Source organism: Pseudomonas sp. Z3-8 (assembly GCF_051131975.1).
Taxonomy (GTDB): Bacteria; Pseudomonadota; Gammaproteobacteria; order Pseudomonadales; family Pseudomonadaceae; genus Aquipseudomonas.
In genome coordinates this window covers 5,449,492-5,507,162 of the sequence record NZ_CP071643.1, presented here as the reverse complement: position 1 = coordinate 5,507,162, position 57,671 = coordinate 5,449,492, and the positions used below count along the sequence as shown (strand labels likewise).

The 57,671-nt window shown below is 62.3% G+C and carries 45 protein-coding genes and 1 riboswitch (2 of these 46 only partly in view); of the genes, 33 read left to right on the top strand and 12 right to left on the bottom strand.

The window, feature by feature from the left end; genetic code table 11:
* Nucleotides 1-605, bottom strand: the start of a protein-coding gene (locus J3P94_RS25080; protein WP_434570073.1) for an alkaline phosphatase D family protein. The gene continues 787 nt to the left of window position 1, outside the view; 605 of the gene's 1,392 nt are visible here — the first part of the coding sequence; the start codon lies at nt 603-605; its stop codon lies off the left edge, out of view.
* 408 nt (nt 606-1,013) lie between these two features.
* Here J3P94_RS25080 and J3P94_RS25075 point away from each other — a divergent pair, with 408 nt between their 5' ends.
* Nucleotides 1,014-1,961 carry an IS110 family transposase gene (locus J3P94_RS25075; protein ID WP_434568586.1) on the top strand — a complete coding sequence of 316 codons (948 nt, stop codon included), beginning with the start codon at nt 1,014-1,016 and terminating at the stop codon, nt 1,959-1,961.
* Between the two features lie 220 nt (nt 1,962-2,181).
* Here J3P94_RS25075 and aceF read toward each other — a convergent pair whose 3' ends face one another.
* The gene (aceF, locus tag J3P94_RS25070) at nt 2,182-3,816 is read right to left on the bottom strand and encodes a dihydrolipoyllysine-residue acetyltransferase (protein WP_434570071.1); all 1,635 of its coding nucleotides are present in this window, start codon (nt 3,814-3,816) and stop codon (nt 2,182-2,184) included.
* Nucleotides 3,817-3,827: 11 nt separating this feature from the next.
* Entirely contained in the window at nt 3,828-6,473 is a 2,646-nt protein-coding gene (aceE, locus tag J3P94_RS25065; protein ID WP_434570069.1) for a pyruvate dehydrogenase (acetyl-transferring), homodimeric type, read from the bottom strand.
* Between the two features lie 382 nt (nt 6,474-6,855).
* On the opposite strand from aceE, the gene glnE reads away from it, so the two are divergent.
* The 11 genes from glnE to J3P94_RS25010 all read left to right on the top strand — a co-directional run bounded on the left by glnE (nt 6,856) and on the right by J3P94_RS25010 (nt 21,824).
* Nucleotides 6,856-9,795: a bifunctional [glutamate--ammonia ligase]-adenylyl-L-tyrosine phosphorylase/[glutamate--ammonia-ligase] adenylyltransferase gene (gene glnE / locus J3P94_RS25060; RefSeq protein ID WP_434570067.1), complete on the top strand. Its 2,940-nt coding sequence runs from the start codon at nt 6,856-6,858 to the stop codon at nt 9,793-9,795.
* 760 nt (nt 9,796-10,555) lie between these two features.
* Nucleotides 10,556-11,590, top strand: a complete 1,035-nt coding sequence (gene waaF / locus J3P94_RS25055; RefSeq protein WP_434570065.1) for a lipopolysaccharide heptosyltransferase II — start codon at nt 10,556-10,558, stop codon at nt 11,588-11,590.
* A 1-nt stretch (nt 11,591) separates the two neighbouring features.
* A complete protein-coding gene (gene waaC / locus J3P94_RS25050; RefSeq protein ID WP_434570063.1) occupies nt 11,592-12,650 on the top strand; it encodes a lipopolysaccharide heptosyltransferase I in 1,059 nt (352 codons plus the stop codon).
* Nucleotides 12,650-13,771, top strand: coding sequence for a glycosyltransferase family 4 protein (locus J3P94_RS25045; protein ID WP_434570061.1), 1,122 nt, complete (start codon nt 12,650-12,652; stop codon nt 13,769-13,771). Before waaC ends, J3P94_RS25045 begins: the two co-directional genes overlap by 1 nt.
* On the top strand, nt 13,771-14,577 hold the full coding sequence (gene rfaP / locus J3P94_RS25040; RefSeq protein ID WP_434570059.1) for a lipopolysaccharide core heptose(I) kinase RfaP: 807 nt from the start codon (nt 13,771-13,773) through the stop codon (nt 14,575-14,577). Before J3P94_RS25045 ends, rfaP begins: the two co-directional genes overlap by 1 nt.
* Nucleotides 14,577-15,311 (top strand): lipopolysaccharide kinase InaA family protein, encoded by a 735-nt coding sequence (locus tag J3P94_RS25035; protein ID WP_434570057.1) that lies wholly within the window; start codon nt 14,577-14,579, stop codon nt 15,309-15,311. Before rfaP ends, J3P94_RS25035 begins: the two co-directional genes overlap by 1 nt.
* Entirely contained in the window at nt 15,308-16,060 is a 753-nt protein-coding gene (locus J3P94_RS25030; RefSeq protein ID WP_434570055.1) for a lipopolysaccharide kinase InaA family protein, read from the top strand. The genes J3P94_RS25035 and J3P94_RS25030 overlap by 4 nt, the downstream gene beginning before the upstream one ends.
* The gene (locus tag J3P94_RS25025) at nt 16,060-17,520 is read left to right on the top strand and encodes a lipopolysaccharide kinase InaA family protein (RefSeq protein WP_434570053.1); all 1,461 of its coding nucleotides are present in this window, start codon (nt 16,060-16,062) and stop codon (nt 17,518-17,520) included. The genes J3P94_RS25030 and J3P94_RS25025 overlap by 1 nt, the downstream gene beginning before the upstream one ends.
* A gap of 374 nt (nt 17,521-17,894) precedes the next feature.
* Entirely contained in the window at nt 17,895-19,643 is a 1,749-nt protein-coding gene (locus J3P94_RS25020) for a carbamoyltransferase family protein (RefSeq protein WP_305497269.1), read from the top strand.
* Nucleotides 19,636-20,541: a glycosyltransferase family 2 protein gene (locus tag J3P94_RS25015; RefSeq protein ID WP_434570051.1), complete on the top strand. Its 906-nt coding sequence runs from the start codon at nt 19,636-19,638 to the stop codon at nt 20,539-20,541. The genes J3P94_RS25020 and J3P94_RS25015 overlap by 8 nt, the downstream gene beginning before the upstream one ends.
* Nucleotides 20,542-20,564: 23 nt before the next feature.
* Entirely contained in the window at nt 20,565-21,824 is a 1,260-nt protein-coding gene (locus J3P94_RS25010) for a capsule biosynthesis protein (protein ID WP_434570049.1), read from the top strand.
* 16 nt (nt 21,825-21,840) lie between these two features.
* Here J3P94_RS25010 and J3P94_RS25005 read toward each other — a convergent pair whose 3' ends face one another.
* Nucleotides 21,841-22,473 carry a toluene tolerance protein gene (locus J3P94_RS25005; protein WP_434570047.1) on the bottom strand — a complete coding sequence of 211 codons (633 nt, stop codon included), beginning with the start codon at nt 22,471-22,473 and terminating at the stop codon, nt 21,841-21,843.
* 154 nt (nt 22,474-22,627) lie between these two features.
* Between J3P94_RS25005 and J3P94_RS25000 the strand changes: the two genes are divergently transcribed.
* From J3P94_RS25000 to hldE, 6 genes are all read left to right on the top strand, one after another.
* The gene (locus J3P94_RS25000; RefSeq protein ID WP_434570045.1) at nt 22,628-23,749 is read left to right on the top strand and encodes a capsular polysaccharide export protein, LipB/KpsS family; all 1,122 of its coding nucleotides are present in this window, start codon (nt 22,628-22,630) and stop codon (nt 23,747-23,749) included.
* Nucleotides 23,750-23,826: 77 nt separating this feature from the next.
* Nucleotides 23,827-24,909 (top strand): O-antigen ligase family protein, encoded by a 1,083-nt coding sequence (locus J3P94_RS24995; protein WP_434570044.1) that lies wholly within the window; start codon nt 23,827-23,829, stop codon nt 24,907-24,909.
* A 73-nt stretch (nt 24,910-24,982) separates the two neighbouring features.
* A complete protein-coding gene (gene msbA / locus J3P94_RS24990) occupies nt 24,983-26,773 on the top strand; it encodes a lipid A export permease/ATP-binding protein MsbA (RefSeq protein WP_305497257.1) in 1,791 nt (596 codons plus the stop codon).
* Nucleotides 26,773-27,669, top strand: a complete 897-nt coding sequence (locus tag J3P94_RS24985) for a GNAT family N-acetyltransferase (protein ID WP_434574297.1) — start codon at nt 26,773-26,775, stop codon at nt 27,667-27,669. Before msbA ends, J3P94_RS24985 begins: the two co-directional genes overlap by 1 nt.
* 37 nt (nt 27,670-27,706) lie before the next feature.
* A complete protein-coding gene (locus tag J3P94_RS24980) occupies nt 27,707-29,140 on the top strand; it encodes a PIG-L deacetylase family protein (RefSeq protein ID WP_434570042.1) in 1,434 nt (477 codons plus the stop codon).
* A gap of 115 nt (nt 29,141-29,255) precedes the next feature.
* Complete coding sequence (gene hldE, locus J3P94_RS24975) at nt 29,256-30,677, top strand: bifunctional D-glycero-beta-D-manno-heptose-7-phosphate kinase/D-glycero-beta-D-manno-heptose 1-phosphate adenylyltransferase HldE (RefSeq protein WP_434570040.1); 1,422 nt, start codon at nt 29,256-29,258, stop codon at nt 30,675-30,677.
* A gap of 156 nt (nt 30,678-30,833) precedes the next feature.
* On the opposite strand, the gene J3P94_RS24970 is transcribed toward hldE, so the two are convergent.
* The 4 genes from J3P94_RS24970 to J3P94_RS24955 all read right to left on the bottom strand — a co-directional run bounded on the left by J3P94_RS24970 (nt 30,834) and on the right by J3P94_RS24955 (nt 34,367).
* The gene (locus J3P94_RS24970; protein ID WP_305497250.1) at nt 30,834-31,799 is read right to left on the bottom strand and encodes a metal ABC transporter ATPase; all 966 of its coding nucleotides are present in this window, start codon (nt 31,797-31,799) and stop codon (nt 30,834-30,836) included.
* 33 nt (nt 31,800-31,832) lie between these two features.
* The gene (locus J3P94_RS24965) at nt 31,833-32,645 is read right to left on the bottom strand and encodes an aldo/keto reductase (RefSeq protein WP_434570038.1); all 813 of its coding nucleotides are present in this window, start codon (nt 32,643-32,645) and stop codon (nt 31,833-31,835) included.
* Nucleotides 32,642-33,817 carry an NAD(P)/FAD-dependent oxidoreductase gene (locus tag J3P94_RS24960; protein ID WP_305497248.1) on the bottom strand — a complete coding sequence of 392 codons (1,176 nt, stop codon included), beginning with the start codon at nt 33,815-33,817 and terminating at the stop codon, nt 32,642-32,644. Before J3P94_RS24960 ends, J3P94_RS24965 begins: the two co-directional genes overlap by 4 nt.
* Nucleotides 33,818-34,034: 217 nt before the next feature.
* Entirely contained in the window at nt 34,035-34,367 is a 333-nt protein-coding gene (locus J3P94_RS24955; protein WP_305497247.1) for a DMT family transporter, read from the bottom strand.
* 103 nt (nt 34,368-34,470) lie between these two features.
* Between J3P94_RS24955 and J3P94_RS24950 the strand changes: the two genes are divergently transcribed.
* Nucleotides 34,471-35,361, top strand: a complete 891-nt coding sequence (locus tag J3P94_RS24950; RefSeq protein ID WP_434570036.1) for a LysR family transcriptional regulator — start codon at nt 34,471-34,473, stop codon at nt 35,359-35,361.
* Between the two features lie 22 nt (nt 35,362-35,383).
* Nucleotides 35,384-36,658: a lipid IV(A) 3-deoxy-D-manno-octulosonic acid transferase gene (gene waaA, locus J3P94_RS24945; RefSeq protein ID WP_434570034.1), complete on the top strand. Its 1,275-nt coding sequence runs from the start codon at nt 35,384-35,386 to the stop codon at nt 36,656-36,658.
* A gap of 159 nt (nt 36,659-36,817) precedes the next feature.
* On the opposite strand, the gene J3P94_RS24940 is transcribed toward waaA, so the two are convergent.
* Nucleotides 36,818-38,257, bottom strand: a complete 1,440-nt coding sequence (locus tag J3P94_RS24940) for a TolC family outer membrane protein (RefSeq protein ID WP_434570033.1) — start codon at nt 38,255-38,257, stop codon at nt 36,818-36,820.
* Nucleotides 38,258-38,414: 157 nt separating this feature from the next.
* Nucleotides 38,415-38,520: riboswitch (TPP riboswitch) on the top strand.
* Nucleotides 38,521-38,695: 175 nt separating this feature from the next.
* Between J3P94_RS24940 and thiC the strand changes: the two genes are divergently transcribed.
* Nucleotides 38,696-40,585 (top strand): phosphomethylpyrimidine synthase ThiC, encoded by a 1,890-nt coding sequence (gene thiC, locus J3P94_RS24935; protein ID WP_434570031.1) that lies wholly within the window; start codon nt 38,696-38,698, stop codon nt 40,583-40,585.
* Between the two features lie 171 nt (nt 40,586-40,756).
* Nucleotides 40,757-42,049: a putative hydroxymethylpyrimidine transporter CytX gene (cytX, locus tag J3P94_RS24930; protein ID WP_434570029.1), complete on the top strand. Its 1,293-nt coding sequence runs from the start codon at nt 40,757-40,759 to the stop codon at nt 42,047-42,049.
* On the opposite strand, the gene J3P94_RS24925 is transcribed toward cytX, so the two are convergent.
* A complete protein-coding gene (locus J3P94_RS24925; RefSeq protein WP_434570027.1) occupies nt 42,018-42,764 on the bottom strand; it encodes a DUF3298 domain-containing protein in 747 nt (248 codons plus the stop codon). The two genes, cytX and J3P94_RS24925, sit on opposite strands and share 32 nt — an antisense overlap.
* Nucleotides 42,765-42,978: 214 nt before the next feature.
* Here J3P94_RS24925 and J3P94_RS24920 point away from each other — a divergent pair, with 214 nt between their 5' ends.
* From J3P94_RS24920 to J3P94_RS24875, 10 genes are all read left to right on the top strand, one after another.
* The gene (locus tag J3P94_RS24920; protein ID WP_434570025.1) at nt 42,979-43,596 is read left to right on the top strand and encodes an NUDIX domain-containing protein; all 618 of its coding nucleotides are present in this window, start codon (nt 42,979-42,981) and stop codon (nt 43,594-43,596) included.
* Nucleotides 43,587-44,039, top strand: a complete 453-nt coding sequence (locus J3P94_RS24915; RefSeq protein WP_003186471.1) for a DUF1249 domain-containing protein — start codon at nt 43,587-43,589, stop codon at nt 44,037-44,039. The genes J3P94_RS24920 and J3P94_RS24915 overlap by 10 nt, the downstream gene beginning before the upstream one ends.
* A 98-nt stretch (nt 44,040-44,137) precedes the next feature.
* Nucleotides 44,138-44,953 (top strand): 3',5'-cyclic-AMP phosphodiesterase, encoded by an 816-nt coding sequence (gene cpdA, locus J3P94_RS24910; protein WP_434570023.1) that lies wholly within the window; start codon nt 44,138-44,140, stop codon nt 44,951-44,953.
* Between the two features lie 181 nt (nt 44,954-45,134).
* Nucleotides 45,135-45,326: a nucleoid-structuring protein H-NS gene (locus tag J3P94_RS24905; protein WP_434574338.1), complete on the top strand. Its 192-nt coding sequence runs from the start codon at nt 45,135-45,137 to the stop codon at nt 45,324-45,326.
* 1,330 nt (nt 45,327-46,656) lie between these two features.
* A complete protein-coding gene (locus J3P94_RS24900; RefSeq protein ID WP_305497232.1) occupies nt 46,657-47,265 on the top strand; it encodes a YqiA/YcfP family alpha/beta fold hydrolase in 609 nt (202 codons plus the stop codon).
* A 41-nt stretch (nt 47,266-47,306) separates the two neighbouring features.
* Entirely contained in the window at nt 47,307-49,211 is a 1,905-nt protein-coding gene (gene parE / locus J3P94_RS24895; protein ID WP_434570021.1) for a DNA topoisomerase IV subunit B, read from the top strand.
* Nucleotides 49,211-50,197, top strand: coding sequence for an esterase-like activity of phytase family protein (locus J3P94_RS24890; protein WP_434570019.1), 987 nt, complete (start codon nt 49,211-49,213; stop codon nt 50,195-50,197). Before parE ends, J3P94_RS24890 begins: the two co-directional genes overlap by 1 nt.
* Nucleotides 50,194-50,715 (top strand): retropepsin-like aspartic protease family protein, encoded by a 522-nt coding sequence (locus tag J3P94_RS24885; protein ID WP_434570018.1) that lies wholly within the window; start codon nt 50,194-50,196, stop codon nt 50,713-50,715. The genes J3P94_RS24890 and J3P94_RS24885 overlap by 4 nt, the downstream gene beginning before the upstream one ends.
* Before the next feature lie 10 nt (nt 50,716-50,725).
* On the top strand, nt 50,726-52,990 hold the full coding sequence (parC, locus tag J3P94_RS24880) for a DNA topoisomerase IV subunit A (RefSeq protein WP_305497226.1): 2,265 nt from the start codon (nt 50,726-50,728) through the stop codon (nt 52,988-52,990).
* A 177-nt stretch (nt 52,991-53,167) separates the two neighbouring features.
* On the top strand, nt 53,168-53,872 hold the full coding sequence (locus J3P94_RS24875) for a PqiC family protein (RefSeq protein WP_305497225.1): 705 nt from the start codon (nt 53,168-53,170) through the stop codon (nt 53,870-53,872).
* Nucleotides 53,873-54,108: 236 nt separating this feature from the next.
* On the opposite strand, the gene J3P94_RS24870 is transcribed toward J3P94_RS24875, so the two are convergent.
* Nucleotides 54,109-55,626 carry an AhpA/YtjB family protein gene (locus J3P94_RS24870; RefSeq protein ID WP_434570017.1) on the bottom strand — a complete coding sequence of 506 codons (1,518 nt, stop codon included), beginning with the start codon at nt 55,624-55,626 and terminating at the stop codon, nt 54,109-54,111.
* Nucleotides 55,627-55,759: 133 nt separating this feature from the next.
* On the opposite strand from J3P94_RS24870, the gene serB reads away from it, so the two are divergent.
* Nucleotides 55,760-56,974, top strand: coding sequence for a phosphoserine phosphatase SerB (gene serB / locus J3P94_RS24865; RefSeq protein WP_434570016.1), 1,215 nt, complete (start codon nt 55,760-55,762; stop codon nt 56,972-56,974).
* Between the two features lie 177 nt (nt 56,975-57,151).
* Here the strand turns inward: serB and J3P94_RS24860 are convergent, their stop codons facing one another.
* A protein-coding gene (locus J3P94_RS24860; protein WP_434570015.1) for a molecular chaperone crosses the window boundary here: on the bottom strand, nt 57,152-57,671 show its 3' portion. 1,241 nt of this gene lie beyond the right edge of the window; only the last 520 of its 1,761 coding nucleotides appear in the window; its start codon lies off the right edge, out of view; the stop codon is at nt 57,152-57,154.

Here is a 57,671-nt window from a genome sequence, read left to right as displayed (position 1 = left end):
AAGCGCCTGATGTGCGGCTGGGAGAAGGCCGTGCGGTACTTGAACAGAATGTCCCGGGCGCTGCGGTCCGGGGCGACCTTGTTCAGGTCATCGAGGTAGACCTGGTCACCCGCCATCAACACGGCACTGATCGGCGGATCAGCCCGCTTCACGAGGTGGCTGATGCTCGCGAAGATGCGGTCACCGAGCCCGGGCAGCAACGGCACGTCGCCGGCGATCTGCAGATAACGACAGGAGCCCACGATATAGCTGCGCGCAGCGTTATCCGTGCCGGACGGCGTGCGCAAGTGGTAAACCTCCCCAGGCCATGGCAATGGCAGCTGCTGCACGGTCGCCGTGGTATGGGTCGGGCGCAGGGGGCTGAACCAGCCCGCCTGGTATTCGTAGGCGGTATCGGCGCGAAGACCCTTGAGCACGATGACAGCGGTCATGTCGCGGTAAGCCTTCAATTGCACGAACTGGCCTTGCGACCAGCGGGTGTCACCTTGGCGCCTGTGGCGAATCCCGGCGAAGACCCTGTTGTTGGCGTGGTCGCCGCGCAGGAATATCCGGGCGTGATGGGGCGTGGTGTGGCCGACGATAGGGCCGACGGTAGGTTTGAACATATTCGAATCCATTCGAAGTTTTGATGGGGCACGCATCAAGATGCCTTGGCGGTTCGATGCTAAGGCCCTGCGCGCGGAAAATGTTGATGGGGAAGGGGGCGCAGGTTGTGGGGAATAAGCAGCAGAGGGCGTAGTCATTCAATGCTTGGGGGGTAGGAAGATTGCCGCGATGCCTGACATTCCGCCATCGCGAGCAGGCTCGCTTGTATGGTAGGACTTGAAGGGAGGAGGAGGGACTAGGCTCGATTCTGACTGTTAGCCGCAGTACAGACCGTGGGAGATTTCACCCCTCCTCCTTTCACCCAAGCGCCGATAAAGAATGCATCTGGCCTAGACCGACGATAGGAACAAGCCTGCGCCTCTGGGTGAACCCTTCAAGTGTTCAAACCTTAGCCCGGAGGATTTTCAATGGCAATGCCCGTCGCCACCGCCCAGCCGATCGTAGGTGTGGATGTCGCCAAAGATGAGTTGGTGATTTATCACGCCCAATCCGATCGACTCGAAACGATCCCCAACACCAAAGCTGATATCAAGAAGTGGCTCAAGGCATTACCTGCGCCAATGGATGTCGCCATCGAAGCCACGAATATCTATCACCAGGACTTCGCCGATCTGGCTTATGCGCATGGCTGTGTGATTTATATGATCGGCGGTTACGAACTCAGTCATTACCGCAAAGGTGTGAAAATGCGCGCTAAAACCGATGCGCTGGATGCTCGGTTGTTGGCTCGCTACTTGAACAACGAAGGCCACCAGTTGCACCCTTGGTCCCCGCCATCGCCCCTGTATTGCAGGCTTATAAGCCTTTTCCGGCGGCGGGCAGCCTTGGTTCAGGCGCGTGTCAGCCTCAAGCAAAGCTGGTCAAACGAACCGTTGCTCAAAACGGCCTTTGAGAACCAGATAAAGGCCATGCAAAGACTCGAAATTTTGCTTGAGAAAACAATCCAGACGCAGTTGGATGCAGCCGGTTTGGGCAGTCAGCTCAAGCGCTGCATGAAAGTCGAAGGCATCGGTCTGTTAAGCGGTGCCCGTTTGCTCACGTCGTTCCAGCGTGGAGATTTCAGAAATGCCGATGCCTTCATCGCTTTTCTGGGTCTGGACCTGCGCATATCGGACTCGGGAAAAAAGAAGGGACGCCGCTGCCTGTCTAAGCGAGGTGATCCGGAGGCACGCCGATTGATGCACAACGCCGCGATGTCGGCGAGTCGCACGGCGGCGTGGAAGGGATTTTACGAGGGTTTGAGGTCCCGAGGGCTCAGCACAACCGAGGCATTGGTAGCGCTGGCCCGCAAGCTTGCCCGAGTGGTATTCGCTCTGTTGAAGAACCAGAGCGAATACTTACCAAAAGGCATTTAGGGGCTAGTCCTGCACCATAGAATCTCCCACAGGGCAGTCTTTCAGACCGTGCAGCCACACGGATCCATTGTGGGAGCGAGCCTGCTCGCGATGGGGATGGCAACTGCCTGACTTGAATCGCAGACAAAAAAAGCCCCGCCAGACGGGCGGGGTTGAGGTACGAGCGTGGCGCTCGGAAAACGAATCCCGAAGGACCCTCCGTGAGGAGGGCCATTCAGTGTTACAGCAGGATGGTGCGGATGTCGCCCAGCAGGTCGCTCAAGCGCTTGGTGAAGCGTGCAGCGGCCGCACCATTGATCACACGGTGATCGTAGGACAGCGACAGCGGCAGCATCAGCTTGGGCTGGAAGGCTTTACCGTCCCAGACCGGCTGGATGGTGGCCTTGGAAACACCCAGGATCGCCACTTCCGGCGCGTTGACGATCGGCGTGAAGCCGGTGCCGCCAATGTGACCGAGGCTGGAGATGGTGAAGCAGGCGCCCTGCATGTCGTCGGCGGTGAGCTTCTTGTTCCGGGCTTTTTCGGCCAGGGCAGCGGCTTCGCCAGCCAGTTGCAGCAGGCTCTTCTGGTCGACGTTACGGATGACCGGTACCAGCAGGCCTTCCGGGGTGTCGACGGCAAAGCCGATGTGCACGTACTTCTTGCGGATCACAGCCTTGCCGCTTGGGGCCAGGGAGCTGTTGAAGTCCGGCAGTTCCTTGAGCAGGTGCGCGCAAGCCTTGAGCAGCAGCGGCAACACGGTCAGCTTCACGCCGGCCTTTTCGGCCACGGCTTTCTGTGCGACGCGGAAGGCTTCCAGTTCGGTGATGTCAGCCTGGTCGAACTGAGTCACGTGTGGAATGTTCAGCCAGCTGCGATGCAGGCTCGACGCGCCGATCTGCATCAGGCGGGTCATCGCGACTTCTTCGGTTTCACCGAAGCGGCTGAAGTCCACCGCCGGAATCGGCGGGATACCCGCGCCGCCAGTGGCGCCTTCGGCCGGTGCGTTCTTGGCCTTCTGCATCATGGCCTTGACGTAGGCCTGCACGTCTTCCTTCAGCACGCGGCCGTGAGGACCGCTTGGACCGACGGCCGACAGCTCGACGCCGAATTCACGGGCCAGCTGACGCACGGCTGGGCCGGCGTGCACCTTGGCACCGCTTGGCGCAGGCGCAGCGGCGACAGGGGCAGGAGCTGCTTCGGCCTTGGCGGCAGGCGCCGGAGCCGGGGCCGACTCAGCCTTGGCAGCAGGCGCAGCAGCCGGGGCAGGCGCGGCAGGTGCCGAGGCACCGGCCACTTTCAGCTTGAGGATCAAGTCACCGGTGCCGACTTCGTCGTCCAGCTTGACCTCGACGCTTTCCACCACGCCGGCAGCCGGCGAAGGGATCTCCATGCTGGCCTTGTCGGATTCCAGGGTGATCAGCGACTGGTCGGCTTCGACGGTGTCGCCGGCCTTGACCAGCACTTCGATGATCTTGGCCTTGCCCGAGGAACCGATGTCCGGGACATGAATGTCCTGGACAGAGGCCGCGGCAGGTGCAGTCGCAGTCGCCGGAGCGGCTTCTGCAGCCGGTGCGGCGGCAGGCTTTTCAGCCGCTGCCGGCGCAGCAGCGGGCGCTGGCGCTTCAGGCGCCGCAGCGGCGCCCTCGACTTCCAGCTCCAGCAGTTCGTCGCCTTCTTTCAGGCGATCGCCCAGCTTCACTTTCAGGCTCTTGATGACACCGGCCTTCGGCGCGGGCACTTCCATGCTGGCCTTGTCCGATTCAAGCGTCAGGATGCTCTGGTCGGCTTCGATGCGGTCGCCGACCTTCACAAACAGTTCAATTACTTCACCTTCACCGCTGCCGATGTCAGGTACGCGAATGAGTTCGCTCACGAAAATTCTCCTCAGCAGTCCAGTGGGTTGCGTTTTTCCGGATCGATGCCGAACTTGACGATGGCCTCGGCCACCACCTTGGGTTCGATATCGCCGCGGTCAGCCAATGCTTCCAGGGCTGCCAACACAACGAACTTACGGTCGACTTCGAAGAAGTGACGCAGCTTCTTGCGGCTGTCGCTACGGCCGAAACCGTCGGTGCCCAGCACCTTGAACTCCTTGGAAGGAACCCACTGGCGGATCTGTTCGGCGAACAGCTTCATGTAGTCGGTAGAGGCGATGACCGGACCTTTGCGACCGTTCAGGCATTCTTCGACGTAGCTCAGTTTCGGCTTCTGGCCAGGGTGCAGGCGGTTGCTGCGCTCTACAGCGAGGCCGTCGCGACGCAATTCGTTGAAGCTGGTGACGCTCCAGACGTCGGCGCCGACGTTGAATTCTTCGCGCAGGATCTTCGCCGCTTCACGCACTTCGCGCAGGATGGTGCCGGAGCCCATCAGCTGGACGTGGTGCGCCGCTTCCCGAGTGTCTTCCTCGAGCAGGTACATACCCTTGACGATACCTGCCTCGACACCGGCCGGCATGGCTGGCTGCTGGTAGGACTCGTTCATCACGGTGATGTAGTAGAAGACGTCCTGTTGCTCTTCGGTCATCTTCTTCATGCCGTCCTGGATGATCACCGCCAGCTCGTAGCCGTAGGTCGGATCATAGGTGCGGCAGTTCGGGATGGTCCCGGCCAGCATGTGGCTGTGGCCGTCTTCGTGTTGCAGGCCTTCGCCGTTCAGCGTGGTCCGGCCGGCGGTACCGCCGATCAGGAAGCCACGGGTGCGGCTGTCGCCGGCGGCCCAGGCCAGGTCGCCGATACGCTGGAAGCCGAACATCGAATAGAAGATGTAGAACGGCAGCATCGGCTGGTTGTGGCTGGAGTACGAAGTACCGGCGGCAATGAACGAGCTCATGGCGCCCGCTTCGTTGATGCCTTCTTCGAGGATCTGGCCCTTCTTGTCTTCGCGGTAGAACATCACCTGGTCTTTATCGACTGGCTCGTAGAGCTGGCCGACGGACGAGTAGATGCCCAACTGGCGGAACATGCCTTCCATACCGAAGGTACGGGCTTCGTCCGGGATGATCGGGACGATGCGCTGGCCGATCTCCTTGTCCTTGACCAGCTGCGCGAGGATCCGCACGAAGGCCATGGTGGTGGAGATTTCACGGTCGCCCGAGCCGTCCAGGATTGCCTTGAGGGTTTCCAGTGGCGGGGTCGGGATGCTGAAGCTCTTGGCGCGGCGCTGCGGCACGAAACCGCCCAGGGCGGCGCGGCGCTCGGCCAGGTAACGGGCCTCGGCGCTACCTTCTTCGGGCTTGAAGAACGGCAGGTTTTCCAGCTCGCTGTCCTTGACCGGAATGTCGAAGCGGTCGCGGAACAGCTTCAGGCTGTCGACATCGACCTTCTTGGTGTTGTGCGCGGTGTTCTTCGCTTCGCCGGCACCGGTGCCATAACCCTTGATGGTCTTGGCCAGGATGACGGTCGGCTGCTCTTTGTGGTTGACCGCCTGGTGGTAAGCCGCATAGACCTTGTACGGGTCATGGCCGCCACGGTTGAGCTTCCAGATCTCGTCGTCGGACAGGTCGGCGACCATCGCCTTGAGTTCAGGCGAATTGAAGAAGTGCTCGCGGACGAACGCGCCGTCCTTGGCCTTGTAGTTCTGGTACTCGCCGTCGATGACTTCGTCCATGCGACGCTGCAGGATGCCGTCGACGTCTTTGGCCAGCAGTGGGTCCCAGAAACGGCCCCAGATGACTTTGTTGACGTTCCACTGGGCGCCACGGAACACGCCTTCGAGTTCCTGGATGATCTTGGCGTTGCCGCGAACCGGGCCGTCGAGGCGCTGCAGGTTGCAGTTGATGACGAAGATCAGGTTGTCGAGCTTCTCGCGGCCGGCCAGGGAGATTGCGCCCAGGGATTCCGGCTCGTCGCACTCGCCGTCGCCCATGAAACACCAGACTTTCTGCTTGCCTGGCTGGATGAAGCCACGAGCTTCCAGGTACTTCATGAAGCGTGCCTGGTAGATCGCCTGGATCGGGCCCAGGCCCATGGATACGGTCGGGAACTGCCAGAAGTCCGGCATCAGCCAAGGGTGCGGGTACGAGGACAGGCCGTTGCCGTCCACTTCCTGGCGGAAATTGTTCATCTGGTCTTCGGTGATGCGGCCTTCCATGAACGCACGGGCGTAGACGCCGGGCGATGCGTGACCCTGGAAGTAGATCAGGTCGCCGCCGTGTTCGTCGGTCGGGGCCTGGAAGAAGTAGTTGAAGCCGATGTCATACAGTGTCGCGCTGGAGGCGAAGCTGGAGATGTGACCGCCCAGGTCAGAATCTTTCAGGTTGGTCCGCACGACCATGGCCAACGCGTTCCAACGCACCAGCGAGCGAATGCGGCGTTCCATGAACAGGTCGCCAGGCATGCGTGCTTCGTGGGTAACGGGGATCGTGTTGCGGTACGGCGTGGTGATGGCGTAGGGCAGTTGCGAACCGCTGCGGGTTGCGAGTTCGCCCATACGGGTCATCAGGTAATGAGCACGGTCTTCGCCTTCTTTGTCGAGAACCGATTCCAGGGCGTCCAGCCATTCCTGGGTTTCGACGGGATCGAGGTCTTGCATGGCTTGCTCCAGGGCGGAAAGGCTACCAGAATCGGTTGCCTGAGTTTGCGACTGGCCTTGTGGGCAGACGATATAAATTCTTGGATTGCCGAAGGTTGTTTCGGCGGCGTGTAGTTTTACTACAAATCGTTGGCCGTTTCAGCCTTTCGAATGTATAGACGAGTAGTAAAACTACACATGAGCGGCTTATGGCCCCTCGTTTCGTTGTGAGAATAATCGTTACTGTTGGTCTTTAGCCAACTCGAACAGGTAAAAACTTGATGCCGGCTGCCAATAAAATCAGAAAATCAGCTATTTATCATCTTTGTTCGACAGTCGATCAGGTAGTGGCTTTGCAAAAAACACTACATCCAGCCTTTCCCGCGCCGATCAAGGATAGACCATGAGCCTGCCCTCGCTTGCCGAAATTCCGGCAATTCTCCAGTCATTGGTCAGTCGCGCCGAGCAGTCGTTCCGCGCGGCGGTTGCTTCGCTGGACGACGATCACGGGCTGTCCGCCTGGACGCCGCAGCGTTGGGCCGAGTTCAACCGCGTCGCCGCTGCCAGTGACTTTGTCATCGAACAAAGTGTACGGGATCCTGCGATGTTGCTGGAGCTGGTGCGCAGCGGTGAGCTGGACCGCAGCCTGGCGGCGGGCGAAATGTGCGGGCAGATCGCCGCTGCCGTACGAGCCGCCGAGAGCGAGGACGAACTGGGTCGCGTGCTGCGTCGCCAGCGCACCCGCCAGCAGGTGCGGATCATCTGGCGCGACCTGACCCGCCAGGCCGATCTGGTACAGACCTGTCGTGATCTCTCGGACATGGCCGACACCTGCATCGACCAGGCGTATCAGTGGTTGTACCAGCGCCTGAGCCAGCAATTCGGCACCCCCACCGGCCGGCGCAGTGGCGAGCCGCAGCAGATGGTCATCCTGGGCATGGGCAAGCTGGGGGCGGTGGAACTGAACCTGTCGTCGGACATCGACCTGATCTTCGCCTACCCCGAAGGCGGCGAAACCGTTGGCGCAAAGCGGCCGCTGGATAACCAGGAGTTTTTCATCCGCGTCGGCCAGCGCCTGATCAAGGCCCTCGACCCGATGACCGTCGACGGCTTCGTGTTTCGCGTCGACATGCGCTTGCGCCCTTACGGCTCGGCCGGTGCGCTGGTATTGAGCTTCAATGCCCTGGAACAGTATTACCAGGATCAGGGGCGCGACTGGGAACGCTACGCCATGATCAAGGCGCGGGTGGTGGCCGGCGACCAGGTGGCCGGCGCGCAATTGCTCGACATGCTGCGCCCGTTCGTCTATCGCCGTTACCTGGATTTCTCTGCCATCGAAGCGCTGCGCACCATGAAGCAGTTGATCCAGCAGGAGGTGCGGCGCAAAGGCATGGCTGACAACATCAAGCTGGGCTCGGGCGGCATTCGCGAGGTGGAGTTCATTGCCCAGGCGTTCCAGCTGATCCACGGCGGTCGTGACCTGAGCTTGCAGCAACGGCCATTGTTGAAGGTGTTGGGAACCCTGGAAGGCCAGGGCTATCTGCCGGCCAAGGTCATTGATGAATTGCGCCAGGGGTATGAATTCCTGCGATATACCGAGCACGCGATCCAGGCCATTGCCGATCGCCAGACCCAGATGCTGCCGGATAACCCGCAAGACCAGGCGCGCATTGCGTTCATGCTGGGCTTCGTCGATTGGGCGGCGTTCCACGAGCGGTTGATGTACTGGCGCGGCCGGGTGGCGTGGCATTTTGGCCAGGTCATCGCGGACCCGGATGAGGACGAGGGCGGCGAAGGCGAAGTGGTGGTTGGCGGCGAATGGTTGCCATTGTGGGAAGACAGCCAGGACGAGGAAGCGGCGTGTCGTCAGTTGGAGGAGGCCGGTTTTGCCGACGCACCCAAAGCGCTCAAGGCCCTTGCTGTCTTGCGTGCCAGCCCGCAGCTGCGCGCCATGCAGCGCCTGGGGCGCGAGCGCCTGGACGCATTCATCCCGCGCCTGCTCGCCCAGGCGGTGGAGCATGCCGACCCGGACCTGGTGCTCGAACGGGTATTGCCGCTGGTGGAGGCCGTCGCCCGCCGTTCGGCCTATCTGGTGCTGTTGACCGAGAACCCCGGCGCCCTGCGGCGTTTGTTGACGCTGTGCGCGGCGAGTCCGTGGATCGCCGAGCAGATCACCCGTTTCCCGCTGTTGCTCGATGAATTGCTCAATGAAGGCCGTTTGTTCAAGCCGCCCCTGGCGCCTGAGCTCGCGGCGGAGTTGCGCGAGCGTCTGACACGAATTCCCGAGGACGATCTTGAGCAGCAGATGGAAGCCTTGCGGCATTTCAAACTGGCGCACCGCTTGCGGGTGGCCGCCTCGGAAATCGCCGGCAGCCTGCCGCTGATGAAAGTCAGCGATTACCTGACCTGGCTGGCCGAAGCGATTCTCGAACAGGTGCTGGCCCTGGCCTGGCGCCAGACGACGGCCAAGCATGGGGTGCCACTGCGCACCGACGGCAGCCTGTGCGATCCAGGCTTCATTATTGTCGGTTATGGAAAAGTCGGGGGGCTGGAACTGGGGCATGGTTCCGACCTGGACCTGGTGTTTATCCACGACGGTGACCCGCAGGCCGAAACCGACGGTCCGAAACCCATCGATGGCGCGCAGTTTTTCACCCGGCTTGGTCAGCGGATCATTCATTTGCTGACGGCCCAGACCAACTCCGGGCAGCTTTATGAGGTGGACATGCGCCTGCGACCTTCCGGGGCCTCGGGCTTGCTGGTCAGTTCCCTGGGGGCGTTTGCCCGTTACCAGGAAAACGAAGCCTGGACCTGGGAACATCAGGCGCTGGTACGTGCCCGGGTGCTGGTGGGCAGCCAGGATGTGGGCCAGGCGTTTGAAAAAGTCCGCGTTCAGGTACTGGGACGTTCGCGTGACTTGCCGACTTTGCGCCAGGAGGTCAGCGAGATGCGCGCCAAGATGCGCGATAATCTCGGCAGCAAGGCCACCGCCGCCGGAACCGCGCCAAATGCCTTCGAAGCCACGGCACCCTTCGATCTCAAGCAGGATGCCGGAGGTATCGTCGATATTGAATTTATGGTGCAATACGCGGCCCTGGCGTGGTCCGAGGAACATCCATCGCTGGTCCGCTATACCGACAACATCCGCATCCTGGACGGGTTGCAGGAGGTCGGGTTGCTGCCCGCCGAGGACGCCACGCTGTTGCGCGAAGCCTACAAGGCCTACCGCTCCGCCGCCCACCGCCAGGCTTTGCAGAAAGACGCCGGGGTGATCGCAGGCGATCAGTTCGTCGAGGAGCGTCGACAAGTGATGCGGATCTGGCGGGAATTGGGGCTGAGCTGAAGGTAGATGAGCTGAAGATATAAATGTGGGAGCGAGCCTGCTCGCGATGGCGGAGTGTCAGGCGCCATGGATGCTGGAAGTGCCGGCCTCTTCGCGAGCAGGCTCGCTCCCACATTGGATTTGTGGTGCTGCGCAGTAATTGAAACTTGTGCAGGACCCCTGTGGGAGCGAGCCTGCTCGCGATGGCGGAGTGTCAGGCGCCATGGATGCTGGAGGTGCCGGCCTCTTCGCGAGCAGGCTCGCTCCCACACTGGATTTGTGGTGCTGCGCAGTAATTGAAACTTGTGCAGGACCCTGTGGGAGCGAGCCTGCTCGCGAAGGCGGAGTATCAGGCGCCATGGATATTGGATGTGCCGGCCTCTTCGCGAGCAGGCTCGCTCCCACAATGGATGTGTGGTGCTGCGCAGTAATTGAAACTTGTGCAGGACCCTGTGGGAGCGAGCCTGCTCGCGAAGGCGGAGTGTCAGGCGACATTGATATTGATGTGCCGGCCTCTTCGCGAGCAGGCTCGCTCCCACACTGGATTTGTGGTGCTGCGCAGTAATTGAAACTTGTGCAGGACCCTGTGGGAGCGAGCTTGCTCGCGATGGCGGAGTGTCAGGCGACATTGATATTGATGTGCCGGCCTCTTCGCGAGCAGGCTCGCTCCCACAACAGATCGGTGGTGTGTTGTAGATTAGGGCAACAGGCAGCGACCTAAGCCACAGTGATTCTCGAGGCGGGGAGGCGTAGGCCTCCCCGTAGCGTTTTTGGAAAGCTCATGAATATTCTGATCGTTGGACCCAGTTGGGTCGGTGACATGGTGATGGCGCAGACACTGTTCCAGTGCCTCAAACAGCGTCATCCGCAGTGCGAAATCGATGTCCTGGCCCCCGAGTGGAGCCGGCCGATTCTTGAGCGCATGCCGCAAGTGCGCAAGGCCTTGAGCTTCCCGCTCGGTCATGGCGTGCTTGAGCTGGCTACCCGCCGGCGCATCGGCAAATCCCTGGTCGGTCAGTACGACCAGGCGATCCTGCTGCCCAATTCGCTGAAATCGGCGTTGGTGCCGTTTTTCGCCGGCATCCCCAAGCGCACCGGTTGGCGTGGCGAATTTCGCTATGGCTTGCTCAACGATGTGCGCACGCTGGATAAAGATCGTTATCCGCTGATGATCGAGCGCTTCATGGCCCTGGCCTACGAGCCGGGCGCCGAGTTGCCCAAGCCTTATCCGCGACCGAGCCTGCAGATCGACCCGGTCACGCGCGAAACGGCCCTGGCCAAGTTCGGCCTGACCCTGGACCGGCCGGTATTGGCGCTGTGCCCGGGTGCCGAATTTGGTGAGTCCAAGCGCTGGCCGGCCGAGCATTACGCCCAGGTGGCCGAGGCGAAGATTCGCGAAGGCTGGCAAGTCTGGCTGTTCGGTTCGAAAAACGATCACTCCGTGGGCGAGGACATCCGCTCGCGGCTGATCCCCGGCCTGCGGGAGGAATCGACCAATCTTAGCGGCGACACGTCCCTGGCCGAGGCCATTGATCTGTTGTCCTGCGCTGATTCCGTGGTGTCCAACGACTCCGGCCTGATGCACGTCGCGGCGGCGTTGAACCGCCCTCTGGTGGCGGTCTACGGTTCCACCTCGCCGGGCTTCACGCCGCCGTTGGCCGACAAAGTCGAAGTCGTGCGCCTGGGCATCGAATGCAGCCCTTGCTTCGATCGCACCTGCCGCTTCGGCCACTACAATTGCCTGCGCCAGCTCATGCCGCCGTCGGTGAACGAGGCCCTGGAGCGATTGCAGGGCTCACCCGTGGAGGTCCGGTAACTTGCGGGTATTGCTGATCAAGACCTCCTCCCTGGGGGATGTGGTCCACACCTTGCCGGCGCTGACCGATGCGGCGCGGGCGATTCCCGGCATCCGCTTCGACTGGGTGGTGGAAGAGGGGTTCGCCGAAATCCCTACCTGGCACCCCGCGGTGGGCAAAGTGATCCCGGTGGCGATCCGGCGCTGGCGCAAGAATATCTGGCAAACCATCAAGAGCGGCGAGTGGCGGCGATTCAAGCAGAGCATGCGGGCCGAGAAGTATGACTTGGTGATTGATGCCCAAGGCTTGCTGAAAAGCGCTTGGCTGACTCGCTACGTCAAGGCCCCGGTGGCTGGCCTGGATAAGGATTCGGCGCGCGAACCCCTGGCGACGCGGTTTTACTCCCGGCGCCTGGCGGTGGCCCGTGGTCAGCATGCGGTCGAGCGCGTGCGCCAGCTGTTTGCCGTGGCGCTGGGCTACGACTTGCCGCAGACCCAGGGCAACTATGGCCTCGACATCGACCGCCTGGTGGAACTGCCGCGCCCCTATCCCTATGTGGTTTTCCTGCATGGCACGACCTGGGACTCCAAGCACTGGCCCGAGCTTTACTGGCGCCAGCTCACCGAGCGCATGGGCCAGTACGGCGTGGTAGTGAAACTGCCGTGGGGCAACCCTGCCGAAAAGGCCCGCGCCGAGCGCATCGCCAGCGGGCTGCGCAACGCGCTGGTACTGCCGAAACTGAACCTTGGCGGCATGGGCAAGGTGCTCGCCGGTGCCCAGGCCTGCGTGGCCGTGGACACTGGCCTCGGACACCTGGCCGCGGCCCTGGACGTGCCGACCGTTTCGCTGCTCGGCCCGACCAACCCGGTACTGACCGGTGCCTACGGTAAAGGGCAGATTCACCTCGCCAGTGATTTCCCCTGCGCGCCCTGCATGCAGAAACAGTGTACTTATCCACCGACCGCCGAAGATGCCCGTCGGTTTGACCTTAAACGCGAGCAGCCCCTGTGCTTCACGCGTGTAAACCCCGAGCGTGTTGCCAGCCACCTGAGCACGTTATTGGCTGAGGAGCCGCGCTGATGCAATTGGCTTTTGTCCTTTACAAATACTTTCCTTTCGGTGGCCTGCAGCGTGACTTCATGCGCATCGCCCTGGAATGCCAGCGCCGTGGCCACCAGATCCGCGTCTACACGCTGATCTGGGAGGGCGACGTGCCGCCCGGCTTCGAGGTCCTGGTGGCGCCGGTCAAGGCGCTGTTCAATCACCGTCGCAACGAGAAACTCAGCGCCTGGATGGAGGCCGACCTGGCCCAGCGCCCGGTGGATCGTCTGATCGGTTTCAACAAGATGCCAGGCCTGGACGTGTATTACGCCGCCGACGGCTGCTTCGAAGACAAGGCACAGAATCTGCGCAATTCGCTGTACCGGCGCTGGGGCCGCTACCGGCATTTCGCCGAATACGAACGGGCGGTGTTCGCCAAGGATGCCAAGACCGAAGTCCTGATGATTTCCGAAGTCCAGCAGCCGCTGTTCATCAAGCACTACGACACGCCGCTGGAACGCTTCCATCTGCTGCCGCCCGGCATCGCCCAGGACCGTCGCCGGCCCGCTGATGCCGACGAGATCCGCGCCGCGTTCCGGGCCGAATTCCAGTTGGCCGACGATGACCTGCTACTGGTGCAGATCGGCTCCGGCTTCAAGACCAAGGGTGTGGATCGCAGCCTCAAGGCCCTGGCCGCGCTGCCGGCCGAATTGAGAAAACGCACCCGGCTGTTTGTAATCGGCCAGGACGACCCCAAGGTATTCCAACTGCAGAGTGCCGCGCTAGGTCTGGGCGACAATGTGCGGTTCCTCAAGGGCCGCAGCGATATCCCACGTTTCCTTCTGGGCGCCGACCTGTTGATCCACCCGGCCTACAACGAAAACACCGGCACGGTACTGCTCGAAGCGCTGGTGGCCGGGTTGCCGGTGTTGGTCAGCGCGGTGTGCGGGTACGCCCATTACATCGCCGAGGCCGACAGCGGCCTGGTACTGGATGAGCCGTTCGAGCAGACGCAACTGACCGAATACCTGGGGCGGATGCTCGGTGATTCCGAGGCAAGGGCGGCCTGGAGCCGCAACGGTCTGGCCTTCGCCGAGACGGCCGACCTCTACAGCATGCCGCAGCACGCGGCCGATGTGATATTGGCGGAGCACGCTTGATGAAATTGATGCTGGCCGAACCGTTCAAGAGCCTTTGGGCCGGACGCGATGCGTTCACCGAGGTCGAGGCGCTCAAGGGCGAGGTCTACCGTGAACTCGAAGCCCGGCGCACCTTGCGTACCGAGGTGGACGGTCGCGGCTTTTTCGTGAAGATCCACCGTGGCATCGGCTGGGGCGAGATTTTCAAGAACCTGCTGACCGCCAAGCTGCCGGTACTTGGCGCGGGACAGGAATGGAAAGCCATCCAGCGTCTGCAGGAAGTCGGCGTGCCGACCATGACGGCCGTCGCGTATGGCGAGAAGGGCAGCAACCCGGCCGACCAGCATTCGTTCATCGTCACCGAAGAACTGGCGCCCACCATCAGCCTTGAAGATTACAGCATCGACTGGGTCAGGCAGCCGCCGCAGCCCAGGCTCAAGCGGGCACTGATCGCTGAAGTGGCGCGCATGACCGGCATGATGCACCGCGCCGGGGTCAACCACCGCGACTGCTACATCTGCCATTTCCTGCTGCATACCGACACACCGGTGACGGCCGACGGTTTCAAGCTCTCGGTGATCGATCTGCACCGCGCCCAGACCCGCCCGGCCATCACCACGCGCTGGCGCAACAAAGACCTGGCCGCGCTGTATTTTTCGGCGCTGGACATCGGCCTGACGCGCCGCGACAAGCTGCGTTTCCTCAAAGGATATTTCCAGCAGCCGTTGCGCCAGGTACTGGCTGAAGAAGCGTCGCTGCTGGCCTGGCTCGAAGGCAAGGCCAGCAAGCTGTATGCGCGCAAGCAGCGGTATGGGGACGCGCTCTGATGTCAGGCTGGACACTGGAACCGGCCTACGCCGAACTGGCGGCGGATTTCGGTAGCCTGGACGCGGTGTTCGCCCTTCAGGGCGAGCGTCTGACGCGCGACCCGCTGTCGGAGGTGATTCGTGTGCAGCGCAACGGCGTCAATTATTACGTCAAGCGCTACACCGGCGCCGGCAAGGGCTTGCGGCGTTACCTGGGCAGGCCGCGGGTCAAGTCCGAATGGCAGAACCTCAAGCGCTTCGCCAAATGGGGGATCCCGACCGCGCAAATCATTGCCTGGGGACTGGAGCGCAACGGCGCGGCCTTCGCCCGTGGTGCGATGATCACCCGCGAATTGCCTCGCACCGAAGACCTCTCGGCCCTGGCCGAACGTCGCGACCCCAGGCTGGCGGACCGCGCCTGGGTCGACGGTGTGAGCCGGCAGTTGGCGGGTTACACGCGGACCATGCATGAGCAGCGCTTTACCCATAACGATTTGAAGTGGCGCAACCTGCTGATCGACGATCAGTCGCGGTTGTTCCTGATCGATTGTCCGAACGGTGATTTCTGGCGCGGCTTCTGGCTCAAGTACCGGATCATCAAGGACCTGGCGTGCCTGGACAAGGTCGCCAAATATCACCTGTCGGCCACCCAGCGCCTACGTTTTTATCTGCAATATCGGCAGCGCGACCGGCTGGATGCCTTGGACAAGAAGCGTATCCGGCATGTGGTGAAATTTTTCGAGGGGCGTGAATGACTGATTTTCTGGCCGATGAAGACCGCGCGTTGCTGCAACGCCATGGCCTGGACAGCTTCGAGGCCTTGTGGGCACGGCAACTGGAAGCGGTGGACGAACCCAACACCTCGGGGGAAGGCTGGAGCAGCGTGTTCCGCCTGGAACTGGAAGGGCAGGGGTACTACCTCAAGCGTCAGAGCAATTACCTGACCCGAACCTTGTCGCATCCGTTTGGCGAGCCGAGTTTTTCCCGGGAGTTTCGTAATATCAGCCGTTATCGGCAACTGCGCATCCCCGCGCTGCAGGCCGTGTTCTACGGCCAGCGCAAGGTGAACGGCGAGGCCCGTGCGGTTCTGCTGACGCGTGCGCTGGACGGCTGGGATGACCTCGATTCGTTGCTGCAGCGCTGGTCGACGCTGAGTGGCGCGCAGCGCAAGGGCATCCTGCAGGCCTGCGGGCACCTGGCGCGGCGCCTGCACGATGCCCATCAGATGCATGGTTGTTTTTATCCCAAGCACATTTTCCTGCAAGCCGGCGACAGCGGCTACCAGGCGCAGTTGATCGACCTGGAGAAGACCCGGCCGCTGCTGTTCGGCCAACGTGACCGGATCAAGGACCTGGAACCGCTGTTGCGCCGGGCAGGTGCCTGGAAGGGTGACGACGTGCGCCAGTTGCTGGCTACTTATCTGGAGCAGCCGCTGGACAGCGCTCTGGTCGACAGCTGGATGACACGCGTGGCCGCCCGCCGTACCGACAAGGAGGCGCGTTGATGCTTTTGTCCGAACTGAAAAACGCCGGCCGTAGCCCTGGCCTGCCCTTGAGCCTGGAGCTGGCGGACGCCGCCGGACCGGCGCAATTGCAATTGCTGACGCTTCTGCGCGTATTGCCGGGGCAGCGTTACGTGGGCGCGGGTGTCTGGCGCGGTCGCCCGGTACTGGCGAAATTGTTGGTTGGCGCCAAGGCGGCTCGTCACTTCCAGCGTGAGCTGCAAGGCGTGCGTCTGCTGGCGGAGCAGGGCCTGACCACACCGCTGTTGCTAGTGGACGGTTTGAAGGACGGCGAGGGTGGCTGGCTGCTGTTCGAATTGCTCGAAGGAGCCCAAAGCCTGGGCGACGCCTGGAGGCAAGTCGAGCAATTGCCGCCGTTGGCCGATGAGCAGGCCGCAGTGCTGGCGGAGGCCCTGGGTGCCATTGCACAACTGCACGCCAAGGGCCTGTGGCAAGAGGATCTGCACCTGGACAACCTGCTGCGCCACGATGGGAAACTCTACCTGATCGATGGCGCCGGTATTCGGGTCGAAACCGCAGGGCAGCCGTTGTCGCGGCAAAAAGTGCTGGAGAATCTCGGTGTGTTTTTCGCCCAGTTGCCCAAGTCCCTGGCGCCGTTCACCGAAGAGTTGCTGGTGCATTATCTGCTTGGCAATGCCGAACATGCGTTGCCGATGGAGGCGTTGCAAAAACAGATCGACAAGGTGCATTCCTGGCGCCTGAAGGATTTCCTCGAAAAGGTCGGGCGAGAATGCAGCCTGTTCAGCGTCAAGCGTGGGGCCTTCGGCCTGCGGGCTATCCGCCGTGATGAAGAGGCCGCGATAGCGCCCGTGCTTGAGCAGGCCGATGCCCTGCTTGACCAGGGACATCTGTTCAAAACCGGCGGCGCGGCGAGTGTCGGCAGGGTGGTGGCGGACGGCCGTACGCTGATCATCAAGCGCTACAACATCAAGGGCTTCGCCCATTGGCTCAAGCGCTTCTGGCGTCCGAGCCGTGCCTGGCATGCCTGGCGCGAGGGTCATCGCCTGGCCTTCCTCGGCATTGCCACGCCCAAGCCGCTGGCGCTGCTGGAAAAGCGTTTCCTGTGGCTGCGCCGTGGTGCGTATCTGGTCACCGAGTACTTGCCGGGCCCGGACATCATCGAGCGCTTTGCCCCATACGTGGAGACCGGTGAAGCGCCCGAAACAGAATTGCTGGCGCTTGATCGCTTGTTCGCCGACCTCATCCGCGAACGGATCAGCCATGGCGACTTCAAGGGCCACAACCTGTTCTGGCAACAGGACCGCTGGGCGTTGATCGACCTCGACTCCATGTGCCAACACCGCACCCAGGCCAGCTTCGCCCAGGCCTACGCCCGGGATCGCGCGCGGTTCATGCGCAACTGGCCGCAGGATAGCGCGTTGTATCGGGTGATTGATGAGCGCTTGCCAAAGGATGTCGAAAACACCCTCTCGGCCTTGTGACCGATCACCGCGGCGAGGGAGCTTGCTCCCGCTGGGCTGCGCAGCGGCCCCAAACCCATTCAATGCGGTGTGCCAGGAAAACACAGTTGCCAAGTTTACGACTGCTGCGCAGCCGAGCGGGAGCAAGCTCCCTCGCCACGGATCGGGTAAATCCTGGGGTTAGGTGTAGATTCGTTGCCGCCTTCGCGAGCAGGCTCGCTCCCACGGGTGTTCAGGTCCTTCAGGTAAGCTTCGTCACTTGCTCGCCGCTAGAGGTTTGCCGGCGCTTTTAAGCTATAATCCCGCCCTTTAGCTGCCCAGCGCCCTTGGCGCGCGGCGCATCAATTCTTCGCGGCGCTTGTCGCCCGTATGCAGACATAAGAGGCTAGACCCCTGTGGCATTGACGATTCTTGGCCTGTCCGGCGCCCTTAGCCATGATCCTTCCGCAGCGCTGTACATTGACGGCAAGCTGATCGCGGCGGCCGAGGAAGAGCGCTTCGTACGCGATAAACATGCAAAGAACCGCATGCCCTACGAGTCGGCAAAGTTCTGCCTGGAGCAGGCCGGCATCAAGCCGTCCGATGTAGATGTGGTGGCGATCCCGTTCGCCCCGATCAGCCTGTTCGGCGAAGCGCGCTGGCACTACGCCAAGCGTTACTGGTACGCCCCGGATCGCGCCCTTGATGCGATCCTGATGGGCAACCGTCGCTACAAGCGTTATCGCCGCAAGATCGTCTGGTGCCTGGAGCAACTGGGCTTCGATCCGAAAAAAATCAAGATCGAACCGGTCGAACACCACTTGGCTCATGCCTCCAGCGCCTACCACTGCTCGGGTTTCCAGGAAAAAACCGCGATCCTGGGTATCGATGGCAAGGGTGAATACGCCACGACGTTCTTTGGCTACGGCGAAAACGGCAAGATCCACAAGATCAAGGAATTCTACGATCCGGACTCCCTGGGTGGTCTGTATGGCGCGATCACCGAGTTCCTCGGCTTTGAAATGCTCGACGGCGAATTCAAGGTCATGGGCATGGCGCCGTATGGCGATGCCAGCAAGTACGATTTCTCGCGCCTGGCCTCGTTCGAAAACGGCGAACTGGTGATCAACACCGACTACGCCAACGTGATCGGCCTGCGTCGCTATAAAGAGAAAGGCAAGGGCTTCTACTTCTCGCCGAAGCTGATCGAATGGCTCGGCCCGAAGCGTGAAGGCGACATCGCCGACGAGCCGTACATCCACTACGCCGCCAGCATGCAGGCGCTGTTCGAGAAGCTCGCGCTGCAGATGATCGACCACTACCTGGGCGACGTGCTCAAGGAAACCGGCAAGCTGGCCTTCGCCGGCGGCTGCGCACTGAACGTCAAGCTCAACCAGAAAATCATCGCCCGTGACGACGTCAAGGAACTGTTCGTGCAGCCGGCCTCCGGCGACGCCGGCACCGCGGTAGGCGCGGCGGCTTATGTGTCCCATGCCCGTGGCGTGCCGGTGGAGAAGATGGAACACGTCTATCTCGGCCCGGCCTACAGCAACGAAGACGTGATCGCCGCGTGCGCCCGCCATCCGAGCAAGCCGGTATGGCGCAAGATCGACAACACCCCCGAGCGCATCGCCAGGATCATGGTCGACGGCAACCCGGTGGCCTGGTTCCAGGGGCGCATGGAGTTCGGCCCGCGTGCCTTGGGCGGTCGTTCGATCATCGGTTGCCCGAGCGCCAGTGGTGTGGCCGACCGCATCAACGAGCAGATCAAGTTCCGCGAGCGCTGGAGGCCTTTCTGCCCGTCGATGCTCGACACTGTTGCCCCACAGATGATCAAGGTCGATCACCCGGCGCCATTCATGACCTTTACCTTCGAAGTGGCCGAGGAATGGAAGACCCGCGTGCCGGAAGTGGTCCATGAAGACGGCACTTCCCGGGCCCAGGTGCTCAAGCGTGAATACAACCCGCGCTACTACGACATGATGAAGGCGCTGGAAGTCCTGACCGGCAATGGCGTGTCGCTGAACACTTCGCTCAACCGTCGTGGCGAGCCGATGATCTGCTCGCCGACCGACGCGCTGAACATGTTCTTCGGCTCCGACCTGCAGTACCTGATCATGGAAGACATTCTGGTCGTCAAGGACGGTGTGGACGCTTATGACTGAGGTGCTGATCAGTGTCGTCATCCCGGCCTACAACTACGCCGAGACCTTGCCGCGCGCGGTGAACTCGGTCATCGCGCAGTTGGGCGAAGCCCAGGCCGAGCTGTTGGTGATCGACGATGGTTCCACTGATGCAACACCGCAGGTCCTGGCGCAATTGCAGGCCGAACATGCCGGGCTCTTCCGGGCCCTGCGCAAACCCAATGGTGGTTTGTCGTCGGTACGCAATCGCGGGATCGAAGAGGCTCGGGGGCAATACCTGATCTTCCTGGATGCCGATGACGAGATGGCGCCGGGTGCGCTTGCCGCCGTGACCCGGCATGTTGCCAGTCATCCTGAAACTCGCCTGATCATCGGCGGCCACTGGTCGGTGTTTCCTGACGGGCGACGCGTTCAGCATGCGGTAAAGCCGCTGCCGGCCACGCCGCGTGAGCGCGTTCGGGGCTACCTGCTGGACAAGACGGTGACCCTGTCCAACGGCGCCTGTGCCATGCACCGCGAGGTGTTCGGGCCGGGTAACTATCCCGAGCATCTGCGTAACGTCGAAGACATTCCGGTGTTTGCCCAGGTACTGGCGCGCTTTCCATGCACCGTGCTCGATCAGCCGCTGGCGCTGATCTACAAGCATGGCGACAGCATGCGGCATGACCTCAGGCAAAGCCTGGCGGCGGGCGTGGGCATGGTCGACGAGGTGTTTTCCCCGGCGCGCATGCCGCAGGCGTTGCAAGATTTGCGCAAGGCCTTCATGGCCCAGCGTTGCCTGTCGTTGTTCCGCGATTGCTACAGCGCCGGTGACTATGCCAATGCCAAGGCTTTTTATGCCCAGGCCGTGCGTACCGATGTTCGCTCGATCACGCGCTGGTCCTATACGCGCAAGGCTATCCGGTTGTTGTTCAAGTGAACGCCACAAGGTCTGACGACAGCATGTTCCAGGCCGACGGAAGCTGGGCTCGAAAGGCTCGTGAACTGGACCGCTACCGCTGGAAACTGCTGCGCGAGCGTCACGGTCGCCTGGGCAGCCTGTTGCGCCTGGTTCGTGACGTGGTGGTGGATGTAACGATTGGTTTGCGCGCCAAGGCGTGCTTGAAGCATTCGACCGACGCGGTACCTTGCGAGGTGCTGCTGCTGCATTCAGCGCCCAAGTCCATGGCGTTGCAGCGCAAGAACATCCTGATCGATGCCCTGCGCAAGCGCGGTCATCACCTGACGGAAGCTGCGCTGCGCGCTCCCGCCGATGCCTGTGCCCAGCGCATGCTGGCGCCGCCGCCACAGTCCGTGCCGCTGCGTTACCTGGTCTATGCCGCCCACGCCCAATGGCTGGTGATGACCTATCAGCCCAAAGTACTGATCAACGAGCGCAATGGCAGTCTCCACGCTCCGTTCCTGCGCCTGGCGCTGGCTGCGCGTGGGGCCCGCCTGCTGCACCTGGCGCATGCCACGACACTGGAGTCGTCCCGCCGGCTGGGAATGAACGACTACGATTATTACGGCGTCTTCGGCCGCAGTTCGCTGGAAGCACTGCAAGAGCGGACGCTGCGGTTCGGTGAGTCGACGGTGGTGCTGGTGGGTTCCTATCTCGCCGACGAAACCTATGACCTGCCCGTCGCTGATCCAACTATCAAAACGCTGCTGGTGCTGGGGGTAGGGCCTGATCGGGAGAAAGAAGCCGGCTACCAGGACACTTACCAGTTGCTGCGCGATTGGGCCGGGCGCAACCCGGATTATCGCGTGCTGTTCAAGCGCCATCCGCGCAGCAAGGCGCAGTTCTGGCGCGACGCGGCGACGCGGTTCGCCAACATCGAGTTGCTGGATGTGGAGTGCTCGCTGGCACAGGCGCTCGCCCAGGCCAGCGCGGTCATCAATATCATGTCCAACGCCGGCATCGAGGCAGGGCTGGCGGGGCGTCCGGTAATTCACGTGAATGCCGGCCGCGATGTGGATATCTTTTCCCACGCGTTGTTCTTCGGGCCGCAAGTGCGCGATGAACAGGCGTTTTCCCAGCAGTTGCGCGCGCTTGAGCAGGACTATCCGCAGTGCGTGGCCAAGGCTCGGGGCTTCGCCGACTACCATCTGGTGCACGGCTCCAGAGGGTTGGCAAAAACCGTCGAGCTGGTCAATGACTTGCTGCGCGGCAGAGACCCGGCAGAAAATTTCGAAACCTATAGGCTGCCTGCCGTCGGCTGACGTCGTAGCCTGCCGCTCAAATGCCGAGCGCGAGCCTCAGTTCCCGCTCGTTGCACACCTTCTGATGACTGAGATAATGCTCCAGGAACTGGTTGTCCTGGAGCAGCCATTCGCGGTCCTGACGATAGCGCAACATGTGTTTGAAATTGCGCAGGCGCAGCCCTTTGCGCAGCGGCTTGCGATACGCCTTCAAGTCGGCGACATCGATCAGTCCCAAGGTGTTTTCAGGCGTCAGCACCACGTTGCCCAGGTGCGCGGAGCGAAAATAGATGCCGTTCTGGTGCAGGCGAGCGATGAACTCACCCAGTCGTGACCGAAGGTCGATAGAGGTGTCCGCGCCGAGCAATTGACGAAGGGTGCTGCCGGGCAGCGGGTCGTAATGCACGGCATCACGCTCGATGGCGGGAATGCGGTAGACCTGGCGAATGCGCGGGCATTCGATGCCGCGCGCGTGCAAGGTCTGGCAGTTGTCGGCAAAGCGCTTGGCATACGGTGACCAGAGCGCGGAGGTCAGCAGGCGTTTGCGGCGAAACAGCTTGAGCATCGAGCCATCGGCCAGGCGCAGCACCTTATCCCCTTGGCGATCGGCCTCAAGGACATCGGCACCTTCGCGCAGGCTGAGGTAAACAGTAGGGTCGAGCGTTTGCATCGAGGCTCCAAGGCTTGGCCCGCTGGGAGGGGCAGCCGGGTATGTTAGCGCAGTGTGCAGGCGGCAAAAACCGCTGTGGTATAGTCGCGTCAATTTTTCCCAGGGTGTTCGCCCTGTTTGCGGGCCTGCCTGGCGCCGTCTTTCTGGACATTCCATGACAAAAACGCTGTTCATTTCCCTGGCCAAGCACCAAGGCCTTTATTTCAACCGCTTGCTCAACGAAACCGAGCTGCAGGGTAAGGTCGTTTCTCCTCAACAAATGCCTTGGCCCGGGTTCCGACGGATCTCCAAGGTTGTTTCGCGCATCGATTGGCCGAGTCTGATCGAGGAAAAGTGCGCGGAACGTCGGGTCAAGAACAAGAACAATGGCGCGCTGTATCGCCTGTTGCTGCGCCTCGAACTTCTCTGGATGGCCCTGCGCGCCCAGGCCTTGCTTGACCGGGAACGCCCCGATGCGTTGGCGTTCTGGAACGGTTCCCATCGTTACTGCCGGTTGCTCACGGCGCTGGCACCGAGTGGCTGCAAGACGTTCTTTTTCGAGAACGGCCTGTTGCCCGACACCACCACCGTGGACCCGCGCGGGGTGAACTACCTGAACGCGGTTCCTCGCGATGCCGGTTTCTACCTCGACTACCCGTATCCGGTGCCGGAAAACCAGGCTGCACCGGTGCTGATTCCCCGTGCGCCACGCAGCGCCGGCCCGGCGCCGATCGAGCTGCCGGCGCAGTTCGTGTTCATTCCGTTCCAAGACGATCGTGACAGCCAGGTCCGGCTATTCTCGCCCTGGATCAGGAACATGCGCGATATGTTTGCCTTGGGCGAGCGACTCGCCGAGGAGACGGGCCTGACGGTGGTGTTCAAGGAGCACCCGTCCAGCCGCGAGACGTACCCCGAGCTGCACGAGCGGACCCATGAGCGCCTGCTCTTCGCCAACGGCAATGCCACGCAGCAGTTGATCGAGGCCAGTCAGTTCGTGATCACGATCAATTCGACCGTGGGCCTGGAGAGCTTGTTGTTGGGCAAGCCGGTGCTGACCCTGGGCCAGGCGTTTTTTAATATCGACGGGCTGGTGATGCACGCCGACGATGCCGATCAGGTCGTGTCATTGGCTCGTGCATTCCCGCAATGGCCGCTCGATGAGCGCTTGCGCCGCAACTTCTTCCATTACCTTTCCGAGTGCTATTGCATCAAGGGTGCCTGGAAGAATGCCGATCAGTCTCAGTTGCAACGGGTCGCCGACAGGCTGTTGGGTAAAGACCAATGCCCATCTGCCTGAGGCGGCTGGTCGATAGAGACAATCTGACGATATGGGCATCCATCGGCTTCCTTGTGCTGTTGTGTGGAGCATGGGTGTTGCCCAGCAACAAGCTGTACCACCAGTTGCTGATTTTCCTGTTGTGGTTGCCCGCTTTGTTGGGGCTGCTGCATCGGGATTTTCGCTCGATGCTCAAGTTGCCCGAATGCGCACTTTTCGCCGTGCTAGTGGCCTGGACGCTGGCAGTGCTGATGGTCGAGGGCGGCGATAACGCCTTGGGCAAGAGCAAGGTGGTTCTCTACGTGACGCTGACCCTGGCAGGCGTGCTGCTGGCTGCGCAGAATCACCACTGGCGGCTGGAGTCCATGGTGCTGGGGGCGTCGATTCTCGGCGGGTTATTCGCAGCCGCGTCCTGGGTGTATTTCTACGGGCTCAGTGCCCGGCCTTTGAGCGACCGGTTGATTGCCATCGGCCTGTGGGATACGCCGATCATGGCTGCCCATGCGGTGGGGAGCCTGGCGATCATGGGCGTTTTCACCTGGCGATCCAGGCATCTGAAACCGGCTTCGATGGCGCTGCTGATGGTCGCGGCGCTGGGCTACCTGTTATTTCTGGGTTCCAACCAGACCCGTGGGGTGTGGATCGGGCTGGGCGCCTGTCTGCTGGTGATGGCCATGGCGCGACCTTCACGCCTGGGCGGCGCGCTGGTTGCCCTGGTCGTGGCGGGGGTGGCCCTGGTTGCCGCATTCGAGCCGGAAATCCTGCTGCAGCGGGGCCTGTCTTATCGTCCCCAACTGTGGCAGGGCGGTGTTCAATTGATGCTCGATCACTGGACGATGGGCGTGGGGTTCCATTCCTACCTAATTCCCATCCCTGAAATTGGCCAGGCTTTCAAGCATCCGCACAATCTGTTCCTGGATACCGGTGTGCGCCTTGGCGTGCCAGGCCTGCTGCTGTTTGGCGGGCTGTGGCTGGTCGCAGGCTGGAGAGGCTGGATGTGCCGCGCGCAACCGCTGGGCCAGGTGTTGTTGGCGCTCTGGGTCTTCGCATCGGTTTCCTTGATGACCGACGGCATTGGCTTGTGGCTCAAACCCAATGCGGACTGGTTGGTCACCTGGCTGCCCATTGCGTTGAGCATCGTGCTGGCTGCCCGAGGTCGCGCTGCAGGGACTTCCTCCTGACTGAACCGATGTAATTGGTTCGCTGTTACAATCCGCAGCTTGTCTGTCTTTTCAAACGTGCGAGGCGCACCGAATGGCCAATTCCGACCAGCAATCGAGCATGAAGATTTACTTGCGATTGCTGAAATACGTTCTCCCGTATTGGGGCGCTTTCGCCGTCAGTATCGTTGGCTTCGTGTTGTTTGCATCCAGCCAGCCGATGCTGGCGGACATGCTCAAGCATTTTCTCGACGCGCTGCAAAAGCCCAATGACACCCGCTTCATGGGGGTCTCGCTGGTGCTCGGGGTGCCGCTGCTGATCGTGCTGATCGCGGTTTACCAGGGGATCGGTTCGTTCCTGGGCAACTACTACCTGGCCAAGGTCGCCCGGGGCGTCGTCCATGACTTGCGTTGCGCGCTGTTCGACAACCTGTTGACCTTGCCCAACCGTTATTTCGACAACCATAACTCCGGCCACCTGATTTCCCGTATCACCTACAACGTGACCATGGTCACCGGCGCCGCCACCGATGCCATCAAGGTTGTCATCCGGGAAGGCCTGACCGTGGTGTTCCTGTTCGGCTACCTGCTTTACAGCAACTGGAAAATGACCCTGGTATTGCTGGCGATCCTGCCGGTCATTGCCGTGCTGGTGAGTAGCGCCAGCAAGAAATTCCGTAAGCAGAGCAAGAAGATCCAGGTGGCGATGGGCGATGTGACCCACGTGGCGTCGGAAACCATCCAGGGCTACCGCGTGGTACGCAGCTTCGGCGGCGAACACTACGAAATCGAGCGGTTTCACAAGGCCAGCGCCGACAACATGAACCGCAGCCTGGGCATGACGCGGACCCAGTCGATCTACACGCCGATGCTGCAACTGGTGATCTATATCGGCATGGCCGTGTTGATGTACCTGGTGCTTTACCTGCGTGGCGACGCCTCGGCAGGGGAACTGGTCGCCTACATCACCGCCGCCGGTCTGCTACCCAAGCCTATCCGCCAGTTGTCGGAAGTCAGCGCCACGATCCAGAAAGGACTGGCCGCGGCGGAAAGCATTTTCGAGCAGCTCGACGAAGAGCCCGAAATCGATACCGGCACCCAGGAAATGGTCCGGGTCAACGGTCGCCTGGAAGTGCGCAACCTGAGCTTCCAATACCCGGGTACGGAAAAGCTGGTGCTCGACGATATCTCCTTCACCGCCGAAGAGGGCCAGATGATCGCCCTGGTAGGGCGCTCGGGCAGCGGCAAGTCGACCCTTGCCAACCTCATCCCACGGTTCTATCACCACGACAAGGGCCAGATATTGCTCGACGGCGTGGATGTCGAGCAGTACCGGTTGACCAACCTGCGTCGGCACATCGCCCTGGTGAACCAGCAGGTCACGCTGTTCAACGACAGTGTCACCAACAACATCGCCTATGGCGATCTTGCCGGCGCACCGTTTGAAGACGTCCGCAGGGCTGCCGAAGATGCCTACGCGGCTGAGTTCATCGAGCAGATGCCCCAGGGTTACGACACCCTGGTGGGCGAGAATGGCGTGCTGCTGTCCGGCGGCCAGCGCCAGCGCCTGGCGATTGCCCGGGCGTTGCTCAAGAACGCTCCGCTGCTGATCCTCGATGAAGCTACCTCGGCGCTGGACACCGAGTCCGAGCGGCACATCCAGGCAGCCCTCGACCAGGTAATGAAAGGGCGCACCACGTTGGTCATCGCCCACCGGTTGTCGACGATCGAGAAAGCCGATCTCATCCTGCTGATGGACAAAGGTCGTATTGTCGAGCGCGGTACCCACGCCGAGTTGCTGGCGCTGAATGGCTTCTACGCACGCTTGCACGAGAAGGACTTCGTCGAGGCTGCCGATGAGGTGGCGAAGGAGACCTTCGTTTGATCCTGAGTTACTGGCGGGCCTGGCGCGAAAACGGTTGGACCCCCATAGACGCCGTGGCTTATGCCCAGGCCTGGCATCAATTCGGTGGCAGCGTGGCGACACACCCTGATGTGGTCGAGCGCCTGGCCGGGCTGGTGGGCATTCCGGTGCGCTACCTGGGCTGGCTCGTTGACGGCCAGCTGTGTGCCGCCGTGCCTACCTGGGGCCGGCATGTGGCGCTGTCCAAGGATGTGCTCAAGCGTGAAGGCAAGCGTGGCATGCTCGACCTCGGCAATGCCGAGGTCATCCTGCCCGTCAGCCAAGGCGCCCAGGTTCGCCTGCGGCACCGCATGCGGTATGTGTCCGAACTGAATGCACCGCACATCATCGGTCTCGCCGAACAACCCGAAGGCCTGGCGCTGGCGCGTGAGCCCGAGGACTACAGCAAGAAGTTTCGCTACAACCAGCGCCGCGAGCAGCGTCTGCTGGAAGACGCCGGTGGCAGTATCCGGCCAATGCTCGACCTGAGCCCCGGCGAGCAGGCTGCGGTGTATGCGGACCTGTTCCAGCGTCGCTGGAACTTCGAAGCCCCCGGCAAGACCCATCTGGCCGAGGTGTTCAGCCTGATGCGCGAATTCATGACCGGCTCGCTGATCTATTTGAATGACGAACCGGTGGCGATCCAGATTCTGTATCGGGTCGAGGCGCCCGGCTGGTTCAGCCTGGAATATATCAATGGCGGGGTCGACCCGCAGAGCCGCGATTTCAGCCCGGGCAGCGTACTCAGCTTCGTCAACACCCAGGCACAATGGGAGCACGCCCGGGCGGCGGGCAAACCGTTGCGCTACTCGTTCGGCCGCGCCGATCGCGAATACAAGGATCGCTGGTGCAACCGGGTTCCGGTCTACCAGGTTTGAGCGAGGACACGCAGCTGATGAACGAGGGAACAGCACCGTGAGCGCACGCAAGCAGCAACTGCTCAAACGCCATCGTCAACGCAAGCGCCTGGTTCTGGCCGGCGCGCTGCTGGCGGCGCTGGTGCTCGGCTTCACGGTCTCGTGGTGGTCGTTGCCGGTGTTTCTCCTGTTGGGCTGGGTGGCTCATGAAGCGTGGTTCTCCGACCATCTGTTCTATGCTCCGAGCGATGATTATCGCTATGACTTTCCGCCAGGCACCCCGCAATTTCCCGTCACGCTGAGCGGCGGACGCCTGCAGGTCGCGGGTGAGTTCGATGCCCGGCAGACGCTGATCCTCCAGGTGCGGGTAAAAAGTCATGGGCTGGGGCGCTTCCTCGACCCGCGGGTGTGGATCGGTGAGGATCGCCAGGATCTTGAACGGGGCGTCTGTGGCGAGCGCTTCCTCAATTTGTCCGGGCAAGAGGCGGCGCTGTCGGCCGGAACCCTGGCCTTGCGCGGACGTTTTTGCAGCCTGGCTCCCCAGGCTATGTTGCATGTACTGAGCAACCCGGATTTCGCCCGGCAGCGCCTGCTGATCGTCGCGCCCCATGCCGATGACGCCGAACTCGCGGCGTTCGGGCTGTACAGCCGTGCCAGCGAGGTTGCGATCGTTACGCTGACCCAGGGTGAAATCGAGGCCGAGCGTTATCGCGACATGGGCCTGGATCCCGCCGAGGCCGCTCGTCTCAAGGGTCGCCTGCGCAGTTGGGACAGCCTGGCCGTGCCATTGTGGGGGGGCGTGGCGCAACAGCAGTGCGTGCAGCTGGGTTACTACTGCCTGCAATTGGAGGCCATGGCCAAGACGCCGGACCAGGCCTTTGGCTCGCGGGAGTCGGGCGAGAGCGATATCCGCCAGGTTCGTCGGTTCAATGCCTTGAACCTGCCGGGTGACGCGGATGGCCTGCCGACGTGGCGCAACCTGGTGGCCGACCTTGCGCGGCTGCTCGAACATCACCGGCCCGAGGTGGTGCTGACGCCGCACCCCGAGCTGGACCCCCACAGCGATCATGTCGCCAGTAGCCGGGCGCTGATGGAGGCGATCGAACTCAGCACCTGGCGGCCACAGACATTGCTGCTCTATGCCAATCACCTGCACGACAACGACCGCTGGCCGATGGGCCCGGCGGGCCATGGCATTGCGCTGCCTCCGGCCATCGAACCGTTGCCGGCCGATGGGTTGTGGAGCCCGTCGCTGGACGCTTCCACCCGCATGGACAAGGCCATGGCGCTGGGCATGCAGCATGACTTGCAGGGCCGACCTCCATTCAAGCGACGGCTGCGCCGTATCATCCAACGACTGCTGGCCGGGCGCCGCTGGCCCAGCACCGGAGAAGACGAATTTTTCCGCAAGGCGGTTCGGCGCCACGAGCTTTTCTGGGTCCGGCGGCTGAATGGGACGCCGCCGGAGGACGACCAGGCCCGTCGACCTTGAACCGTCGGGGTGCCTCGGCCAGCCCGTGCATCTCATCCGATAACCGCCATGGACGAGCCTTCCCCAACCCTGTGCTAATATCGCGCCCCTGTTCATTTTGTATGTGGGATGCTCCATGAAGTTGTCCATGCCGCGATTCGATCAAGCCCCTGTATTGGTGGTCGGCGATGTCATGCTCGACCGCTATTGGCATGGCGGTACATCACGGATTTCCCCCGAGGCACCGGTGCCGGTGGTCAGGGTCGAGCATATCGAGGATCGGCCAGGTGGCGCCGCCAACGTCGCCCTGAACATTGCCGCGCTCGGCGCACCGGCGTCCCTGGTCGGCGTGACCGGCGACGACGAAGCCGCCGACAGCCTGGCCAACAGCCTCAAGGGCGCGGGCGTGCGGGCGATATTCCAGCGCATTGCGCACCAGCCGACGATCGTCAAGTTGCGGGTCATCAGCCGCCATCAACAACTGTTGCGGATCGACTTCGAAGAACCGTTTGCCACCGATCCCCTGGCCCTTGGCGCCGAGGTCGATCAACTGCTCGAAGGTATCAAGGTGCTGGTGTTGTCGGACTACGGCAAGGGCGCCTTGAAAAATCACCAGACGCTGATCCAGGCGGCTCGTGCCCGGGGTATTCCGGTGTTGGCCGACCCCAAGGGCAAGGATTTTTCCATCTACCGTGGCGCGAGCCTGATCACCCCGAACCTCAGCGAATTCGAGACCATCGTCGGTGGCTGCGCCGACGAGCACGAGCTGGTGAGCAAAGGCGCACAGCTGATGCACGACCTGGAGCTCGGTGCGCTGCTGGTCACCCGGGGCGAACATGGCATGACCTTGTTGCGTCCCGATCATCCGGCGCTGCACCTGCCGGCCCGTGCCCGTGAGGTATTCGACGTGACGGGTGCCGGCGATACGGTGATTTCCACACTGGCGGCAGCCATCGCCGCTGGCGAGGAACTGCCCCACGCGGTGGCCCTGGCGAACCTGGCGGCCGGTATCGTGGTTGGCAAACTGGGTACGGCGGCTATCAGCGCTCCGGAGCTGCGTCGCGCCATCCAGCGTGAAGAGGGTTCCGAGCGTGGCGTGCTCGGGCTGGAGCAGTTGCTGCTGGCCGTCGACGACGCCCGCGCGCACAACGAAACAATCGTGTTCACCAACGGTTGCTTTGACATCCTCCATGCCGGCCATGTGACGTACCTCGAACAGGCCAGAGCCCAAGGCGATCGCCTGATCGTCGCGGTCAACGACGATGCCTCCGTGAGCCGTCTCAAAGGGCCGGGCCGGCCGATCAACAGCGTTGACCGCCGCATGGCGGTGCTGGCCGGCCTTGGCGCGGTGGACTGGGTGATCAGCTTCAGCGAAGGCACGCCGGAAAACCTGCTGCGTCAGGTCAAGCCGGACGTGCTGGTCAAGGGCGGTGACTATGGCATCGACCAGGTCGTCGGCGCCGATATCGTCGCGGCTTATGGCGGCACCGTGAAGGTGCTGGGGCTGGTGGAGAACAGCTCGACGACGGCGATTGTGGAGAAGATCCGCAATAACTGAGCCTTTGCCGTCGAGCTAGCCCCGTGGCTGGGGAGCTTTTGTGGCGAGGGAGCTTGCTCCCGCTTGGGTGCGCAGCGCCCATGAAAAATGGGGGGCGCTGTGCAACCCAGCGGGAGCAAGCTCCCTCGCCACAAGAGCATTTTCAGATCACTTTGACTAACGCACCACCTTGCGTGGCACGATCTTCTTGAGCAACTGCCGGGCCTTGCCCTTCAATCGGGTCAGCCCGGATTCTTTTCCTGGTGGCGTCAGCCCTTGCTGGCGCAGCCAGTCCTTCCAGCGAATCCGCTCCTCGCGCACCAGCCAGCCGTCCTGCCGGGCGAAGCTCTCCGCCAGATACAAGCCTCGGGTGCTGGCCGGGTATAACTGGTCCTTCTTCAACGTATACAGCTCGGGCAAGGGTTGCCCGTCCTGCAGCGGCATCAGGTAGAGATCGGGCCGCTTGCGGTCCAGGCGCGCGACCAGTTGGTCGCCCTCCAGGCGTTCATCGACATGGAACAGGCTCAGGGACTTGGCTTCCTTGGGCACATCCAGGCGCAAGTCGTAGATCAACTGCAGCGATGCCGTGGGCAAATGGACGTAGGCCCTTGGGCGTTCGATCAGTTGCAGGTTGGCGCAGCGCACCGGGCGAGCCGAGCCCGATAGCGGGGCCAGCCGAAACGGCAAGGCCTCACGGTAATGCAGGGCGCTTGAATAGGGCGCCGGCAACCACGTGTCGTTGAAACGTCCGCCGAGCCAGCCTTCAGGGGTTTCCAGCAGGCATTCTTCGGCAATTTCGTTGATCGCGGTGAGCAGCGGCAGATTCAGTTCATGGGCCGGGACGTAGCCGGAAATCAGCTTGAGCACTACATCGCCGCGATCCTGTCGGCGTTGACGCACGAGCACCCAATAATCGCGGTTCTGCCAATGCAGCGTCAGGCGCACCGAGACGCCCAGGTTCGCCAGTTCCACGGAAAAACGCTCGGCATCGTCGACTGTCACGGGGCGGCGCCGCTGCAAGGTCTGGGCGAAATTCAGCGGCATGCCCACGCTCTGGTATGTCAGGCCTTCGGGCGTTGCTTCGACAGCGAGGGGCAGGGTCTTGAAGTTGCTCGGGTTTTTTCTGATGAGCGTACGCGGCATATCGGCTCCTTGCTTAAGACCGCGTAGGCGGCGTCAGTTTTTACGCAGGACCTTGGCTACGGTCGAGACGTTATGGGCGAGGTGCAGCGGATTGATGGTGCCGACAATAGCACTGGCAACCCCGGGATGCTCAAACAACAGTTCGAAGCTGGTGCGAACCGGGTCTTCGCCGGGGTTCAGGCAGACGTGACCGCTGGCCAGGGCTTTTTTTACCAGGATCGCCTTGCCGTGCTCGCTTGCGTAGTCAATGACCGCCTTTTCGCTTCGTTCGTTCAGATTGTAGGTGACCATCGCACAATCACCTTGCTCCAGGGCTTTCAAGCCACCGTCGACGGTCTTGCCGGAGAAACCGAAGCCACCGATCTTGCCCTCGCGCTTGAGGGCCGCCAGCGTCGGGTAGACCTCGTTGTCGTTGAGGATCGCCAGGTCGTTGCCGTCCGAGTGCACCAGTATCAGGTCGATATACTCGGTTTCCAGGCGTTTGAGACTGCGCTCCACCGAAAACCGCGTATGGGCGGCGCTGAAGTCGTGGCGCGACTGGCCATCACTGAATTCTTCACCGACCTTGCTGACGATCACCCAGTCGTGACGCTGGCCGCGCAGCAGTGGGCCGAGGCGTTCTTCGCTGTGCCCATAAGCCGGCGCGGTGTCGATCAGGTTGATGCCCAGCTCGCGGGCCAGCTTGAGCAGCATGCGCGCTTCGCTGTCATCCGGGATGCGAAAACCGTTGGGGTACTTGACGCCCTGGTCGCGGCCAAGCTTGACCGTGCCCAGGCCCAGGGGAGAAACCAGCGGGCCGTTATGGCCCAGCGGGCGATGCAGGTCGTGCAGGGTCGGTAGGCTCATGGCAGCAATTGCTCCCAGGCGGGGACGCCCATGGGCGGTTTCGGCAGGGCCGGCAGCGGGGCGGGGTGGCTGGGCTGGATGCCGTCGCGTTGCAGCGCGGTGATGACCCGGTCGGAAAAATCCGGGGCCAGTGCCAGCTTGGTCGGCCAACCCACCAGCAGGCGTCCCTGCTCGGCGACAAAGGCATTGTCCGGACGGGTCAGGCCCGATTGCAGCGGTTCGGCGCGCGCGACCCGCAGCGTGGCCCATTGCGCCGTACTGAGGTCGATCCACGGCAGCAACTGGCTGATTTCTTTCTGGGCGACGGCAATCTGCGCGGCGGGTTCGCGGGCGACGGCATCGCCCTCGGCGAGGTCGCCACCCAGGTACCAGACCCACTGGCCGTCGGCTGCCGGGTGGGTGGTCACGGTGACGCGCGGCTTTGGTCCGCCGCCCAGGCAGTGCGCATACAACGGCTTGAGGCTCGGCCCCTTGACCAGCACCATGTGCAGCGGCCGGGTCTGCATGGCCGGCTGATCCAGGCCAAGGGCCTTGAGCAAGTCGGCAGTGCCTCCGCCAGCACTGAGGACAATGCGTTGGGCGCGGATCTCGCGGTCGTCGACCTTCAGCCCGACCAGCTCGCCCTGTTCGTGCAAGGGTTCGATGCGCTGCCCGGCCAGCAGGCTGTCGCCGGCCAGGTCCGCCAGGCGGGCAATCAGGCTGGGAACGTCCACCACCAGCTCGGCCAGGCGGTAAACCTTGCCCTTGAAGCGCTTGTCCTGCAGGGCCGGCGGCAGTTGCTCGCCTTTGACCTGGTCGACGCGACCGCGCACGGCCTTGCTGGCGAAGAAACTGGTCAGGTTGCCGGCCAGGGTGCCGGGAGACCAGAGGTAATGAGCGTCAGACAACATGCGTACGCCGGACAGGTCCAGCTCACCGTCGCCCTTCAGGGCTTCGCGCCAGCGGCGCGGCATGTCGGCGATGGCTTCCGAGGCGCCGGTCAGAGCTCCGTGCAGCGCGTATTTGGCGCCCCCATGGATAATGCCCTGGGATTTGACACTCTGCCCGCCACCGAGGCTGGCGCTTTCCACCAGCACGGTTGAAAACCCCTGGCGGCGCAAGCGCGCGTTCAGCCAGAGGCCGGCGACTCCGGCGCCGACAATCAGGATGTCGGTGGAAATAACGGATGGCATGCAGCGACCTCAGTGTTCAAGACGAGGGCGCAGTATACAGACTCGGTGCGGGTGGAATTTGCTGATGGTCAACGTGACAAGTTGCGAAAGGCGTTTGTGGCGAGGGAGCTTGCTCCCGCTGGGCTGCGTAGCGGCCCTAAAGGCTTGGGACCGCTGCGCGATCCAGCGGGAGCAAGCTCCCTCGCCACGATGCATTCCAGTCCATAAACAATGTGTTTCAGTGCCCGGCGGTTTTGGAAAACAACTGAATCACCACCACCCCCAGCACGATCAACGCCATCCCCAGCATCGCCGGTACGTCGAGTTTCTGGCCGTAGATGAACAGCGCCGCCACGCTGACCATGACGATGCCCATCCCGGCCCAGACCGCGTAGGCCACGCCTACCGGTACGGTGCGCACCACCAGCGTCAGCATCCAGAACGCAATGCCGTAACCGGCGACGACCAGCAGCAGGGGCAGCGGTGTGCTCAAGCCTTTGACCGCTTTCATCGAAACGGTGGCGATCACTTCGGCGCAGATGGCGATGGCCAGGTAGTAATAGGCGTTCATGGGCAGATCCTCATTGGCGGTTGCGTGTTTCGATGGGGCCATTCTAGGGAACGAACAGATGCGGTAAAGTCATTACCTATCTGTAATGGAGATAGGTCGTGCCATGAATGTTCAATGGAATCTGGAGCAGTTGCGGCTGTTTGTCGGTGTGGCCGAGAAACGCTCGTTTTCCGCCGTGGCTCGGGACCAGCGCAAGGCGCAATCGGCCATTAGCAGCGCGATTGCCCTGCTCGAAGCCGACCTTGGCGTGAACCTGTTCGAGCGCAGCAGCGGTCGCCAGCCCCGGCTCACCGATGCGGGCGAGACGCTGCTGGAAGAGGCGCGGGAAGTGTTGCGCCAATGCGAGCGGCTCAACGGTCGAGCCCTGGCCTTGATGCGAGGGCAGGAGGCTTCGCTGCGCCTGGCCCAGGATGAAGCCATGCCCTATCAACCGGTAATCGACAGCCTGGTGGCGCTGGCCGAGCAGTTTCCAACGCTCGAAGTGCAGCTTGCCAGCGCCGCCCAGGGCGACGTGGCGCGCAAACTGGTGGAACGTCGCGCCGATCTTGGCTTGCTGTTCTATCACGACCAGATCCCGGAGGCGCTGGAGCGGCGCGTGCTGGGCAGCGTCGAGATGGTCACGGTGTGTGGCCGGGGCCATCCACTGGCGCACCATGGTTATGTGTCGTGCCGGGAAATGGCCCGGCACCGGCAGTTGCTGATGGCGACCCAGACCAGCGTCTACCCCGGCAGCGAGCAGGCCAGCCCGCAGGTCTGGCGCGCCGACAGCTTCTATGTGCTCGCCGAATGGCTCAGAAGTGGCCTGGGCTGGGCCTGGCTCCCTCGCCACGTTGTGCAATACCCGGCCTATCTGGGAGAGATGGTCGAGCTGAGCAGCGAATGGACCCCGCCGGCTCTGGTGGTGGAGCTGGTCTGGCGTCGCGATGAACCGCTGGGCCCGGCCGCGCGCTGGCTGGCGGAACGTTTTGCCGTGCAGTTGCAGGCGATCGGCTGAAAAACCGATAAACTCCGCCGCCATGAACAGAACTCTCTATAGCGCATTGTTTTATCTGGGGCTGCCGCTGGTGGCGATTCGGCTGTGGTTGCGGGCGCGCAAGGCCCCGGCGTATGCCCGCCGCATCGGCGAGCGGTTTGCGTGGGGCTTGCCGGCACTGGTTCCGGGCGGCATCTGGGTCCACGCGGTGTCGGTGGGCGAGAGCATTGCCGCCGCGCCGATGATCCGCGCCTTGCTGCAACGTTATCCACAGCTGCCGATCACGGTGACGTGCATGACGCCCACCGGTTCGGAGCGGATCAAGGCGTTGTTCGCCGAGGAGCCGCGCGTCCAGCACTGCTATCTGCCTTATGACCTGCCTTGCGCGGCCAGGCGTTTTCTCGACCAGGTCCGGCCGAAACTGGCGGTGATCATGGAAACCGAGCTATGGCCCAATCACATCCATCAGTGCGCCAGGCGCGGTATCCCGGTGGCGTTGGCCAATGCCCGGCTGTCGGAGCGTTCGGCGCGCGGTTATGCGCGCTTCCCCAGTCTCACCCGGCCAATGCTCGGCGAAATGAGCCTGTTTGCCGTGCAGACCGAAGCCGAGGCCGAGCGGTTTCGCCAACTCGGTGCCCGAGCCGAAACCGTCGAGGTTACGGGCTCGATCAAGTTCGACCTGACCATCGACCCGCAACTGCTCGAAACCGCCAGCGCCTTGCGCCGCCAATGGCAAGCAGTGGAACGCCCGGTGTGGATCGCCGCCAGCACCCATGAGGGTGAGGATGAAGTGGTGCTGGCAGCCCACCAACGGCTGCTCGCCAGTTATCCCGATGCGTTGTTGATCCTGGTGCCGCGGCATCCGGAACGCTTCGATTCGGTGGCGCAGTTGTGTGAGCGTGAAGGTTTCGCCACGGTTCGGCGTTCCAGTGCGCAACCGGCCACCGCACAGGCATCGGTGCTGCTGGGCGACACCATGGGCGAGCTGCTGTTTCTCTACGCGCTGGCCGATAGCGCTTTTGTCGGCGGCAGCCTGGTGCCAAACGGCGGGCACAACCTGCTCGAACCGGCGGCGCTGGCAAAACCGGTCCTCAGTGGCCCACACCTGTTCAACTTCCTCGAAATCGCCGCGCAATTACGGGCGGCCGGGGCGTTGCAGGAAGTCGAAGATGCCGAAAGCCTGGCCCTGGCTGTACAGCGCCTGTTCGAACTGCCCCGCGATGCCCAGCGCATGGCCGAGGCGGGGTTGAAGGTGATGCGCAGCAACCAGGGCGCGTTGCAGCGATTGCTGGACGGGTTGGGGCGGTTGCTCGATTGAGCCTTTGTGGCGAGGGAGCTTGCTCCCGCTCGGCTGCGAAGCAGTCGTAAAATCGGCACTACCGTTCTGGCTGGCGGAACGCGGTGACTGGCCTTGGGCCTGCTTGGCAGGCCAGCGGGAGCAAGCTCCCTCGCCACAGGGGGATTGCTTGCAGGTGTGCTACTGCGCCGGCCGCGAGCGCAACTGCTCTGCTGCCGCCTGTGCCAGGTCCGGCGGCAGGAAGTCCTTGTCCGGGTTGTAGTCGGGCTTGAGGTAGCGGGACAGGGCCTGCAGGTCTTCCGGGCTCAACGTCCCGGCGGCCTGCTTGAGGCGCAGGTTGTCGAGGATGTAGTCGTACCGGGCATTGTTGTAATCGCGCACCGAAGTGTACAGCTGGCGCTGGGCGTCGAGCACATCGACGATGTTGCGGGTGCCCACCTGATAGCCGATTTCCGTGGCGTCCACCGCGCTCTGGTTGGAAATGATCGACTGGCGCCGGGCCTGGACCTGTTCCACATCGGTGTTCACCGCGCGGTGCAGGTTGCGGGTGTTCTCCACCACCTGCCGACGCAGGCCTTCGCGCTGCTGCTCGGTCTGGGTGAGTTGCGAGTAGGACTCGCGCACCTGGGAGCTGGTCAGCCCGCCGCTGTAGATCGGAATACTCAATTGCAGGCCGATGGTGCGTTGCTCCGCGTCGCCACCGTAGCGCTGGCCGGTGGGGCTCGGGTTGGTAAAGCCGAGGCCGTCGTTGTCACCTTTGCGGTACTGGGCGATTGCATCGAGGGTTGGCGCGTGGCCGGCCTTGCGCTGGCGCAAGGTGTCTTCGGCGGCGTCGACGGCGTAGTTGCTGGCCAGCAGGTTGAGGTTCTGCTTGGCGGCAGTGTCTACCCAGGCCTTGGCGTCGTTGGGCGCCGGCGGCAGGATCGGCAGGGTGTGGACGACGCCCTGGATCGCATTGTATTGGCGATTGGTCAGGGTGATCAGCGCTTCGAAGGCATCTTCGACCTGGCGCTGCGCGATGATCCGGTTGGCCCGGGCGGTATCGTAGCTGGCCTGGGATTGCAGCACGTCGGTCTTGTCCGACAGGCCGACGTCGAAGCGTTCGTTGGACTGGTCGAGCTGGCGCTTGAACGCGGCTTCCTCGGCCTTGGTCGAGGCCAGGTTGTCCTGGCTGCGCAGCACATTGAAATAAGCTTCGGCGCTTTGCAGGATCAGGTTCTGCTCGGTGGCCGACAACTGCAGCGACGCTTGTTCATTGACCGATTTGGCGGCCTGCAACTGGAACCAGCGGTCGGCGCGGAAAATCGGCTGGGACAAGGTGGCCTGGTACACCGTCGAGCTGCGGGTGGCGGTCATCGCCGGCTGGTCGAGCTCGGTGCGGGTGTTGTTCAGGTCGGCTCCGGCCGAAAGATTGGGCAACAGCCCGGCGCGGGCCTGGGGCACCACTTCTTTCTGCGCGCCGTATTGGGCGCGGGCGGCGGCCAGGTCGGCGTTGTTGTCCACCGCTTCCTGGTACACGCTGACCAGGTCGGTTCGGGTGGATAACGGGGCTTCGGCGGCCCAGGCCATTCCATTGGTCGCACAAGACACGGCAAGGGCCAGTGAGAGTTTGCGCAGCATGAGGCGATCCCTACGTTCAAGATTGAATGCGCATAACAGGCGCGCGGCGTAGCGAGTGTAGTTGCGCCTACGCACGGCAACAATCCTGTATATGCGCCATTCATCACGGCTTTTGCCCTGGCGATGGCGTTCTGCGCCGGTTGTGTCTAGACTGGCCGGGTTCTTGTCGGGGTGCCTTGCTATGAGGCTGAGATCGAATAATTTCGGATCCCGTTGAACCTGATCAGGTTAGCGCCTGCGTAGGGAACAAGATTTCTCGTCACCCGGCGAGTCCTCTTGTGCTTCGTCCGGGATGTTGTTCGACAATCGACTTTCGATCTTCGAACAGGCTCGAGCAGCAAGCACAGCGTTCGCACTTTCGTGCAGGGACGCGTCCATTCGCCACAGGTTCGCTCCGACAAAAATCCACTGCCTGGATGTGTGTCTGGAGAGCCCGTGATGACGACAAAATCAAAAAACGCGACCAACCTCAGTGAATCGGCCCAGGTCGATCAGCAATCGGTCCAACCGTTTACCCGCTCGCAAAAAATCTACGTCCAGGGCAGTCGCCCGGATATCCGCGTGCCGATGCGCGAAATCAGCCTCGACGTGACACCCACCGACTTCGGCGGCGAAATCAACGCGCCAGTGGTGGTGTATGACACCTCGGGGCCCTACACCGACCCGAACGTGGCCATTGATGTGCGCAAGGGCCTGGCCGATGTGCGCTCGCCGTGGATCGAAGCCCGTGGCGACACCGAGCGTCTCGCCGGCCTGAGTTCCAATTTCGGCCAGGAACGCCTGGCCGATCCCGAGCTGACCAAGCTGCGCTTCGCCCATGTAAACAACCCGCGTCGCGCCAAGCCGGGCGCCAACGTCAGCCAGATGCACTACGCGCGCCAAGGCATCATCACCGCTGAGATGGAATACGTCGCCATCCGCGAAAACATGAAGCTGGAAGTGGCCCGCGCCGCCGGCCTGCTGGACCAGCAACATGCTGGTCACAGCTTCGGCGCCAGCGTGCCGAAAGTCATCACCCCGGAATTCGTCCGTGACGAAATCGCCCGTGGCCGCGCGATCATCCCGGCCAACATCAACCACACCGAACTGGAACCGATGATCATCGGCCGTAACTTCCTGGTGAAGATCAACGGCAACATCGGCAACAGCGCGCTGGGTTCGTCCATCGAAGAAGAAGTGGCGAAGCTGACATGGGGCATCCGCTGGGGTTCGGACACGGTCATGGACCTGTCCACCGGCAAGCACATCCATGAAACCCGCGAGTGGATCATCCGCAACTCGCCGGTGCCGATCGGTACCGTGCCGATCTACCAGGCCCTGGAAAAAGTCGGCGGCGTGGCCGAAGACCTGACCTGGGAGCTGTTTCGCGACACGCTGATCGAACAGGCCGAGCAGGGCGTCGACTACTTCACCATCCATGCCGGCGTGTTGCTGCGTTATGTGCCGATGACCGCCAAGCGCGTCACCGGTATCGTCAGCCGTGGCGGTTCGATCATGGCCAAGTGGTGCCTGGCGCACCACAAGGAGAACTTCCTCTACACCCACTTCGAAGACATCTGCGAAATCATGAAGGCCTACGACGTCAGCTTCTCGCTGGGCGACGGCCTGCGTCCGGGCTCGATTGCCGACGCCAACGACGAAGCGCAGTTCGGCGAGCTGGAAACCCTCGGCGAGCTGACCAAGATCGCCTGGAAGCATGACGTGCAGTGCATGATCGAAGGCCCCGGCCACGTGCCGATGCAGTTGATCAAGGAGAACATGGACAAGCAGCTGGAATGCTGTGACGAGGCGCCGTTCTACACCCTCGGCCCGCTGACCACCGACATTGCGCCGGGCTACGATCACATCACCTCCGGCATCGGCGCGGCGATGATCGGCTGGTTCGGGTGCGCGATGCTCTGCTACGTCACGCCGAAGGAACACCTCGGCTTGCCGAACAAGGATGACGTCAAGACCGGGATCATCACCTACAAGATCGCCGCCCATGCGGCCGACCTTGCCAAGGGCCACCCGGGCGCGCAGATCCGTGACAACGCCTTGAGCAAGGCGCGGTTCGAGTTCCGCTGGGAAGACCAGTTCAACCTCGGCCTCGACCCGGACACCGCCCGCTCGTACCACGACGAAACCCTGCCGAAGGACTCGGCCAAGGTCGCGCATTTCTGTTCGATGTGCGGGCCGAAATTCTGCTCGATGAAAATCACCCAGGAAGTGCGTGAGTACGCGGCCAACCAGCGCATTGAAGCGGTGGATGTCGAGGTCGCCCAAGGCCTGGCGGAGCAGGCGGAGCGGTTCAAGAAGGAAGGTAGTCAGCTTTACAAGAAAGTGTGATCTGAGCTGAGGGCGGTGGTGTTTTCACTGCCCTCATCGCGAGCAAGCTCGCTCCCACAGGGGATCTACTGTGAACACAAAATTTGTGTACACCTGTGATCCCTTGTGGGAGCGAGCTTGCTCGCGATAGCGGCCAAAAAAACAACAAATATCCTCCTGAGAAAACAACCCTTGAACATCCAACCCAGCACCTATTCCCCAGACACCGCCGTGCCCCTGGACAAACGCGTCTTCGGCGCCCGCGATCTGTTTTCCCTGTGGTTCTCCCTGGGCATCGGCCTGATGGTCTTGCAGGTCGGCGCCTTGCTCGCGCCGGGCCTGGGCTTGAGCGGTTCGTTGCTGGCGATTTTCCTCGGCACGCTGGTGGGTGTCCTGCTGTTGGCGGCGGTCGGGGTGATTGGCAGCGACACCGGCCTGTCGGCGATGGCCGCGCTCAAGCTCAGCCTTGGTGGCAAGGGCGCGAGCGTGCCAGCGCTGTTGAACCTGCTGCAATTGATCGGCTGGGGCTCGTTCGAAATCATCGTCATGCGCGATGCCGCCAGCCTGCTCGGCGCGCGGGCCTTCAGCGAAGGCAGCCTGGGCTCCAATCCATTGTTGTGGACGCTGTTCTTCGGCGCGTTGGCGACCCTGCTCGCGGTGAGCGGGCCGCTGACCTTCGTACGCAAAATCCTGCGCAAATGGGGCATCTGGTTGCTGCTGGCGGCGTGCATCTGGCTGACCTGGAACCTGTTCGCCAAGGCCGATCTGCCGGCGCTGTGGGCCCAGGCCGGCGACGGTTCGATGTCGCTGGCGGTGGGTTTTGACATCGCCATCGCCATGCCGCTGTCCTGGTTGCCGCTGATCGCCGACTACTCGCGTTTCGGCAAACGCGCCAGAAACGTCTTCGGCGGCACGGCCGTGGGCTTCTTCGTCGGTAACTTCTGGTTGATGAGCCTCGGCGTGGCCTACACCCTGGCGTTCGCGCCGAGCGGTGAAGTCAACGCGTTGCTGCTGGCCCTGGCCGGTGCCGGGTTGGGTATTCCGCTGTTGCTCATTCTTCTGGACGAGTCGGAAAACGCTTTCGCCGACATCCACTCGGCGGCGGTGTCGACGAGCATGTTGTCGGGGCTGAAGGTCGAGCACCTGGCCTTGGCGATTGGTGTCATCTGCACCGTGATCGCCTGCTTCGCGCCGCTGGCGCAGTACCAGAACTTCCTGTTGCTGATCGGCTCGGTGTTCGCGCCGCTGTTCGGCGTGGTGCTGGTGGATCACTTCATCCTGCGCAAGCGCAGCAGCCAGGTGCGCTCGGTCGCGTTGCGCTGGCCGGCGTTGTTGGCCTGGCTGGGCGGGGTGAGTACCTACCACCTGCTGGCCAACTTCTATCCGGACATCGGCGCTACCCTGCCGTCGCTGATCCTGGCGGGGGTGCTGCAATTGTTGCTGGGCCGGGCTTTCAGCTACGGCCGGGAAACAGCTCGGGCTTGAGGATGCCGTTGAGGCGTGGGTAGGCGATCTTCAGTTCTATGTGGCCCAAGGCGTACGGCGCGATGGTGCTCACTTCGTATTTGAGGATCACCCCACCGTAGGTCAGCGCGATGTGCGGGGTTTTCTGGAAAGACCACTGCTTCAGGAATTCGGGCTCCTGATCCAGCTTGGTGCTGATCAGCCAGCTGTTGTGGGCCACTTGCGCGGCTTTCCAGAAGGCTTCTTCCTGGCCCGGCAGCAGCATGTCCGACAGCGTCAGCACTTTTTGCTGCTGGCGCGAATAATTGATGAAACCGCGACCAGGGGTGCCGTGAGCGCCGCCGGTATCCAGATAGCTGGACAGTTCGATGATCACCAGGCCGTCATGTTGCTCACGTACCTTGGCCTGCAGATAGCTGCTGTTGCGCGGCGCTGCGCTGCGCAGAAACTGCTCGCGATAGGCGGCCAGCGTCGGCGCCAACGGGGCGTCCGGGGTGGTGCGGGTCATTTGCAGCAGACGTTTTTCGATGATGCCATCCAGCGCGGGCTCGGTAGGGAAATGCAGGGTGTCGATGTTGACCAACGGGCAATCGGCGCTGGCGCAGCCAGGCTGCAATTGCTCCGACGCATCGCGAGTGGTCTCCAGCGGGGCGCGGTAATTGGGTTGGAACAGGCTCTGGCAAGCACCCAGGATCAGGGCAATGGCGGCCAGCGAAGCAATCTTGAAAAGCGACATGGGCGTCCTTCGTGAAACAGGGAAAGGCAAAAAGTTACCCGCTTCGACTGTCGGCAGGGCAATCAGTTCGCCACTAAGCTCATTAGAGTTCTTTCACCTTCTGCCGTCCATCCCGATCAGTGGAAAGGGGCTGCATCAAACGGTACGGGCGCGTTAGGATGGCGCGAAGCCGAGGTTGGAACCTCGCATCGATCCGCTGTAAACGAGGACTGTCATGACTGATTTCACCAATGCCACACCGAGCGCCGTGGACATCGTCAAGCGCGAGAGCTGCTTTCAAGGTTTCTACAAACTCGATCGCATACACCTGCGTCACGAGTTGTTCGCCGGTGGCATGAGCCGTGAAATCAGCCGTGAGCTGTTCGTTCGCCACGATGCGGTGTGTGTGTTGCCCTACGACCCGCAGCGCGATGAAGTGGTACTCATCGAACAGTTTCGTGTGGGCGCCATGGGCAAGACGAGCAACCCGTGGCTGGTGGAACTGGTGGCGGGCCTGATCGACAAGGACGAGCAACCGGAAGAAGTTGCTCATCGCGAGGCGCAGGAGGAAGCTGGGCTTGTTTTCGCTGCGCTCTGGCCGATGACCAAATATTTCCCGTCGCCGGGCGGCAGCGATGAATTCGTGCATCTTTACCTGGGGCGTTGTGACAGCGCGGGGGCAAGTGGGCTGCATGGCCTGGAGGAGGAGGGCGAAGATATCCGGGTAAAAGTCTGGCCTTTCGAAGACGCCCTGCAAGCGGTGCGCGACGGACGTATCTGCAACGCGGCCAGCATCATTGCCTTGCAATGGCTGGCCTTGAATCGAGATGAAGTGAGGGGGCTATGGTCCTGAACAAGCTGCGCGATCGTTATCGCGTCGACCTGGTGGGGTTGCAGGCTGCCTGCGAGGCCAACTACGCCCGCCTGATGCGCTTGTTACCGGACATGCGCAACGACCCGGCACCGCGCCGCATCGCCGTGACCCACGGCGACCAGATGCTCGGCGTACTGGCCCTGGAAGTACTGCAGACCTGTCCATACACCACCACATTGCAGGTGCGCCAGGAGCACAGCCTGCCCTGGCTGCCGGTGCCGCAGCTGGAAGTGCAGGTCTATCACGATGCACGCATGGCCGAAGTGGTCAGTGCCGAACATGCACGACGCTTTCGCGGCATCTATCCTTACCCCAATGCGTCAATGCACCAGCCGGACGAAAAGGCCCAGTTGAACCTGTTCCTGGGCGAGTGGCTGAGTCATTGCCTAGCGCTGGGCCACGAGTTCGAAGTCGTACGGTAGTTGTGAACCGGTTCCGGTTCGCGGGTTTCCCCTTTCGATCGTCCCCCAGCATAATTGCCGCTCATGCAACGGCGTGATTGCGCCTGGGAGAAAGCGATTTGCCGAGCGTATCCAGCTTGACCACTGCCGACGCGGCGCTGCTGGTCCAACTGTCTGACAGCCATTTGTTCGCCGAGGCCGATGCTTCGTTGCTGGGTATGAACACCCGTGACAGCTTGCGGGCGGTGGTTGACCTCGTACTCCGGCAGCAACCGGATATCGACCTGATGCTCGCCACGGGCGATTTGTCCCAGGACGGTACGCTGCAATCCTACGAGGCATTTCGGCAACTGACTGCGCGTATCGATGCGCCGGCGCGGTGGATTCCGGGCAATCATGATGAGCCGCAGGTGATGCTTGAGGCGGCGGTGCAGAGCACGTTGCTCGATCCGGTGGTGGACATCGGCAATTGGCGAGTCACTCTGTTGGATTCAGCCGTGCCAGGTTCTGTGCCGGGTTTTTTGGCCGAGGAGCAGTTGATTCTGTTGGCCAATGCCTTGAGCGAGGCGCCGGAGCGGTATCATCTGGTGTGTCTGCATCATCATCCGGTGTCGATTGGTTGTGCGTGGATGGAGCCGATCGGGTTGCGCAATCCGGAGGCGCTGTTTGCGGTGTTGGATCGGTTTCCGCAGGTGCGGGCGGTGTTGTGGGGGCATGTGCATCAGGAAACAGACCGGGTGCGCGAGGGGGTTCGTTTGTTGGCTTCGCCTTCGACCTGTATCCAGTTTGAGCCGGGGAGTGAGGATTTTGCGGTGGGCTCGCAGGCGCCAGGGTATCGGTGGTTGCGGTTGTTGCCGGATGGGCGATTGGAGACGGGGGTTGAGCGGTTGGTTGGGTTTGCGTTTACGCCTGACTACGGATCCAACGGCTATTGAGTTCGATCTAGCTGGACTGACCTCAAACTGTGGGAGCGAGCTTGCTCGCGATGGCGGCCTTGCAGCCGGCCAGGGGTTTGTTGACCGGGTATATATCCATTGCTGCGGTAACGGCTGCTTGGGGTTCCGCCCTTACGGCGGGTCACTTTTTTCAGACGCCAAAAAAGTAACCAAAAAGGCTTTGCCCCACCACTCGGTGCCTCGCCAAGGCTCGGCATGCCCTCACTCCGGCATTGCTCCGTGGGCCCGCCGCGAAGGGCCGTCCCTGGCCCAGCGCGGCTATCCCGGCATCCATGCCGGGATGCCCACTGCGCAACGCCTGCGTTCGGCCAGCGTGGTTAACGGGGCGCCCAAGATCAAGATCAAGATCTAAGCGAGGCGGCCTGGCAGCCGGCCTTATTCTCACGAGGTACGCCGGTTTCAATGTGGGAGCGAGCCTGCTCACGAATGCGGCTTTTCAACCGGCTTATCTTTACCGGGCGTACTCCGATTCTATTGTGGGAGCGAGCTTGCTCGCGATGGCGGCCTGACAGTCGGCCAGGGTTTCGTTGACTGGGTACATATCCATTGCTGCGGTAACGGCGGCTTAGGGTTCCGCCCTTACGGCGGGTCACTTTTTTCAGACGCCAAAAAAGTAACCCAAAACGCTTGCCCCACCACTCGGCACCTCGCCAAGGCTCGGCATGCCCTCACTCCGGCATTGCTCCGTGGGCCCGCCGCGAAGGGCCATCCATGGCCCAGCGCGGCTAACCCGGCATCCATGCCGGGTTGCCCACTGCGCAATGCCTGCGTTCGGCCAGCGTGGTTAACGGGGCGCCCAAGACCAAGATCAAGATCTAAGCGAGGCGGTCTGACAGCCGACCTTATTCTCGCGGGGGTACGCCGGTTTCAATGTGGGAGCGAGCCTGCTCGCGAAGGCGGCGGCACATTCAATGCTGATGCAAGCTGACCCACCGCTTTCGCGAGCAGGCTCGCTCCCACAGGGATTTTTGCTTTGTCGGAAAAATCATAATGGCCACGGATTCGTGTGGCAGCGAGCTTGCTCGCGATGGCGGGCGGCAGCCTGCCAGGGTTGTGGGAGCGGTCGGAAGACCTTTCTGACGCAAGCGGATTTTTCCGACGAGTGCTGGCGGTTGCCGGTGGGGAAGGGGTGTCGCTAGTCTTTTTCCCGTCGCTGCAAATTCAGCGACCGGGCTTGGAAACCCGATAAGTAAACTGCACGAAAGCGTTCTTCATAACGTATGCTTCGGTCGTTTTTTGACCATTCTTGTGTTATGGCGGCTGTGCGCGGGAGACCTTCGGGTCTGCCGGGCTCGTTTACCTCGGTTTTCCAACCTGCGTACGGCTGCCACCCCCTCGCTTGGAAACGAACGTGGCAGCTCCACCTGTAGACGAGAGTTACCCTCATGCCCAAGATTACCCCCAACCCCCCAGAAACAATCGTTGAGCCGAGGCAATGAAGTTTTACGGCTGACAAAGCCCCCCGTGGCGAGGGAGCTTGCTCCCGCTGGCCTGCGAAGCAGGCCCAAGACCAGGCACCGTGTTCTACCAGTCGGCACGGGCGTTGCTGCTCCAGGGGCTACGGCGTAGCCCAGCGGGAGCAAGCTCCTTCGCCACGAAGACGGAGGGGTATTCGAAACCGCCCAAACTTCCACAAACTCCCTGTAAACTCCGGCCTTTGCCCAGCACCCAGGGAGTTGCCCATGTCGGGTTCGATCCTTTATATCCATGGCTTCAACAGCGCCCCGGCGTCGACCAAGGCCTGTCAACTGACCGAAGTGATGACGCGCCTCGGGCTGGGCGACCAGTTGCGGGTGCCGGCCTTGCATCACCATCCGCGCGAGGCGATTGCTCAGTTGGAGCAGGCGATCACAGAACTGGGGCGGCCGCTGCTGGTCGGCAGCTCGCTCGGCGGCTACTATGCGACTCACTTGGCCGAGCGCCACGGCCTCAAGGCCTTGTTGGTCAATCCGGCGGTCAGCCCGCATCGGATGTTCGACGGTTATCTGGGCACGCAGAAGAATTTGTACACCGACGAGACCTGGGAATTGACCCACGACCACGTGACGGCCCTGGCCGAGCTGGAAGTGCCGGCCCCCCGGGATCCGCAGCGGTTTCAGGTATGGTTGCAAACCGGTGACGAAACGCTGGATTATCGCCACGCCCAGCAGTATTACCGTGCCTGCGCGTTGCGTATCCAGGCCGGCGGCGACCACAGTTTCCAAGGGTTTGCCCAGCAGTTGCCGGCGCTGTTGAGTTTTGCCGGCATTGGCGCCGATTTGTATCAGGCGATCGACTTCACCTCGCTGTGAACCATTGCCTCTATTTCACTGAACACTGACGACGAGACCCCATGGCCACTCCCAGCGCTAGCTCCTATAACGCAGACGCCATCGAAGTCCTCTCGGGCCTCGACCCGGTGCGCAAGCGCCCCGGCATGTACACCGACACCAGTCGGCCGAATCACCTCGCCCAGGAAGTCATCGACAACAGCGTCGACGAAGCCTTGGCCGGGCACGCGAAATCGGTGCAGGTTATCCTGCACGCCGATCATTCATTGGAAGTCAGCGATGACGGCCGTGGCATGCCAGTGGACATTCACCCTGAAGAGGGTGTGTCGGGTGTCGAGCTGATCCTCACCAAGCTCCACGCCGGCGGCAAGTTTTCCAACAAGAACTACCAGTTCTCCGGCGGCCTGCACGGGGTGGGTATCTCCGTGGTCAACGCCTTGTCGACCCAGGTGCGGGTGCGGGTCAAGCGTGACGGCAACGAATACCAGATGACCTTTGCTGACGGCTACAAAGCCACCGAGCTGGAAGTGGTCGGCACCGTCGGCAAGCGCAACACCGGCACCAGCGTGTATTTCGCGCCGGACCCGAAGTACTTCGATTCACCGAAGTTTTCCGTCACTCGCCTCAAGCACGTCCTCAAGGCCAAGGCGGTGTTGTGCCCGGGGCTGCTGGTGAGTTTCGAGGACAAGGCCACCGGCGAGAAAGTCGAATGGCATTACGAGGACGGCCTGCGCTCGTACCTGGTCGATGCGGTCAACGGTTTCGAACGCCTGCCCAACGAGCCGTTCTGCGGCAGCCTGGCCGGTAACAAGGAAGCCGTGGACTGGGCGCTGCTGTGGCTGCCCGAGGGCGGCGAAAGCGTCCAGGAAAGCTACGTCAACCTGATCCCCACCGCCCAGGGCGGCACCCACGTCAACGGCTTGCGCCAGGGCCTGCTCGATGCGATGCGCGAGTTCTGTGAATTCCGTAACCTGCTGCCTCGTGGCGTCAAGCTGGCGCCGGAAGACGTCTGGGAGCGCATCGCTTTCGTATTGTCGATGAAGATGCAAGAGCCGCAATTCTCCGGCCAGACCAAGGAGCGCCTGTCGTCCCGCGAGGCGGCGGCGTTTGTCTCCGGGGTGGTCAAGGATGCGTTCAGCCTGTGGCTCAATGCCAATCCGGAAACCGGCCTGGCCCTCGCCGAACTGGCGATCAACAACGCCGGCCGTCGCCTCAAGGCAAGCAAGAAGGTCGAGCGCAAGCGCATCACCCAGGGGCCGGCACTGCCGGGCAAGCTCGCCGATTGTGCCGGGCAGGACCCGATGCGCTCCGAGCTGTTCCTGGTGGAAGGTGACTCCGCCGGCGGCTCGGCCAAGCAGGCGCGGGACAAGGAGTTCCAGGCGATCCTGCCGCTGCGGGGCAAGATCCTCAACACTTGGGAGGTCGACGGCAGCGAAGTGCTGGCCAGTCAGGAGGTGCATAACATCGCGGTGGCCATCGGCGTCGATCCGGGCGCCGAGGACATGAGCCAGCTGCGTTACGGCAAGATCTGCATCCTCGCCGACGCCGACTCCGACGGCTTGCACATCGCTACCTTGCTCTGCGCCTTGTTCGTCCAGCATTTCCGCCCGCTGGTGGATGCCGGTCACGTCTATGTGGCGATGCCGCCGTTGTACCGTATCGACCTGGGCAAGGAGATCTACTACGCCCTGGATGAAGCCGAGCGCGACGGCATCCTTGATCGGCTGGTGGCCGAGAAAAAACGCGGCAAGCCGCAGGTCACCCGATTCAAAGGCCTGGGCGAGATGAACCCGCCGCAGTTGCGCGAAACCACCATGGACCCGAACACCCGTCGGCTGGTGCAGTTGACCCTGGATGATTTCGAAGCGACGTCGGAAATGATGGACATGTTGCTGGCGAAAAAACGCGCCGGCGACCGCAAGAACTGGCTTGAATCCAAGGGTGATCTGGCCGAGGTCCTGGCCTGATGCGCAACGGTTTCGCCCTGGCGTTGTTGCTGTGGGCGGGGGTGGTAGTCGCAGGGCCGGTGCCGGAACTGAAGTTGCTGTCCGAGCATGTCGTCGATGGCATGCGCGGCGGCAATCTGTCCGGACTGGCCCTGTGTGGCAACGAGATGTGGACGGTATCCGATCGCGACGATGACCGGATTTATCGGCTCCAACCCTCCGATGCCCGGGCCTGGCAGGCCGAGGCTGTCGGTATCGAGGTGCCGGCCGTGCCGGAGAATGATCTGCCGTGGGGCTTGCAGTCGCGGACCTGGGCGGCATCGTTCGTGCGCGGGGGCGAACTGGACTACGAAGGCATCAGTTGCGACAGCGCCGGTCAGCGTTATGTGGTCAGTGAGTCCCACGCCGCCGTGCTGAGAATATCGCCGGCAGGCGAAGCGTCCTGGCTGAAAATCAGCCCGACCATGCTCCGCCAGGCCCGGGGCAGCGGCATGCTGCTGCATTTTAATGCCCTGTTCGAAGGCGTGGCGGTCAACCCGGCTGGCGATCAGCTATGGCTGGCCGCCGAACGGGAGCGTCGTGGCCTGGTGTTGCTCAAGCGCCAGCAAACGGTGTGGGACTGCGACGGCAATTGCGTATTGTTGAGCGAAGCGGGGCAGGAGATGCAGCCGGCGCAGTTTCCCAAGGCCAAGGCGGTTTCCCGGGATTTCGCCGATCTGTCGTTGTTCAACGGCAAGCTGTTCACCCTGGAGCGAAACGCCTATCAGATCTGCCGGCGTGACCCGCAGACCGCCAAGGTCGAGCGCTGCTGGTCGTTTGCGGCCGAGGCATTGCAGGATAATCGCCGTTATCCACAGCCCTTCGGCCTGGTCGAAGCGCTCGTCGTCGACGCCGACGGCGCCTGGATCGGCGTGGACAACAACGACGGTGCGCGGGCTGACGGCGAGCAGCGGCCGGTTATCTGGCGCTTCGCCGCGCCCGAGGGTGGTTGGGGTGCCGCGCCATGAGCCAGCAACCACCGGGCAAGCGCGCCGGCCGGGTACTGATGATCCTGGCCTGGTGCGCGGCACTGTTTCTGGCAACGCGGTTTTTTGCCCAGTGGGAGCAGCGAGAGCTCAACCCCAATGCCGAGGTGCATTCGCAGAAGGGCGAAGGTTTTATCGAGGTAAAGCTGATCGGCAACCGGCAGGGACATTTTGTCGCCAGCGGCCAGATCAACGGCCAGCCGGTGGATTTCATGCTCGATACCGGGGCCACCGACGTGGCGATCCCGCAGGAATTGGCCGAGCGCCTCAAGCTGGAAAAAGGTCTTGGCGTGAGGTTGAGCACCGCCAATGGTTTGAGCGAAGGCTACCGCACCCGTATCGACCGGCTGCAATTGGGTGACATCGTGTTGCGCGATGTCCGTGCCCTGGTGGCGCCAGGCCTGGAAGGCACGCAAGTGCTGCTGGGCATGAGCGCCCTGAACAAACTTGAATTTACCCAGCGCGACGGCACCATGCTGCTGCGCCAGACAACGAACTGATGAGGCCCGCATGAGCGACATTCTTGCAGACAGCTTGGACGGCGTAGAGCGCCGATCGCTGGCTGACTTCACCGAAAATGCCTACCTCAATTACTCCATGTACGTGATCATGGACCGCGCCTTGCCGCATATTGGCGACGGTCTGAAGCCGGTCCAACGGCGGATCATCTATGCCATGAGTGAGCTGGGGCTGGACGCTGATTCCAAGCACAAGAAGTCGGCGCGTACCGTTGGTGACGTGCTCGGCAAGTTTCATCCCCACGGAGACTCGGCCTGCTATGAAGCCATGGTGCTGATGGCCCAGCCGTTCAGCTATCGCTACACGCTGGTGGACGGCCAGGGTAACTGGGGTGCGCCGGACGATCCCAAGTCCTTCGCGGCCATGCGGTACACCGAGGCGCGCCTGTCACGCTATTCCGAAGTGCTGCTCAGCGAGCTGGGCCAAGGCACCGCGGACTGGGGACCGAACTTTGACGGCACCCTCGATGAGCCCTTGGTTTTGCCGGCACGTTTGCCGAACATCCTGCTCAATGGCACCACCGGCATTGCCGTGGGCATGGCCACCGACGTGCCGCCGCACAACCTGCGAGAAGTCGCCACAGCGTGCGTGCGCTTGTTGGACGAGCCGAAAGCCACGGTGGAACAGCTCTGCGAACATATCCAGGGCCCGGACTATCCGACCGAAGCGGAAATCATCACGCCGCGTGCCGATCTGCTGAAAATCTATGAGACCGGTCGCGGTTCGGTGCGCATGCGCGCCGTCTATCACGTTGAAGACGGTGACATTATCGTCACCGCGCTGCCGCATCAGGTTTCCGGGGCTAAAGTCCTCGAGCAGATTGCCGCGATGATGCAGGCAAAACCGTCGAAAGCGCCGCAGGTTGCTGACTTGCGCGACGAATCCGACCACGAGAATCCCTGCCGCATCGTGATCATTCCGGTGAACAGCCGGGTCGATCACGACGCTCTGATGCAGCACTTGTTCGCCAGCACCGATCTGGAATCCAGCTATCGGGTGAACATCAACATCATCGGCCTGGACGGCAAGCCGCAGCTGAAAAACCTGCGGGCATTGCTCGTGGAATGGCTCGAGTTCCGGGTCAAGACGGTGCGTCGGCGCCTGCAATTCCGCCTGGACAAGGTCGAGCGTCGCCTGCATCTGTTGGACGGCTTGCTGATTGCCTACCTCAACCTCGATGAAGTGATCCACATCATCCGCACCGAGGAGCATCCCAAGGCCAGCCTGATCGAGCGCTTCGCCCTCAGTGAAATCCAGGCCGACTACATCCTCGACACGCGCCTGCGCCAACTGGCCCGCCTGGAAGAAATGAAGCTGCGTGCCGAGCAGGATGAATTGCTCAAGGAACAGGCCAAGCTGCAAGCCTTGCTGGGCAGCGAAGCCAAACTGAAGAAACTGGTACGCACCGAGTTGCTCAAGGACGCCGAAACCTACGGCGATGACCGTCGTTCACCGATTGTCGAGCGTGCCGAGGCCAAGGCCTTGAGCGAGCACGACCTGTTGCCGAACGAGAAAGTCACCGTTGTACTGTCGGAAAAAGGCTGGGTGCGCTCCGCCAAGGGCCATGACATCGACGCTGCCGGGCTTTCCTACAAGGCCGGGGACGGCTTCAAGGCCTTGGCGCCGGGGCGCTCGAACCAGTTCGCGGTGTTCATCGACTCCACCGGGCGCAGCTATTCGGTGCCGGCCCACACCTTGCCATCGGCGCGTGGCCAGGGTGAACCGCTGACCGGACGATTAACACCTCCGCCGGGTGCAACTTTTGAATGTGTGCTGATGCCTGATGATGACGGGCTGTACGTTATCGCGTCGGACGCCGGCTACGGGTTTGTCGTCAAGGGTGAAGACCTGCAAGCCAAGAACAAGGCGGGCAAGGCGTTGTTGAGCCTGCCGAACAATGCCAAGGTCATTGCCCCGCGCCCGGTCAGCGATCGCGATAACAACTGGCTGGCTTCGGTGACAACCGAAGGTCGGTTGCTGGTGTTCAAGATCAGCGACCTGCCACAGCTTGGGAAAGGCAAAGGCAACAAGATCATCGGGATTCCTGGCGAACGGGTGGCGAGTCGCGAGGAATTTGTCACGGATATTGCAGTGTTACCTGAAGGTGCCACGCTTGTGCTGCAGGCTGGAAAGCGTACGCTTTCACTGAAAGCGGACGATCTTGAGCATTACAAAGGTGAACGCGGTCGGCGGGGCAACAAGCTTCCAAGGGGTTTTCAACGGGTGGATGCACTGCTCGTCGAAAACCTCAATTGACCGTGCTAGAGGGCTCGGTCTGCGATTAAAAGCCGCAGATCGGAACTTTGGCGCTGGAGTCGGAACGCATATTCACGGATGATAGGCCCTTTCAAGCGCCGGCGTGGCCGAGCGTTCTTCATAATGACCGAGTATTTTCACTGTGGTAAGCCTTGTGGCTGCCACCTGGACGGAACGATGACTGCTCTGCGCCTACCTATTTTGTGGCTCGCCGGCCTGCTTGGCCTGGCGGGCTGCAGCATGCACCAGCCGGTGTCGCTGTATCAGCTGGACAGCGGTACCCCGGCCCAGCCTGCGCAAAGCACAGGCATGGCGGTTTTGCTGGGCCCTGTATTGATTGCCGACTACCTGCAACGCGAAACTCTCCTGCAACGCCAACCGGACGGCAGCCTGCAAGCCGCCACGGACGGTCGTTGGGCCGGCAGCCTGTCCTCGGACATCGACCAGCTGCTGCTGCGCCAGGTCGCCGGTCACCTGGACAGTCAGCGCGTGGTGCTGGCGCCGGCTACCCAAGGCTTCACCCCGGATGTGCAGGTCCTGCTGTCGATTACCCGCCTGGACTCGGGTGAATCCCAACCGGCGGTACTCGATGCTCAATGGCGGTTGATTGACCGTCGCGGCAAGGTGCGTGAGAACCGCATCGTTCATCTTCAAGAGCAACACGCCGGCACCACGGCGGCGCAGGTTCAGGCCCAGGGTGTGCTGCTGCAACGACTGGCCGAACAGCTGTCCGTCTCGCTCAAGCCGCTGGCCAACCAGCCTCCTATCGCTGAAGTTCCACGCAAGCCCGCTCCCGCCCCGGCCAAGCCGGCAGGAAAGGAAAAGGACAAGATTCCGATGGCCCTGCCGATTCGGACGGACATGGAAGTGTTCCGGTTCTGACGGTTGGTATGGATGCAAGACAAAGCCCGCGTTGATGCGGGCTTTGTTGTTTCTGCTCTTTGGATTTGTGGCGCCTTTCCCGGCCCTTTCGCGAGCAGGCTCGCTCCCACAGGGGGAGGGCGGCAAGCCACAGATCCGGTGGGAGCGAGCCTGCTCGCGAAGAGGCCATCGAAGCCAACAAAAAAGCCCGCGGACAATCACTCATCTGCGGGCTTCGTTATTCCAGGCAACGGGACTCAGGCCTGGCGCTCATGCATCCGCGCCAGTTGCCGTTCCAGCATCGACGGATAAGGCTCCATCAGTCGTTCCACACAGCAGGCGCCCTCGGGGCTGGCGATCGGACGGATGCGTGCGCGTTGGCGGATCAGCGCGTCGTCATTGATCTTGCGTTCCACCAGCAACAGGTTGCGGCTGTGTTGGGAAAGGGCGAGGGCGTCCTGGGCGGTTTCGGTCAGCAGCAGGTCGATCTGGCTCAGGCCGAACAAGCCATCGCCCAAGGTCAGCCCCAGTTGCAATTGCAGGGTGATGCCGCTGTCGGCGACCTCGATCTGCAATTGATGACCCAGCGCCCGCAGCAATTCGCCGCAGCAGATGGCGTTGGTCAGGTAGTCGTCGCCGCTGTCCTCGGTGTGGAACAGCATCAGCGTGCTGCCGTCGTTCAGGGTGTGCAGTTCGCCCTGATAAAGCGATGCGGCCTGGTCGAGGCAGTCGCGATAGCGTTCGAGCAGCTCTTTCAGGCGGGCCTGGGGCAGGCGCCGCAGTTGGTCCTGGGCGCCCAGTTGCACGGCCAGTACGGCGCTGTGCTGAGGCTGGTTCGAGGCGACAGGGCGGGCGAGCGGTTGTGGTTCGCCGACAATGGAATCGTCGCGCAAATCGGCAAAGGCCTCGTCGTCATCGTCGTCTTCGACAGTGCGCACCACATGTCGCGGCGCGGGGCGAGCAGCGGGCAGCGGCGCGCTTTCGTCGAACCCCGGGTCGCGCAGGTTGCGCACTTCGAAGCCCGGCTCCGCATCGTCCTCGTCAACGTAGTCGATGTCTTCAGGTTCCGGCACGGGTTCCGGCTCCGGCGCGAAGCTGGCGTGCAGCTGCCGGGCCAGGTCGCCGATTTCATCCTGGCGCTGGGTGGCTGGCGTGTGTTCGTCGATGTCTCGCAGCCAGACGCGCAACTGCAACAGCGGCGTGGATATATGCCGCCCCAGGCGCAAGCTCAACGCCAGGGCCAATGCCAGCAGGATCGCGCTGAGGATGCCCATGCTTTGCAGGCTGATGGTCATGGGTTGCTGGAACTGGTCCATGTCCAGGCTGATGCGCAGTTGGCCGGCGGTCACGTCCTGGAAGGTAATCTTGCTCTGGTACATGCCGCCGGTTTCGCCGAGCAAGCCTGGCTTGGGACGCTGGCCGGCCTCGGCGAGGATGCGGTTGTCCACGCTGTAGATGGCGGCGTGGGCCACCAGCTTGTTCTTGGTCAGGTTGTTGAGCAGCACATTGAGGCTGAGGATGTCGTTGGACACCAGCAGCTCGGTGGCGGACGTGGCGGTCTGGGTGGTCAGGCTTTCGCCCAGGGCATCCGCCTGCTCGTGCATGGCCTGCTTGAATTGCAGGCCCATCACGCAGGCATAGATGACCAGGGCCAAGGCGACCAGGATCACGTTATGGCTGGCAATGCGCAATGCGATCGGCACGCGGCGATGGCGCAATGCACGGAAGATCAGCAGGAAGAAGTTGTCGGTTTTGACTGGCGTGGGCCGGTTCACTGAGCTCGGCTCTTTGTCCGTGAAATTGACACGCAGTATAGCGACAGCCCCATGACCGGCAAAGCACTGGCGGTGCCCGATGGTCACTGAATGTGGGTAGAATGCGGTTTTTTTCCACCTGCGGGGGTGCGCCTTGCGCGAAATCGTCCTGATAAACATCACTGGCAGCGACCGTCCGGGTCTGACTGCAGCCATTACCGGTGTTCTGGCCCAGGGTGGTGTGAACATTCTCGACATCGGTCAGGCGGTGATCCACGACACGCTGTCGTTTGGCATCCTGGTTGAAATCCCGGACGCCGAACACAGCAAATCGGTGCTCAAGGACATCCTGTTCACCGCATACAAGCTTGATCAGCAGGTGCGTTTCACCCCGGTGTCAGAGGAAGATTACCAACAGTGGGTGGCTGGCCAGGGCAAGAAACGCCATATCGTGACGCTGTTGACCCGCAAGGTGACCGCCGAGCAATTGCAGCGTGTCAGTTCGATCACTGCCCAATACGGCTTGAACATCGACCATATCGACCGACTGTCCGGGCGCATGCCGCTGGATACTCCGGCCGATCAAGGCAAGGGCTGCATCGAATTTTCCGTACGCGGCGAACCCGCCGATCCCCAGGCTTTGCGCGCCGAGTTCCTCAGCGTGGCGCAGGAGCTGAACGTTGACATCGCCTTCCAGGAGGATTCGCTGTTTCGCCGCAACCGTCGCCTGGCGGTGTTCGACATGGACTCGACGTTGATCGAAGCCGAGGTCATCGATGAGTTGGCCAAGGCTGCCGGCGTCGGCGACAAGGTGTCGGCGATTACCGAGCGGGCGATGGCCGGCGAGCTGGATTTCCGCGCCAGCTTCAAGGAGCGCCTGGCGTTGCTCAAAGGCCTGGATGTCAGTGTGCTCGACTCGATCGGTGCCTCGTTGCGCCTGACCGAAGGCGCCGAAACCTTGTTCGCCGAGCTCAAGCGCCTGGGTTACAAGACCGCCATCCTGTCCGGCGGCTTCACTTATTTTGCCAAACAGTTACAGGCCAGACTCGGCATCGACTACGTGTTCGCCAACGAACTGGAAGTAGTGGATGGCAAGGTCACCGGCGTGGCTGTCGAGCCGATCGTCGATGCCCAGCGCAAGGCGGACTTGCTGCGTGAGCTGGCCGCGAAAGCAGGCCTTCGCCTGGAGCAGACCATCGCGGTCGGTGACGGCGCCAACGACTTGCCGATGCTTGCGATCGCCGGGCTGGGCGTGGCGTTCCGGGCCAAACCGCTGGTCAAGCAATCAGCCAGGCAGGCCATTTCGACCTTGGGGCTGGATGGGGTGCTGTACTTGCTGGGCTTCAGGGATCGCGACGGGCAGGTTTGAGCCCGGCATCGATTTCCCAGGCATACGCTCTTGTGGCGAGGGAGCTTGCTCCCGCTCGGCTGTGAAGCAGTCGTAATCCAGGCGACGCGTTATTTCAGATACATCGTGTCGCTCGGTTTGGGGCCGCTGCGCAGCCCAGCGGGAGCAAGCTCCCTCGCCACGGGAGCTGGTCGCTTTCTAGAGTGACTTCCACAGCGAATCAAAATCGCCTTCCTGGTCACTGCCATCCCCGCCGGTGCCTGCGTCTTCGGGGTGATAAGCGAACTGATTGAAGCTGTGGGTGCTGGTCACGCGCCGATCCAGCGAGGCCCGTCTTTCCTGTCCGTTGGTATTGATCAACACTCGCTGGCCTTCCTGGAAGGGCAGGCGCGGAGCGATCATCGTGGGCGGCAGGTCGATCGCGCTGATTTCCGGCAGCAGCAACCCCCGCAGGTAGTGGCCTTGCTCGTTCTGCTCGCGCGCCAATTGCACGCCGCAAGGCTGGGCATGGGGAGCTACCAGTTCAATGCCCATTTGCATCGCACCATTGCGCACCTGCCGGATCCAGCGGACCACGGCGATACTCCAGGCCTGGTCGCTGGTGTCACGAATCCCGACCATCTCCCCGGCCTGCAATTGCTCCGGCACTTCCTTCGGCCAGCCGAGGCAGTACCCACCCGGGCTGTGATTGATGATCGGCAGCTCAAAGGTCGGGAAA

What these genes read in the sequence shown, in the direction of transcription:
- J3P94_RS25075 (WP_434568586.1), top strand. Translation starts at nt 1,014, where the DNA reads ATGGCAATGCCCGTCGCCACCGCCCAGCCGATCGTAGGTGTGGATGTC.
- aceE (WP_434570069.1), bottom strand. Translation starts at nt 6,473, where the DNA reads ATGCAAGACCTCGATCCCGTCGAAACCCAGGAATGGCTGGACGCCCTG.
- glnE (WP_434570067.1), top strand. Translation starts at nt 6,856, where the DNA reads ATGAGCCTGCCCTCGCTTGCCGAAATTCCGGCAATTCTCCAGTCATTG.
- waaF (WP_434570065.1), top strand. Translation starts at nt 10,556, where the DNA reads ATGAATATTCTGATCGTTGGACCCAGTTGGGTCGGTGACATGGTGATG.
- J3P94_RS25045 (WP_434570061.1), top strand. Translation starts at nt 12,650, where the DNA reads ATGCAATTGGCTTTTGTCCTTTACAAATACTTTCCTTTCGGTGGCCTG.
- rfaP (WP_434570059.1), top strand. Translation starts at nt 13,771, where the DNA reads ATGAAATTGATGCTGGCCGAACCGTTCAAGAGCCTTTGGGCCGGACGC.
- J3P94_RS25035 (WP_434570057.1), top strand. Translation starts at nt 14,577, where the DNA reads ATGTCAGGCTGGACACTGGAACCGGCCTACGCCGAACTGGCGGCGGAT.
- J3P94_RS25030 (WP_434570055.1), top strand. Translation starts at nt 15,308, where the DNA reads ATGACTGATTTTCTGGCCGATGAAGACCGCGCGTTGCTGCAACGCCAT.
- J3P94_RS25025 (WP_434570053.1), top strand. Translation starts at nt 16,060, where the DNA reads ATGCTTTTGTCCGAACTGAAAAACGCCGGCCGTAGCCCTGGCCTGCCC.
- J3P94_RS25015 (WP_434570051.1), top strand. Translation starts at nt 19,636, where the DNA reads ATGACTGAGGTGCTGATCAGTGTCGTCATCCCGGCCTACAACTACGCC.
- J3P94_RS25010 (WP_434570049.1), top strand. Translation starts at nt 20,565, where the DNA reads ATGTTCCAGGCCGACGGAAGCTGGGCTCGAAAGGCTCGTGAACTGGAC.
- J3P94_RS25005 (WP_434570047.1), bottom strand. Translation starts at nt 22,473, where the DNA reads ATGCAAACGCTCGACCCTACTGTTTACCTCAGCCTGCGCGAAGGTGCC.
- J3P94_RS25000 (WP_434570045.1), top strand. Translation starts at nt 22,628, where the DNA reads ATGACAAAAACGCTGTTCATTTCCCTGGCCAAGCACCAAGGCCTTTAT.
- msbA (WP_305497257.1), top strand. Translation starts at nt 24,983, where the DNA reads ATGGCCAATTCCGACCAGCAATCGAGCATGAAGATTTACTTGCGATTG.
- hldE (WP_434570040.1), top strand. Translation starts at nt 29,256, where the DNA reads ATGAAGTTGTCCATGCCGCGATTCGATCAAGCCCCTGTATTGGTGGTC.
- J3P94_RS24970 (WP_305497250.1), bottom strand. Translation starts at nt 31,799, where the DNA reads ATGCCGCGTACGCTCATCAGAAAAAACCCGAGCAACTTCAAGACCCTG.
- J3P94_RS24965 (WP_434570038.1), bottom strand. Translation starts at nt 32,645, where the DNA reads ATGAGCCTACCGACCCTGCACGACCTGCATCGCCCGCTGGGCCATAAC.
- J3P94_RS24960 (WP_305497248.1), bottom strand. Translation starts at nt 33,817, where the DNA reads ATGCCATCCGTTATTTCCACCGACATCCTGATTGTCGGCGCCGGAGTC.
- J3P94_RS24955 (WP_305497247.1), bottom strand. Translation starts at nt 34,367, where the DNA reads ATGAACGCCTATTACTACCTGGCCATCGCCATCTGCGCCGAAGTGATC.
- J3P94_RS24950 (WP_434570036.1), top strand. Translation starts at nt 34,471, where the DNA reads ATGAATGTTCAATGGAATCTGGAGCAGTTGCGGCTGTTTGTCGGTGTG.
- waaA (WP_434570034.1), top strand. Translation starts at nt 35,384, where the DNA reads ATGAACAGAACTCTCTATAGCGCATTGTTTTATCTGGGGCTGCCGCTG.
- J3P94_RS24940 (WP_434570033.1), bottom strand. Translation starts at nt 38,257, where the DNA reads ATGCTGCGCAAACTCTCACTGGCCCTTGCCGTGTCTTGTGCGACCAAT.
- thiC (WP_434570031.1), top strand. Translation starts at nt 38,696, where the DNA reads ATGACGACAAAATCAAAAAACGCGACCAACCTCAGTGAATCGGCCCAG.
- J3P94_RS24925 (WP_434570027.1), bottom strand. Translation starts at nt 42,764, where the DNA reads ATGTCGCTTTTCAAGATTGCTTCGCTGGCCGCCATTGCCCTGATCCTG.
- J3P94_RS24920 (WP_434570025.1), top strand. Translation starts at nt 42,979, where the DNA reads ATGACTGATTTCACCAATGCCACACCGAGCGCCGTGGACATCGTCAAG.
- J3P94_RS24915 (WP_003186471.1), top strand. Translation starts at nt 43,587, where the DNA reads ATGGTCCTGAACAAGCTGCGCGATCGTTATCGCGTCGACCTGGTGGGG.
- J3P94_RS24900 (WP_305497232.1), top strand. Translation starts at nt 46,657, where the DNA reads ATGTCGGGTTCGATCCTTTATATCCATGGCTTCAACAGCGCCCCGGCG.
- parE (WP_434570021.1), top strand. Translation starts at nt 47,307, where the DNA reads ATGGCCACTCCCAGCGCTAGCTCCTATAACGCAGACGCCATCGAAGTC.
- J3P94_RS24890 (WP_434570019.1), top strand. Translation starts at nt 49,211, where the DNA reads ATGCGCAACGGTTTCGCCCTGGCGTTGTTGCTGTGGGCGGGGGTGGTA.
- J3P94_RS24885 (WP_434570018.1), top strand. Translation starts at nt 50,194, where the DNA reads ATGAGCCAGCAACCACCGGGCAAGCGCGCCGGCCGGGTACTGATGATC.
- parC (WP_305497226.1), top strand. Translation starts at nt 50,726, where the DNA reads ATGAGCGACATTCTTGCAGACAGCTTGGACGGCGTAGAGCGCCGATCG.
- J3P94_RS24875 (WP_305497225.1), top strand. Translation starts at nt 53,168, where the DNA reads ATGACTGCTCTGCGCCTACCTATTTTGTGGCTCGCCGGCCTGCTTGGC.